The following is a 54,464-nucleotide window of genomic DNA, read 5'->3' on the forward strand; positions in this document are numbered from 1 at the left end:
GTGGTGAACAAGCGGCGGGGGCAGGAGCAGCAGGTGCTGGATAACCGGGTGGTGCGGTTGTCGATCTGAATGGTGTATGGCCTGTTCGGGCCTCTTCGCGGGCACGCCCGCTCCCACAGGTGCTGCGCCAACCTTGAAAGCGGCGCGATACCTGTGGGAGCGGGCGTGCCCGCGAAGAGGCCGGCACAGGCACCCAAACTGCTAGTTCTGGTCGCCTCCGCGATCATCCCCAACATCATGGTCAGCCCCATCATCAGCGCCATGCCCTACACCGTGGGGCTCGCCCACGTCGTGATTCGCTTCGTGATTCGCCTCATGGTTGGCTTCATGATTTGCTTCGTGGTTGGCCTCGTGGTCGGCACCATCATCAGCACCATTGCGCCCGCGGCCATCATGACCCGGGCCACCATGCCCTCCACCATCGCCACTGTGCCCGCTGCCACTGCCGCCGTGGCCACCACCCGAGCCACCGCCGCCGCTACCACCACCTCCACCGCCATGACCACCGCCTCCGCCGCCACCATGGCCACCACCGCCACCACCTCCGCCGCCATGGCCACCGCCACCGCCACTGCCTCCTCCACCGCCACCGTGACCACCGCCACCGCCACCATCCTTCGCGTACGCGCTGGAGGTAACGCCAAAGGAGTCAGGCACCAACACGGCCGAAGCCGACAATACTGCACCGATAGCCAAAGCCAACAAGCATTTCCTGAGCATCATGAGCCTCCGCTTGGAGTAACACCGGGTTGCATTACGCACCCTGTGATTTCCGGCCCCCATGGGGCGACTTGCTAGCCAGTGCGGCCTTCCATCTGTAGCGGTGAACGAGATCCTTCAGGGCCTTGCCGGCCAAATATTTCAGGATGTTTCTTGATTTTTTGAGCGTAGCCACGCCGCTGCGCTTGTCACCGACCGGTCATCAGAATGGCTTGCTCGCCAGAGGCCACTGCACCATGGCCTGGCGAGCCGGATTGCTCAGGATGCCGCGCGGGGCATCAGCTCATACGGGTGCTTCCACCCTGGCAACGTCTGGATTCGCGCCTTCCATGCCTCGATGTGGGTGAACTGCGCCAACACAATGCCAGTGTCCTCAGGCATGAACACATACCCGGCCAACGACAGGTCAGCGATAGTCAACCGGCCACCGACCATGAACGGCGTCTTCGCCAGGTGCGCGTCGACAATACGGTAGGCTGCCATGGCACGTTCACGCAGGAACCGGGTCACGTCCGTTTCACCGGTTTTCTTCAGGCAGAAAAGAAAACGCAGCGCCGCGTAGTAACTGGTGAACTTGTGGTTGTCGAACAGCATCCAGCGCCAGATCTCGCGCTTTTCGTATTCGTCGCGGGGGCCGAACTGCCCGGTTTTCTCCGCAAGGTAGTCAAGGATCAGCGCAGACTGGGTGAAGGATTTGCCGGCGTGCTCCAACACCGGCACCTCGCCCTGCTCGTTCACTTCGTCGCGCCAGGCTTGTTCGCGAGTCTGGCCATTGAAGAAATCGACGAACACCGGCTGCCAGTCCAGGCCTGTGAGCTCAAGCATCAGGGCAGCCTTGTAGGCGTTACCGGATTCGGCGAAACAATGCAGCTTGTAGTCGGGCATGGGTGAGAACCTTCAGTATCCATTGAATGATTGGGCCATCAGCCCGAGCAGATCACGCCTGGCCCGCCAGGGTCAATGGTCCCAGTTGGAGCTGGCTTGCCGGCGATGGGCTGTGCAGCAGCCCCGGCAATCTCCAGCGTTGAACAAGGGAACTACCACCCCACCTGCGCTTTCTTAAACACTGAGTGGTTCAATTACTTGGGCTTCATGCTACTGGAGAACACACCATGCGCCACCTACTCCTCGCCCCTGCGCTGCTGCTCCTGCTGCCTGCCGGTGCTGCCCTGGCTGACGTCGACGCAGGCGACGTCGCAACCTCGGCCGGTGTTTCCGCCTCGCTTTACTCGACCTTCAAGGACGACAAACGGATCATCCCGGCGCGTGACGAGCTTTCGGCCTACGTCGCCAGCGGTGGTGCAATCCGTGGCGCCTATGTGGAGTCGGCGCTGGAACAAGCCCGCAAGGACAACCCAGGCCTGCAGGCCAATGATGAAGAGCTGGCCCGGGCCCTCCTCTCGCAGGATGACCGCATAGCCGATCATTGATTGAGGTAATCCTGCACCGGCCTCTTCGCGGGTAAACCCGCTTCCACAGGAACCGCACCGACTTCAAACCCAGTGCGGTCCCCTGTGGGAGCGGGTTTACCCGCGAAAGGGCCGGCACGGGCGAAACTTCAACCCCAGCCATCAACCCCAGCCATCCATGCGCATGGTAGCCCTTACCAGGCGCTGCTCCTCCTGCTCGATCTCCCGCAAGCTGTCGCGGATCCCGTTGATGTGTTCGCGCGCCGCGCGCTGCGCCTGCTCGGGCAACTGCTCCATCACCGCGTGATACAGCCGCGCATGCTGGCGGTCGATCTGGCGCTTCTGCGCCGGCCGGCAATACAGGTTGTTGACCGAGGCGAACACCGTGCTCAAGGTCAGGTCACTGAGCGATTGCAAGGTATGCACCAGCACCGGGTTGTGCGACGCCTCGCTGATCGCCCGGTGAAAGGCATGGTCGCGGCGGGCATGTTCACGGGCATCGATCGCTTCCGGGGCTTCGTGCGCAGCCAACATTTCTTCATAACGCCGGCGGATCAGCAAACGGTCGACCTCGGTAGCCCGCAACGCCGCCAGGCGCGCCGATTCGGCCTCCAGCAACGCCCGCACTTCCAGCAGGTCGAACAGCGTGCGCGGCTGCGAGCCGAACAGGTGCATCAAAGGCGTGGCGCCCGCATGGCCCGTCAGGTCGGCAACGAACGAACCGCGCCCCTGCTCGGTGTCGATGATGCCGCGCCCGCGCAGGATGCGCAGGCCTTCGCGCAGCGCCGAGCGCGAGCACCCCAGCTTGTCCACCAGGCGCCGCTCCGACGGCAGGGCCTGGCCCACCTTGAGCACGCCTTCGACGATCAGCCGCTCGACCCGTTCGGCCACCTGGTCGGCAACCTTGGCCTTGCCTTCAGTACCCACTGCGTACCCTCCTGCTGGTAGGACCACTTAGACCACTTGCCTCAATCTAGCCGGGCAAAGCCATCAATAACCAGTACTCACGGCAAAAACTGGTAGGACCAGTTCAACCCGTACTCGACCCCTGCCGTGGCCACGCGCAGGCTGCAAGGGTGAGCGCTTTGCCAACAACAACAAAACCGTTGCCGAGTGAGCCGATGAATATCCTGTACGACGAACGCGTCGATGGCGCGCTGCCCGATGTGAACCGGGCGGCGCTGCTGCAAGCGCTGCGCGCTGCCTTGCCCGACCTCGAGATCCTGCACCGCGAGGAAGACCTCAAGCCCTATGAATGCGACGGCCTCTCGGCCTACCGCACGGTGCCAATGCTGGTGGTGCTGCCCGAGCGCCTGGAGCAGGTGCAGACGTTGCTCAAGCTCTGCCACCAGCGGGGCGTGCCGGTGGTGGCACGCGGCGCTGGTACCGGCCTGTCGGGCGGCGCTTTGCCACTGGCCAAAGGCATCCTGCTGGTGATGGCACGGTTCAACCGCATACTCGAAGTCAGCCCGCAGGGCCGCTTCGCCCGTGTGCAGCCCGGCGTGCGCAACCTTGCCATCTCCCAGGCGGCCGCGCCCCACGGCCTGTACTACGCGCCGGACCCGTCCTCGCAAATCGCCTGCTCCATCGGCGGCAATGTCGCCGAGAACGCCGGTGGCGTGCACTGCCTCAAGTACGGCCTGACCGTGCACAACCTGCTCAAGGTGGAAATCCTCACAGTCGAGGGCGAACGCCTGACCCTTGGCAGCGATGCCCTGGACAGCCCAGGTTTCGACCTGCTGGCACTGTTCACTGGCTCCGAAGGCATGCTCGGCATCGTCACTGAAGTCACCGTCAAGCTGCTGCCCAAGCCCCAGGTCGCGCGGGTGCTGCTGGCCAGCTTCGACAGCGTCGAGGACGCCGGCCGGGCAGTGGCCGAGATCATCGCTGCCGGGATCATCCCCGGCGGCCTGGAGATGATGGACAACCTGGCGATCCGCGCGGCCGAGGACTTCATCCATGCTGGCTACCCGGTGGACGCGGCGGCGATCCTGCTGTGCGAGCTGGATGGCGTCGAGGCCGATGTGCACGACGACTGCGAACGGGTCGCCGCCGTGCTGGCCCAGGCCGGCGCGCGTGATGTGCGGCTGGCCTGCGACGAGGCCGAGCGCGTGCGCTTCTGGGCCGGGCGCAAGAACGCCTTCCCGGCGGTGGGGCGCATCTCCCCGGACTACTACTGCATGGACGGCACCATCCCGCGCCGCGAACTGCCACGGGTACTCAAGGGCATCAGCGAACTGTCAGGCGAATACGGCCTGCGCGTGGCCAACGTGTTCCATGCCGGCGACGGCAACATGCACCCGCTGATCCTGTTCGATGCCAACCTGCCAGGCGAGCTGGAACGTGCCGAAGCCATTGGCGGCAAGATCCTCGAACTGTGCGTGGCCGTGGGCGGCAGCATCACCGGCGAACACGGTGTGGGGCGCGAGAAGATCAACCAGATGTGCGCGCAGTTCAACAGCGACGAAATCACCCTGTTCCATGCGGTCAAGGCCGCTTTCGATCCACAGGGCCTGCTCAACCCCGGCAAGAACATCCCCACCCTGCACCGCTGCGCCGAATTCGGCGCCATGCACGTGCACCATGGGCAGTTGCCCTTCCCCGAACTGGAGCGTTTCTGATGAGCATGGACCGCGACAACAGCCAGGCCCTGCTGGAGCAGGTCAACCAGGCGCTGAACCAGGCCACGCCGCTGCGTATCCAGGGTGGCAACAGCAAGGCCATGCTCGGCTGCCCGGTGGCTGGCGAGGTGCTCGACACCCGCAGCCACCGTGGCATCGTCAGCTACGACCCGACCGAACTGGTGCTGACTGCCCGCGCCGGCACGCCGCTGCGCGAGATCGAGGCGGCGCTGCACGAAGCTGGCCAGATGCTGCCCTGCGAACCACCGCACCTGGGCCCAGAAGCCACCCTGGGTGGCATGGTCGCGGCCGGTTTGTCCGGCCCCAGGCGGCCGTGGGCCGGGTCGGTGCGCGACTATGTGCTGGGCACGCGGGTGATCACCGGCCACGGCAAGCTGTTGCGCTTTGGTGGCGAAGTGATGAAGAACGTTGCCGGCTACGACGTGTCGCGGCTGATGGCGGGCAGCTTCGGTTGCCTCGGGTTGCTGACCGAGGTGTCGCTGAAAGTGTTGCCACGCCCGCGCCAGTGCCTCAGCCTGCGCCTGCCGATGGGCCGCCACCAGGCACTGGCGGAGCTGGCTGAATGGGGCCAGCAGCCGCTGCCGATCAGCGCGGCCTGCCATGACGGCGACGCGCTGTACCTGCGCCTGGAAGGCGGCGAAGGCTCGGTCCAGTCGGCACGCCAGCGCCTGGGCGGCGAGGCATTGGACAGCCGCTTCTGGAGCGACCTGCGCGAGCAGCGCCTGGCGTTCTTTGCCGGCCCCGCGCCGCTGTGGCGCTTGTCCGTGCCCATCGTCACCGGCGAGCTGGAGCTGCCTGGCCAGCAGCTGATCGACTGGGGTGGTGCGCAGCGCTGGCTCAAGTCCACGGCGCTGGCGCAGCACATCCGCGATCAGGTTGCCAAGGTCGGCGGCCACGCCACCTGCCATGCCCCTGGCCCTGCCAGCAGCCCACCGCTGCCCACAGCGCTGATGCGCTACCACCGCGCACTCAAGCAGCAACTCGACCCCCAAAGGGTGTTCAACCCCGGCCGCCTGTACCCGGACCTGTGAGGCCAGACCATGCAAACCAACCTGAGCGAAACCGCCCGGCACCTGGCCCGCGCCGACGAGGCCGAAAGCATCCTGCGCTCCTGCGTGCACTGTGGTTTCTGCACCGCCACGTGCCCCACCTACCAGCTGCTGGGCGATGAGCTGGACGGCCCACGCGGGCGCATCTACCTGATCAAGCAAGTGCTCGAAGGCGCGCCGATCACTGCCAGCACCCAGTTGCACCTGGATCGCTGCCTGACCTGCCGCAACTGTGAAACCACCTGCCCTTCCGGGGTGAAGTACCACGACCTGCTGGACATCGGCCGCGCCGTGGTCGATCAACAGGTGCCACGCCCGCTCGGCCAGCGCCTGCTGCGCCAGGGCCTGCGTGCAGTGGTGCCACGCCCGGCGCTGTTCAAGGCACTGACCCGTAGCGGCCAGGCTTTGCGCCCGCTGCTACCGGCCACGCTCAAGCGCAAGCTGCCGGCGCGGGTCACCGCCCCCGGCCACCGCCCCGCACCGCGCCATGCGCGGCGGGTACTGATGCTGGAAGGCTGCGTGCAACCAGCCCTGTCGCCCAACACCAATGCCGCCGCCGCACGCCTGCTGGACCGCCTGGGCATTAGCGTGGTGCCGATCCAGCAGGCCGGCTGCTGTGGCGCGGTGGACTATCACCTCAATGCCCAGGAGCAAGGCCTGCAACGGGCGCGTCGCAATATCGATGCCTGGTGGCCAGCCATCGAAGCCGGCGCCGAGGCCATCGTGCAAACCGCCAGCGGCTGCGGCGCGTTCGTGCGTGACTACGGCCATCTGCTGGAAAAAGACCCGCGCTACGCCGCCAAGGCCGCACGGGTCAGCGCCCTGTCCCGCGACCTGGTGGAGGTGCTGCGTGACGAGCCGATTGAGCAACTGGGGCTGTGCGCCGAACAGCGCCTGGCCTTCCATTGCCCATGCACCCTGCAGCACGCGCTGAAGCTGGGGGGTGTGGTGGAGGCACTGCTGACACGCCTGGGCTTCACCTTGACTCCGGTACCGGACGGCCACCTGTGTTGCGGCTCGGCCGGCACCTATTCGCTGACCCAGCCCGAGCTGTCGCTACAACTGCGCGACAACCGCCTCAACGCCCTGGAAAGCGGCAAACCGCAAGTCATCGCCACCGCCAATATCGGCTGCCAGGCCCACCTCGACGGGGCCGGGCGCACACCGGTGCGGCACTGGATCGAAATCGTCGAAGCAGCCTTGAACCCGGAGAACCACCATGCATAGCAAATCCGTGATCGGCCAGGCCGAAGTCACTCGCGTGCTCACCGCCGCCCGTCAGCAAGCTCAGGCGCAACAATGGAACGTGACCATTGCCGTGGTCGACGACGGGGGCCACCCGCTGGCCCTGGAGCGCCTGGACGGCTGCGCGCCGGCCAGCGCCTACATCGCGATGGAAAAGGCCCGCACGGCCGCGCTGGGGCGCAAGGAGACGCGGGACTACGAGGAGATGGTCAATGGTGGCCGTACCGCTTTCGTCACCGCGCCGCTGCTGACCAGCCTGGAAGGCGGCGTGCCGCTGCGGGTGGATGGGCAGGTGGTGGGGGCGATCGGCGTGTCCGGGGTCAAGGCCGAACAGGATGCCCAGGTGGCCAAGGCCGGGGCGGCTGCCCTCTGAATCCTGTGCCGGCCTCTTCGCGGGCTTGCCCGCTCCCACAGGGCCTTCACAAGACCTGAAACCTGTGCAGTACCTGCGGGAGCGGGCAAGCCCGCGAAGAGGCCGGTACAAGAAAAAACTTTCCAGAAGCCTGAACATCGAGCGAACAGACAATGCCAAACCATTCACTCCAGATCGCCCCCACCCTGCAGCGCTTCATCGAAGACGAAGTGCTCCCCGGCACCGGCATCGAAGCCCACGCCTTCTGGCAAGGCTTCAGCACCCTGGTCCACGACCTCGCACCGCAAAACCGCGCCCTGCTCGCCGAACGCGAGCGCCTGCAAGCAGAACTGGACAACTGGCACCGCCAGCACCCCGGCCCGATCCGTGACATGGCCGCCTACCAGCACTTCCTGCAAGGCATCGGCTACCTGGTCGAGCCCCCGGCAAGCGTGCAGGTCAGCACCCGCAACGTCGACCGCGAGATCGCCGTGCAGGCCGGCCCGCAACTGGTGGTGCCACTAAGCAACGCCCGCTACGCCCTCAACGCCGCCAACGCCCGCTGGGGCTCGCTGTACGATGCCCTGTACGGCACCGATGCCATCGCCGAAACCGATGGCGCCGAACGTGGCCGGGGCTACAACCCGCGACGCGGTGCCAAGGTGATCGCCTATGGCAGGCAGTTCCTCGATACCGCTGCCCCGCTCGACAGTGCGTCGCACAACGACGCCACGGCCTACGCGATCAACCAGGGCACGCTGCAGGTAACCCTGGCCGATGGCCGCCAGGTCGGCCTCAGGCAGCCCGCGCAACTGCGTGGCTACCAGGGTGAGCCGAACACGCCAACAGCGATCCTGTTGCAGCACCACCAACTGCATTTCGAAATCCAGGTCGACCCGGCCCACGCCATCGGCCAGCAGGATCCGGCCGGGGTCAAGGACATCCTGCTGGAGGCCGCGCTCACCACCATCATCGACTGCGAAGACTCGGTAGCCGCCGTGGATGCCGACGACAAGGTCAACGTCTACCGCAACTGGCTGGGCCTGATGAAGGGCGACCTCAGCGAACAGGTCAGCAAGGGCGGCAGAACCTTCGAACGCACCCTGGCCGAAGACCGCCACTACCACGGCGCAGACGGCCAGCCACTGACCCTGCCGGGCCGCTCGCTGCTGTTCATCCGCAACGTCGGCCACCTGATGACCAACCCGGCCGTCCACGACCGTGATGGCCGGGAAATCCCGGAAGGCATCCTCGATGCCGTGGTCACCAGCCTGATCGGCCTGCATGACCTCAAGCGCCGTGGCAATTCCCGCGAGGGCAGCCTGTACATCGTCAAGCCGAAGATGCACGGGCCGGCCGAGGTGGCCTTTGCCGACCAGCTGTTCGGCCGCGTCGAAGCCCTGTTGGGCCTGCCCGCACACACACTGAAGATGGGCATAATGGACGAGGAGCGGCGTACCAGTGTCAACCTCAAGGCCTGCATCGCCAGCGCCGCATCACGGGTGGTGTTCATCAATACCGGCTTCCTCGACCGCACCGGAGACGAGATGCATACGGCCATGGAAGCCGGTGCCATGCTGCGCAAGGGTGACATGAAAGGCAGTACCTGGATCCAGGCCTACGAGCGCAGCAACGTGCTGGTAGGTCTGGCCTGTGGCCTGCGCGGCAAGGCGCAGATCGGCAAGGGCATGTGGGCCATGCCCGACCTGATGGCGGCCATGCTCGAACAGAAAGTCGCCCAGCCCAGGGCCGGCGCCAACACCGCCTGGGTGCCCTCGCCCACAGCCGCGACGCTGCATGCGCTGCACTACCACCAGGTGGATGTGGCGGCCGTGCAGCAAACGCTGGAACAGGTTGACCTGACTGCCCAGCGCGCCGAATTGCTGCAGGGTCTGCTCAGTGTCCCGGTGAGCCCGGAGCGGCCCTGGAGCGCAGCCGACATCCAGGCCGAACTGGACAACAACTGCCAGGGAATCCTCGGTTACGTGGTGCGCTGGGTCGAGCAAGGGGTCGGCTGCTCCAAGGTACCGGATATCCATGACGTGGGCCTGATGGAAGACCGCGCAACCCTGCGGATTTCGGCGCAGCACATTGCCAACTGGCTGCACCACGGGGTGGTCGATGCCGAGCAGGTCGAAGCGACCTTGCAACGCATGGCCGGCGTGGTCGACCAGCAGAATGCCGGGGACCCGGCTTATCGGCCGATGGCCGCCGGTTTCGAGGCATCGCATGCCTTCCGCGCTGCGCGGGAGCTGGTGTTCAAAGGGCGGCAGCAGCCCAGTGGCTATACCGAACCGTTACTGCATGGCTGGCGCTTGCGCTTCAAGCAGGAGGTCGGGCGCTGAAGCTGACAGGGGCCGCTATGCGGCCCCCACTGCATGAAAACAGGTGGTATTCCGGCATCTTCAGAAATTTCCTATTCGGCGCTCGGAAGCGTCCTACTTGTTGCCTCTGCCCTCGGAAAACATGATCGGCACTGGATGACGCAAGTAGCGATCCAGAGGAGGTTCCGCATGCACCTGTACGCCCGCCCCACTGCCGAACTGCGCAGCACCCTGCGCGAACTGCTGGCCCATGACATGAACAACCCCGATGACGACCCGCACCTGTCGGGGGTGATGTTCTTCTGCGCTACCGATGAACGCTCCCGCCAACTGATCGAGCGTATAGAGTTGCTGGCCAGCGAGTTGTTCTTCGACCCGAACGGGCGGGCCATTACCGAGCATATGAAAGCGGCGGCGGTGGAAGGCGTGCGCATCAAGCGCAACCGCAAGGCGCCGGTGGACGAGACGGTGATACGTATCGCGCTGGCGGACAAGGGCTACATCACGGTGAGCACTGCCCGGATCTGAGTTTGCGCTGGCTTTCTGGGGGTGCTTTGCACCCCATCGCGACACAAGGCCGCTCCCACAGGACATCAAAGACTTTGAATGCAGCGCTGTACCTGTGGGAGCGGCCTTGTGTCGCGATGGGCCGCAAAGCGGACCCATGCCCTTCCTCGGCCAATCCGCTATCCTGAGCACTTCCCCGCTCCGGACCGCTCCATGGAACTGCACATTCGCCTGGAAGGCCGCAAAGGCCTGGCCGACCAGCTTTACCAGCAACTGCGCGCCGGCATCGACAGCGGCCACCTGGCCGCCGGTACCCAACTGCCGCCAAGCCGCCTGCTGGCAGAGCAGTTGGGTGTGTCGCGCAAGACCGTGTCCGAGGCCTATTCGCGGCTGACCTACGACAACCTGCTGAGCGGCGTGGTCGGCCGGGGTACCTTCATCACCCCGCGCCAGCCGCTGCGCAGCGACGAGTCGAGCGCCATTCCCCTGGCCGCTGCCGCGTCGCTCGAGCGCTGGCAGCAGCGCGCCACCGTGCTGAGCCAACGTCAACTCGAGGCGCCCTCGCGTTACGACTTCATCGGCGGGGCCTCGAGCAAGGCGCAGTTCCCGTTCGACCAATGGCGCAGCTGCCTGAACTATGCCCTGCGCCGCAGCCAGCGCCACCCCGAGCGACAGTTCCCCGCCCAGGGCCTGCCAGAGCTGCGCGAGGCCATTGCCCATCACATCGCCTACGCCCGCGGCGTGCACTGCAGCGCCGCCGACCTGCTGGTGTGCAACGGCGCACAGCAGGCTCTGGACCTGATCGCCCGGGTACTGGTCGAGCCGGGTTGCCAGGTGGCCATGGAAGACCCGGGCTACCCGCCGGCGCGGCAACTGTTCCTGGCCCTGGGCGCGCGCCTGCAATCGGTACCGGTGGACGATGAAGGCCTGTGCGTGGAGCAGATCGCCGACGGCACCCGGCTGATCTACGTGACGCCCTCGCACCAGTTCCCGCTGGGCATGCCAATGAGCGAGCCACGCCGGCACGCCCTGCTGGCACGGGCCGCCGAGCTGGGTGCGTTGATCATCGAAGACGACTACGACTGCGAGTTCCGCTACCACGGGCCAGCCGCGGACGCACTGCAGCGCCTCGACCGCCACGGCCTGGTGGCCTATGTGGGGACCTTTTCCAAGACCTTGCTGCCCGAGCTGCGCCTGGGCTACGCCGTACTGCCGCCCGCCGTGTTGAAGGCCGCTTGCGTGGCCAAGCATCTAAGCGACTGGCACAGCCCGACCCTGTTGCAGTGGGCACTGGCGCGGTTTCTGGGCGAAGGCCACCTGAACAAGCACATCCGCCGTTGCCACGAGGTCTACAGCGCCCGTCGCGAACGCATCCTCGCGCGGCTGGGCGGCGACCTGGCACCGTGGTTCAGCGCCATCCCCGCCAGCGCCGGGTTCCACCTCAGCGCCCTGGCCAAACCTGGGGTCGATGTCGAGCTGCTGGCCAACCTCGCACGCAAGGTGGAGGTGGGCCTGTACTCGCTGGCGCCGTTCTTCAGCCAAGTGCCAGTGCGCCCGGGGCTGTTGCTGGGCTTCGGCGCCATCGAACTGCTGGACATCGACCCGGCGCTGGACCGGGTGCGCGACACCCTGCAACGCCTCAGTTGACCTGCGCGGCCTTGCCCGCCGCTACCGGGCGGGCAATGGCCGCGGCATAACCGCGTGGGTTGAAGCACGCGGTAACCAGCAGCATTGCCACCACGGTCACGGTCAGCAGCGTCCACGAAGCCTGGAAATCACCACTCATGTCGCGCAACCAGCCCGTGACGTACGGCACGATGCCGGTGATGATGAAGCCGATGCCCTGCACGAACGCCGCCAGGCTGCCAGCCTCGGCAGGTGTCTTCAGGTGCTCCAGGGTCAGCGTCAGGCTCTGGCTGAAGCAGGCGCCCAGGCCGAAACCGATCATCGCCACCCACACCCCCGAAGCCAGCGTGGGTACCAGCAGCAGGCCTAGGAATCCCACCAGCTGGATCGCCAAGGCCAACCACAGGCCCGGGCGCCTGTCTGCCCAGCGCCGCAGCAACAGCGGCAGACCCAGTGCGCCAGCCACCTGGAAGATGGTCATCAGGCCCACCAGGTCGGCACCGCCCTGGGCGCTGCCGCCATGCTCGATGTGATAGGCCGGCAACCAGGCCACCATGCTGGTGTAGCCGCCGTTGATCAAGCCGAAGTACAGCGCCAGCAACCAGGCCCGGCGCGTGCCGAACCAATGACCGCCGGCGGCACCGGCCAGCCTCGGCGCTTGCTGGCGTGGCCGCAGCACGGCCCAGGCCAGCACCGCCAGCACCGCCGGGATCGCCCACACGCCCAGGCCGACCTGCCAGTGGCCGAAGTAGCCACTGATGTGCGGCCCGAGCACGGCGGCCAGGCCGCCGCCGCTCATCAGCGCTGCCGAATACAGGCCCATCGCCCCCGCCAGGCGGCTGGGGAACCAGCGGTTGACCAGCCCCGGCATCATGCCCTGCACGACCGCCACGCCCAGGCCGGCGACCACCGCACTGGCAATCAGTGCCCAGGCGCTGTCCAGTTGCAGGCGCCACAGGCAGGCCAGGGCGATGGCAGACAAGCCAGCGAGCATGCCGCCATGTTCGCTGATCCAGCGCCGCAACCAGGGTTGCAGCAAGGGCACCAGGCCCATGCACAGCACCGGCAATGCCGTCAGCAAGGCCGCCTGCTGGTAACCCAGGCCAGTGCTGGCGCGCATGGGTTCGAGCAACGGGCCGATGCTGGTCAGGATCGGCCGCAGGTTCACTGCCAGCAGCATGACCAGCAACAGGTTCAATGCCGCTCTCATTGTGCGTTGGCCTGTTTCCATTCAAGGTACAGACCGGCTTCGCCGCTGGGTTTCAGGGCGCGCAGCGGCAGGCTCTGCTGCTGGGGCGGGCGGGCCATCTGCGCGTATACCGTCGCGGTGGACAAGCCATAGGGTTCGCCCTCGGCGTTGTCGTAGGCAAACCAGGCCCGCTCGATGCCGCACAGGTGCATGGCCGCCAGGCACATCGGGCACGGGTGGCCGCTGGCGTAGATTTCGGCACCATCCAGACGCGCCTGGCCCAGGGCGTGGCTGGCCTTGCGGATGGCCTGCATCTCGGCGTGGGCGGTCGGGTCCTGAGTGCTGTGGATCTCGTTGACCGCACGTGCCAGCACCTGCCCCTGGTACACCAGCACGGCGCCGAAGGGCCGGCCACCGGCCTTGATGTTGGCGCGGGCCAGGTCGAGCGCTTCGCGCATGTAGCGTTCTTCGGACATGAATCGGTTCTCCTGTTGCAAGACCTGGTCATTATCCGGCCTTGGGCGGCCTGGCAGAAATGAAGAGATTGGATGCCTGTCAGTGGCCACCCAAATGGCGATTGGCCTCCCGCTCATACGCGCGATTGGCTATCGGGGAGGCCCTGGGCCAGCGCTACCATGAGCTCACTTTCAACCAGCAACGCATTTCCCTGTAGGAGCAGCCTTGCGCTGCGAAAGCGCCATGCGCCATATCGGCACTGGCCGCACGGGCGCTTTCGCAGCGCAAGGCTGCTCCTACAGGGACGATGCCAGCCTCGAATACTGGAGATAAACATGCACAACCGTATCGAATGGGCCAAGCACGCCCCCGAGGCCTACAAAGCCATGGTCGGCCTGGAGCAGGCCCTGGCCAAGAGCGGCCTGGAGAATTCCCTGCTGGAGCTGGTGCGCCTGCGGGCCTCGCAGATCAATGGCTGCGCCTACTGCGTCAACCTGCACGCCAACGACGCGCGCAAGGCCGGTGAGACCGAGGCGCGCCTGCAGACCTTGTGCGTCTGGCAGGAGACCGCCTACTTCACCCCGCGCGAGCGTGCTGCGCTGGCCTGGGTGGAGAGCCTGACCCGGCTGCCCGAGCACGGCGCGCCGCAGGGGGAATATGAAGCCTTGCAGGAACACTTCGAGCCGGCCGAGGTGGCCAACCTGACGCTGGCAATCGCCACCATCAATGCCTGGAACCGCTTCGGGGTCGGGTTTGCCATGGTGCCGGCCTGATCATTGATCGGTAGCCTGTACCGGCCTCTTCGCGGGCTTGCCCGCTCCCACAGGGATCGCACAGGGCCTGAAAGCTGTGCTGCACCTGTGGGAGCGGGCAAGCCCGCGAAAGGGCCAGTGCAGGTGAACGCTACCGCCCGGCCAACCGCGCGCGGTAGCTGCCGGGGCTCTGCCCGGTCCACTTCTTGAACGCCCGGTGAAACGCACTGGGCTCCTGGAACCCGGTCTGCTCGGCAATCTCGGCAATGCTCAGTTCCCCTTCGCGCAACCGCTCGAAGGCCATTGCCCGGCGCACCTCGTCCTTGATCTGCTGGTACGAACGCCCTTCCCGCTCCAGCTGGCGACGGAAAGTGCTGGCACTGACCCCCTGCTGCTGCGCCAGCGCCGCCAGGGTCGGCCACTGCCCATAGCGCCGCGCCCGCAGGTGCCGGTACACCTCGGCCACCAGCCCGTTCTGGTTGCGAAAGCGAATCACCAGCCCCTGCGGCGCGCTGCGCAGGAAGGTTTTCAGGGCCGCCAGGTCCTGCACCACCGGCAGGCGCAGGTAGGCGCTGTCAAATTCCACCTCGGTGCGCCCGCTGCCCAGGCGCAGGTCCGGCCCCCACAGCAGCAGGTCGTCCTCCTGGGCCGGGCGCGACACCGCCAGCTCGGTGCGGTCGATGGCGATCCGCCGCCCGGCCAGCCAGCACAGCATGCCGATCATCAGCACCAGGTAGGTTTCCTCGGCATACACCCGGGTCAGCGGGTCGGCGATGCTCGACTGCACACTGATCAGCGCCCGCCCGCCACGCAGCGTCAGGCTGCCGCGCAAATCGCGCAGGAACAGGCCAAAACCGCCCATGCACTGGCGCAAGGCCTTCTCCAGGTTCGGCTCCAGGATCAGGCCCCGGCAGATCAGGGCGAAGCTGCCCGGTGGCATGCCATGGCTGTCGAGGCGGAAGAACTCGTCGTCCAGGTGCTGGATCATCGCCAGCCACAGCTGGGCGAAGGCCTTGGCCGGTACACGAGCCTGGGGTTGCTCGAGCAGTTGCGGGTCGATGCCCACCGCGCGCAGCTGCGCATCGCGTTCGGCGGGGCAGTCGCGCAGGGCGTGGAGCATGGCATTGAGGAAGTACACGGCGACCGAATCGCTATCGCGCATGGCGGTTTTCGCTGTCTATGCTGAGTGGCAAAAAGTGCCAGGTTGTCTGAACAGTTCCGGCATAGGCTGCAACAGAGCCTTTGCCTAGACTCGGTCCCACTCCGGGATCGCCGGCCATTCTCGCAGAGCCTGGCCCGGTCCCGCCATGCCTTCGCAATCGGAGCCCCTATGAGCAGCGCAGAAATCTACGTCGTCAGTGCCGTCCGTTCAGCCATTGGTGGCTTTGGCGGTTCCCTCAAGGACCTGCCGCTGGCCGACCTGGCCAGCGCCATCACCCGTGCCGCCATCGAGCGCTCGGGCGTGGCCGCCGAGCAAGTCGGCCACCTGGTGATGGGCACGGTGATCCCGACCGAACCACGTGACGCCTACCTGGCCCGCGTGGCGGCAATGAACGCCGGCATCCCCAAGGAAACCCCGGCATTCAACGTCAACCGCCTGTGCGGCTCGGGCCTGCAGGCCATCGTATCAGCGGCACAATGCCTGCTGCTGGGCGATACCGATGTGGCCGTTGCGGCGGGCGCCGAATCCATGAGCCGTGGCCCGTACCTGCTGCCGCAGGCACGCTGGGGCGCTCGCATGGGTGACCTGCAAGGCATCGACTACACCGTCGGCGTGCTGCAGGACCCGTTCGAGCACTTCCATATGGGCATCACTGCCGAGAACGTTGCGGCCAAGCACGGCATCACCCGCGAAATGCAGGACGAACTGGCCCTGACCAGCCAGCGCCGCGCCGCCCGCGCCATTGCCGAAGGCCGCTTCGCCAGCCAGATCGTCCCGCTGGAACTGAAAACCCGCAAGGGCAGCGTGCAGTTCAGCACCGACGAGCATGTGCGTGGCGAGGTGACCGCCGAGCAACTGGCAGGGATGAAGGCCGTGTTCAAGAAAGACGGCACCGTTACCGCCGGCAACGCCAGTGGCATCAACGACGGCGCTGGCGGCCTGGTACTGGCCAGTGGTGATGCGGTGCGCCGCCTGGGCCTGAAACCGCTGGCACGCCTGGTGGGCTATGCACATGCCGGCGTGGAGCCTGAACTGATGGGCCTTGGCCCGATCCCGGCCACCCGCAAGGTGCTGGAGAAGACCGGCCTCAAGGTGCAGGACCTGGACGTGATCGAGTCCAACGAAGCCTTCGCCGCCCAGGCCTGCGCCGTGGCTCGCGAACTGGGCTTCGACCCGGAAAAGGTCAACCCCAACGGTTCGGGCATTTCGCTGGGTCACCCGGTGGGCGCCACCGGCGCGATCATCGCCACCAAGGCCATCCATGAGCTGCAGCGCATCCAGGGCCGCTACGCCCTGGCCACCATGTGCATCGGCGGTGGCCAAGGCATCGCCGTGGTCTTCGAGCGCGTCTGAGGGAGACCGACACATGAGCATTGAACAGATTGCCGTGATCGGCGCCGGCACCATGGGCAACGGCATTGCCCAGGTGTGTGCGGTGGCCGGCTACCAGGTGCTGTTGGTGGACGTTTCCGACGCTGCGCTGGAGCGCGGCGTGGCCACCTTGAGCAAGAACCTCGAGCGCCAGGTCGGCAAAGGTACCCTCGACGCCGACAAGGCGGCAGCCGCCCGCACCCGCATTCGCACCAGCACCGACTACACCCAGCTCAGCAGTGCGCAGATGGTGATCGAGGCCGCCACCGAGAACCTGCAGCTCAAGCAGCGCATCCTGCAGCAGGTGGCTGCCAACGTCGCAGCCGACTGCCTGATCGCCACCAACACCTCGTCGCTGTCGGTCACCCAGCTGGCGGCCAGCATCGAGCACCCCGAGCGATTCATCGGCGTGCACTTCTTCAACCCGGTGCCGATGATGGCGCTGGTCGAGATCATTCGCGGCCTGCAGACCAGCGACAGCACCTACGCCCAGGCGCTCGTGGTGACCGAAAAGGTCGGCAAGACCCCGATCACCGCCGGCAACCGCCCGGGGTTCGTGGTCAACCGCATCCTGGTGCCGATGATCAACGAAGCGATCTTCGTGTGCCAGGAAGGCCTGGCCAGTGCCGAGGATATCGACACCGGCATGCGCCTGGGTTGCAACCAGCCGATCGGCCCGCTGGCCCTGGCCGACCTGATCGGCCTGGACACCCTGCTGGCAATCATGGAGGCCTTCCATGAAGGCTTCAACGACAGCAAGTACCGCCCTGCCCCGTTGCTCAAGGAAATGGTCGCGGCCGGTTGGCTGGGGCGCAAGAGCGGCCGCGGTTTCTTCACCTACTGAGGAGCGAACGCCATGCCCCCGGTCAATGCCGCGATGCGCTGTGCCAACTTCGAAGAGCGGCGTGACCGGGCCATGGCGCTGTTTGCCGAAAAGGGCTTTGGCCAGGTCAGCATGCGCGAGCTGGCAGCCCATGTTGGGCTTACCGCAGGCTCGCTGTACCACCACTTTCCCAGCAAGCAGGACTTGTTGTACGACCTGATCGAGGAGTTGTACGAGGAGCTGCAGGCCACCCTGGACCAGGGGCGGCGGGCCATGGCACGCGGGGCGTCGGCGCTGAGCAGCCTGATTGCCGCACATTGGCAGTTGCATGCCGAACGGCCCATGCAGTTTCGCCTGGCAGAGCGCGACTTCTGTTGCCTGAGCGAAGACCAGCAGGCACGCCTGGCCTTGTTGCGCAAGCGCTATGAGGCGGGGTTGCTGAGGTTGATCGCACCGCAGGCGAAGTTGCAAGGGGAGGCCCTGGTGGCCACGGCGCATGTGGTGGCGACGCTGCTGAACCAGTTGCCGGGGCTGTTGAAGGCCTTGCCTGAAGAACAGGGGCTGGGGTTGATGGAAAGCATGCTGGTGGGTGGGCTGGAGCGGACACTGCGCTAGTCTGTTCGGGCCCTTTCGCGGGTAAACCCGCTCCCACAGGAACTGTGCAAACCTTGAGACTTGCACAGTTCCTGTGGGAGCGGGTTTACCCGCGAAAGGGCCAGTGCAGGCTAGCGCAGAAGCGACTGGATCTGCTCGTGCAAGGTATCCAGGTCGAACGGCTTGGCCAGGATCGGTGCCTTGCGGGTGATCGGGCTGCCGGATTCGAGAATCTCCGCCGGGTAGCCGCTGATGAAGATCACCTTCAGGTCCGGCCGCAATTTCACCGCCGGCTCCGCAATGTCCACCCCGGAAACCCCGCCCGGCAAGCGGAAGTCCGTCACCATCAGGTCCAGGTGCGGCTTGCTCGCCAGGATCGCGAATGCCTGTTCACCATCTTCGGCCACCAGCACGTGGTAGCCCTCCCCTGCCAGGTAATCACGCAGGATCATGCGAATCGCCGGTTCGTCCTCGACCACCAGTACTACGTCTTGTGCATCTTCACTCATGTCAACGCCTTGAAATACTTACAGCTGGCCATCAGACCCCAGTCTCAGGCAGAGGTTGCCCGTGCCTGGTCGTTTTGTTGTTCGTAGGTTGCCAGTGGCAATTGCAAGGTGAAGGTGGCCCCTTTGCCCTCTTCACTCTGCACCAGTATGCGCCCGCCATGGGCCTGGACGATCTGTTCCGATATGTACAGCCCCAGGCCCAACCCACCACTGGCTTGCTGGGTGGCGACCCGCTCGAACTGCTGGAAGATGCGCTGCTGGTTGGCCACGCAGATGCCGATGCCATGGTCCTGCACCTGTACGCAAGCCAGGCCGTCCTGCTCGAACACCCGTACCTGCACCGGCTTGCGCTCACCATAACGCAAGGCATTGGACAACAGGTTGGCCAGCACCTGCTCGATGCGAAACTCGTCCCACTCGCCTTGCAGCGGCTCGCAGCGCTGCAACTCGATATGGGTTTCCAGTGCGCTGGCCTGGGCGGCAAAGTTCTCCACCAGGCCACGCACCAGCAGGCCCAGGTCGAACGCCTTGGGCCGCAGCGACAGTTTGCCGGTGCGGATGCGCGACACATCGAGCATGTCTTCGACCAGGCGGATCAGGCTGTTGATCTGGCGCTCGTCGCGCTCGACCATGGCCTGCAGCTTGTCGCCGCTGAAGGCGGCCAGGTTGCCGCGTGCCAGGTGCAGCTTGCGCAGCTGGGTTTCCAGGATCAGGCCATTGAGAGGGGTGCGCACCTCATGGGACACGATCGACATGAAGTCATCGCGCATACGCACGGCATGTTCCAGTTCAGCCCGCGCCGTTTGCAGCTGGGCCAGCAGCAGCTCCTGCTCCTGGCGGCTGCGTTCAAGGGCCTCCAACTGGCGGTCGAGCACCTTGCGCTGGCGGTACAGGTCGACGAACACCGACACTTTGCTCTTCACCGCCAGGGTGTCGAGCGGCTTGTGCAGGAAGTCCACCGCGCCGCTTTCATAACCCTTGAACGCGTAGTTCATCTCGCGCCCGGCGGCAGTGACGAACACAATGGGGATGTTGCGGGTCTTTTCCGTGCCGCGCATCAGCTCGGCCAGCTCGAAACCGTTCATGCCCGGCATCTGCACGTCGAGGATGGCCAGGGCGAACTCGTGCTCGAGCAACAGCGACAACGCTGCCTCGGCCGACTGGGCCTGGTGCACCTCGCGGTCTTGGCCCTGGATCAGGGCGTCGAGGGCCAGCAGGTTTTCTGGCAGGTCGTCGACGATCAGCAGTTTTGCGATGGTGTGGCTTAGCATGCGCTGGGTTCCAGGGCCGCGAGCAATCGCTCGATGCCACTCAGAGAAAGAATATGGTCGGGCTGGTGCAGGGCCAGTGCGGCCTCCGGCATCAGCGCCACCTGTGCGTCGCAAGGGTCCTGGACCACGGTCCGTCCCCCGTTGCGCTTGATATAGGCCAGGCCTTCGGCGCCATCTTCGTTGGCGCCGGTGAGCAGCATGCCCAGCAGGCCGGCTCCGTAGGCATCGGCCGCCGACATGAACAGGTAGTCGATCGCCGGCCGGGAAAAATGCACCGGCGGCTCCTGGCTCAGCGACAGGGTCAGGTCACGCTCCACGGACAGGTGGTAACCCGGCCCGGCCACGTAGATCTGCCCGGCGCGCAGCGGCTGCTTGTCACGGGCTTCGCACACTGGCCGCCGCAGGCGGCGCTGCAGCACTTCGGCCAGCTGGCTGTGACGGTCATCCGGCAGGTGCAGCACGCATATCACCGGAATGGCGACGCCGGCCGGCAATGCGCCCAGCACGCTGAACAGCGCCGTCACGCCGCCCGCAGAGGCGCCGACTACCATCGCGCGTACGCCTTTCATGACTTGCGGTAGATCCGTTCGGGCTTGACCAGCGGCTCGAAACGCTCGCTGTAGGCGGAAAAATCCACCGATTCCTTGCTGCCCAGCACCAAAAAGCCGCGGTGACACAGCGACTCGTGGAACAGGCCCAGGGCGCGGTCCTGCAGCTCCTTGTTGAAGTAGATGAGCACGTTGCGGCACGACACCAGCTGGGTTTCGGAAAACACGCTGTCGGTGGCCAGGCTGTGGTCGGCGAAGGTCACGTTGTCACGCAAGGTACTATCCATGATGGCGTTGCCGTAGGCCGCGGTGTAGTACTCGGCAAAGTCACGCCGGCCGCCTGCGATGCGATAGTTTTCGGCGTACTCGTGCATGCTCTGCATCGAATAGATGCCCTGCTTGGCCTTGTCCAGCGAATGCGGATTGATGTCGGTGGCATAAATGATGGTGCGTTCCAGCAGGCCCTCCTCGCGCAGCAGGATGGCCATCGAATACACCTCCTCGCCCGTGCTGCAACCGGCAATCCACACCTTGATCGAAGGCCAGGTGCGCAGCAGCGGCACCACTTCGTTGCGCAGCGCCAGGTAGTGCCCCGGGTCGCGGAACATCTCGCTGACCGGGATCGTCAGGTATTGCAGCAACTGCATGAACATGCCAGGGTCGTGCAGCACGCGCTCCTGCAGCGCCGACACCGTGAGGCAGTCGAACTGGCGCAGCGCATGCAGGATCCGACGCTTGATCGACGCGCCGGAATAGTTGCGAAAATCGTAGCTGTACTTGAGGTAGATGGCCTCGATCAGCAAGCGGATTTCGATATCGGTGTTACGTTCGCTAGTCAAATTCGCTCCAGTTGCGGCAGCCACACACGGATCAGCGAGAACAAACGGTCCAGGTCGATCGGTTTGGCCAGGTAATCGTTGGCGCCGGCCTGCAGGCAACGCTGCTGGTCATCCTTCATCGCCTTGGCGGTCACGGCAATGATCGGCAGCTTGCGCCAGCGCGATTGCTGGCGGATCAGCCGGGTGGCCTCGAAGCCGTCCATCTCCGGCATCATCACGTCCATCAGCACCAGGTCGATGTCGTCATGCTGCTCCAGGCGCTCGATGGCTTCGCGGCCGTTGCGGCCGATTTCGACGATCGCGCCCTTGTGTTCCAGCGCGCTGGTGAGGGCGAAGATATTGCGCACATCGTCGTCCACCAGCAACACCTTGCGGCCTTCGAATACCTTGTCGCGGCTGCGCGCGGTCTTGAGCATGCGCTGGCGTTCGTTGGACAACTGCGACTCGACCTTGTGCAGGAACAGCGTCACTTCGTCCAGCAGGCGCTCCGGCGAACGGGCGCCCTTGATGATGATGGAGCGCGAATACTTGAGCAGATCGGCTTCTTCTTCGCGGGTCAGGTTGCGCCCGGTATACACGATCACCGGCGGGAAGGCACGGATATCCTCGGCGGTCATGCGCTTGAGCAGCTCGTTGCCAAGCATGTCGGGCAGCTTGAGGTCGATGATCATGCAGTCGTAGATGTTCTCGCGCAGCAACGCCAGGGCATCCTGGGCCATGGCCACGGCGGTGATCTCGACATCGTCGTCGCCGATCAGGCGCGCAATGCTCTCGCGCTGCAGGTCGTCGTCCTCGACCAGCAGGATGTGCTTGAGCTTCTGGGTCAGCTTGGCCTCCAGGCGGGCGAACACTTCCTTCAGTTGTTCGCGGCTGGTGGGCTTGACCGCGTAGCCGACTGCGCCCATGTGCATGGCAGCCTCGACCCGGTCCTCCACCGAAATGATATGCACCGGGATGTGCCGGGTGCTCGCCTGCTCCTTCAGGCGTTGCAGCACGGTCAGGCCGGAATGGTCAGGCAGGCGCATGTCCAGCAGGATGGCATCGGGGATGTACTGGGCGGCCAGTTCGAAGCCCTCGTCGGCGCCCTGCGCCACCAGGCAGCTGTAGCCCAGCTCGTGGGCCAGGTCGAAGAGGATGCGGGCGAAATTCGGTTCGTCCTCGATAACCAGAATGCAGCGGTTGCCGAACGGTGCACGCTCGCGGTCGTCGTCAAACACCGGTGCCTGCCGTTTCGGCGCCGCCACCGCCGGTGCCTGCGGCGGGGGTGGCAGGCTGTCGACCGCCGGGCGCAGGCTGAGCGGCTCGATATCCTGCGCCACCCGCTCATAGCGCTCCGGCAGGATCAGGCTGAACACGCTGCCCTGGCCGGGGCTGCTGTCGACGTTGATCTGCCCGCCCAGCAGGTGCGCCAGGTCGCGGGAAATGGACAGGCCAAGGCCGGTACCGCCATAACGGCGGTTGCTGGTGCCATCGACCTGGTGGAAGGCGCCGAAGATTGCCTGCTGCTGGTCGGCGGCGATGCCGATGCCGGTATCGCGCACGGCGAAGACGATGCCGGTGCCAGGCTGGTAACCGATGTTCAGGCTGACCTGGCCGCGCTCGGTGAACTTGATGGCGTTGGACAACAGGTTCTTGAGAATCTGCTCCAGCCGCTGGCGGTCGGTGAACAGAGTGGCCGGCACCTGCGCCTCGGCGGTCACCTCGAAGGCCAGCCCCTTGTGCCCGGCCAACGGCTCGAACATGCCACGCAGGCCTTCGACCAGGCGTTCCACCTGGGTGTTTTCGGGGCGCACTTCGAGCTTGCCGGCTTCCACCTTGGCGATGTCGAGAATGTCGTTGATCAGGTTGAGCAGGTCGTTGCCGGCCGAATAGATGGATTCGGCGAACTTGACCTGCTCGTCGCTGAGGTTGCCCTCGCCGTTCTCCGCCAGCAGCTTGGCCAGGATCAGCGAACTGTTCAACGGCGTGCGCAGCTCGTGGGACATGTTGGCGAGGAATTCGGACTTGTACTTGCTCGAACGCTGCAGCTCCTCGGCGCGCGCCTGCAGCTCGTCCTGGGCCTGGAGCAGTTCGTCGTTCTTGCGGTCCAGCGCCTCGGTGCGCTCTGACAGTTGCTCGTTGGTCTGCTCCAGTTCCGCCTGCTGGGTTTCCAGGTGGGCCTGGGACTCCTTGAGCACGCGGGATTGCTCTTCGAGCTCTTCGTTGGCGGTTTTCAGCTCTTCCTGCTGCACTTGCAGCTCTTCGTTCAGTTGCTGGGTCTCGGCCAGCACTTCCTGCAGGCGTTGCCGGTAGCGAGCGCTTTCGATGGAGATACCGAGGTTGCCACGGACCCGCTGCAGCATCTCTTCGTCACGCTCCTGCAGCGGCCGCAGGAAGCCCAGCTCCAGCACGCCGTTGATCTGCCCGTCATCGCTGCAGGGCATCAGCATGGCACTGCGCGGCAGGCCCCGGCCCAGGCCGGAACTGAGGTGGAAATAGCCTTCGGGCAAGTCGTCCAGGCGCAGCAGCCGCGCTTCGCGCACGGCCTGGGCCAGCAGGCCTTCGTGATCGCCCAGCACCTGCTCGCGTGCCTGCTCCTCGGCATCCAGGCCATAGCTGGCCACACGTACCAGGCGGCCATGTTCGTCGCGCACATACAACGCGCCGACCACGCTGCCCAGGTAACCGGCGAAGAAGCGCAGGATGTTGTCACCGAGCATGGGCAGGGTCAGCTGGCCGAGCACCTGTTCGGCCAGTTGCGTTTGCCCGTTGCGCAGCCATGCCTGGTATTCCAGGTGTTCGGCCGCGCGCTGCTGGGCTTTCAGGTTTTCGTCATAGCTACCGGACAGCGCCAGCAGGTCGCGCCGCCCGAGGTAGGCCAGCAAGGCGCTGAGGCCGACGATGAACAGCACGAAGGACGACATGACCGTGACGGTCACACTGTTGACCCTCTCGTTGCGCGCCATGCGCAACTGCTGTTCGCTGGCGATCAGGTTGTCGAACTCCTTGCGGATCTCGTCGGTCAGGCGCTTGCCGCGGCCGTTGCCGATCAAGGCGCTGTAATCACCCTGGCTGCGGCGCAAGTTGATCATCTCGCTGCCGAAGGTGTTCCACGCCTGCTGCAGGGCGATCAGCCGGTCGATGCGTTCGACCTGCTGCGGGTTGTCCTCGACCATGCCGCGCAGGCTCTGCAGGCTGCCGAAGATGCGTGGCTTGGCCACCTCGTAGGGGTCGAGGAAACGCTCGTCGCCGGTGATCAGGAAGCCACGCATGCCGGTTTCCATGTCGATCGACAGTTTGACCGTTTCGTTGGCATTGCCGATCACCCGGTCGGTGTGCTCGACCCACTGCAAGGCCGAAAGCAGGTAGTTGATCACCGCGACGAAGGCAACGGCCCCCAGCAGGCCAACCCCCAGGGGTAGGCCGACGTTGCGGCTCAACAGCTTGCGGAAGCTCCGCTGGTCCATCGTGGCTGCTTGAATCATGTGAAAACGCCCGAGCAAGTAAAGTCCATTGAAAGTGTGGCAAATCGATCGTTGTAGTTGTCTGCCGCTGCTCTGTCCCGTAAAGCGAGTCTAACCAGCTTTGACGGGTCTGGCAGGGCATTTAGCCAGTATTTGAAGGTAGCGTGCGCCAAACGTTCCATCTGATTGCAGTGCCCGGTATCCTCGGGAACTTCTGCTGCCATCTGGAGCACAGATTAAAGACATTCATTAGCACAGGATCCGAACCATGCACCTTCTGGTAGTCGAAGACGACGACATCGTACGCATGCTGATGGTCGAAGTGCTCGACGAACTGGGCTACACGGTCATCGAGGCGGACAGTGCCGGCGCGGCGCGGCGCATTCTCGAGGACCCGGGCCAGGAGTTGGCGCTGATGCTGACCGACGTGGGGCTGCCGGACATGCGCGGCGAAGAGTTGGCCGGCAAGGCGCGCGAGCTGCGCCCGCTGCTGCCGGTGCTGTTCGCCAGTGGCTATGCCGAGAACATCAAAGTGCCGGAGGGCATGCACCTGATCGGCAAGCCGTTCAGCATCGACCAGTTGCGGGAGAAGGTGCAGGCCCTTCTGGGTAACCCCTGAAGTCGGCGTCTCCTGCTTCGCGGGCTTGCCCGCTCTCACAGGGAACGCGCGCCCCTGAAGCTGGCGCTGTACCTGTGGGAGCGGGTTCACCCGCGAAAGGGCCGGAACAGGTACCACACCTCACAGCTCCCTGCGCAACAGGTAGCTATCCATGATCCACCCCTTGCGCGCCCGCTCCCGCTCACGCACTTCCACTATCTGCGCCTTTACCGCCTGCAATGGCCCGGCAATCAGCACCTCATCCGCGGTCCCAAGGTACGCCCCCCAGTAGATCATCAATGCCGGATCATCGAGCCGGGCAAACGCGCACTGCCCGTCGAGCATCACCAGCACATTGTCGATCTGCCCCTGCCCGGCCAGGCGCCGCCCTGGCAATACGGTCAACGGCTCACCGATGCGGTTGAGCGGCACCTGATGGCGCGCCGCCAACGCCTGCACGCTGCTGATGCCCGGAATTACCCGCAGGCGCAGCGCCACACCACGCTCGCGGACCAGGCCAAGTATGCGCAGGGTGCTGTCGTAAAGCGTCGGCTCGCCCCACAGCAAAAAAGCGCCGGTTTCACCGTCGCCTATCTCCTGTTCGATCAGTTGGGCATACAGCGCTGCGCGCTGCCGGTGCCAGTCCTGCACCGCGCCCAGATAGTCATCCGCCTGGCCATCGCGTGCAGGGTCGGCCACCTGTACCAGGCGGTAGCCGCCCTCGGGCCTGTAGCGTTGCAGGATGGCCTTGCGCAGGTGCACCAGTTCGTCCTTGTCGCCGCCCTTGTCGAGTACGAAGAACACGCTGGCCTGGCGCAGCGCATCGACCGCCTCGTAGGTGACCTGGCGCGGGTCACCCGGGCCGATGCCGATCAACAACAGGTCTTTCATTGCCCTGCCCTTTGCGGGAACCAGCAGCCATTGTCAGGTGGCTGCCGGTATTTGGCAAAGCGCCCCATCAGAAGACGGAGAAGTTGTAGCTGACAATGACCCGAGTCTCGTCCATGTCACGCGCCCACTTTTCATAGTTGCTGCGGTAAGTGGAATTACGCAGGCGCACACTGACATCCTTGAACGTGCCACTTTGCACCTGGTACTTGAACTCGGTGTCGCGTTCCCACTCTTTGCCTTCGGCCGTGCTGCCCGGCACCTTGATATTGTCACCGTTGATGTAGCGGGTGAAGAAGGTCAGGCCGGGCACGCCCAGGGCCTTGAAGTCATAGTCATAACGCACCTGCCAGGAACGTTCCTGGGCGGCGGCGAAATCGTTGACCTGGGCATAGTTGACCAGGTAGGGGTTGGTGCCATCCAGGTATGGCATGGCACTGTCGCCATACATGCGCTGCCAGCCGGCACTGAGCTTGTGGCCACCCAGGCTGTAGCCGAGCATGCCGCTGAACGCGCGATGGTCGATTTCGCCGGCGCGGGCATTGCCGATGTCGTCACTCTTGATCAAGCGCAGGTCTGCCGTCAGGCTGCCCACGGCCAATGGCTGGCTGGCCACCAGGCCGAGGAAGTGCTGGCGGTAGATGTTCTCCAGCTTGGCCACCTGGTACTGGGCGCTGAAGCGCTCGTTGAAACGGTAATCGACACCGGCCAGGTCAAAGTGATCAGCCTCGATATCGCAGGCATAGCGCTTGTTCTTGCAATGCACGCGAATGTCCTGGCGGTCGGTGGAATCCCGTGCGGTGTACTTGTCCAGGCGGGCCAAGGTGAACTTCAGGTCGCGCACTTCTTCGGAGGTGAGCATGGCGCCATGGAACATGGTCGGTAGCAGGCGACCATCGTTGTACTTGAGCAGCGGCAAATCCGGCATCATCGAACCGTACTTGAGCACGGTATTTGAAACCTTGACCTTGGCCGCCAGGCCCATCTTCGCGTACTGGTCCGCCGAGTGCCGTGGGTCATGGCCGGAAGACGGCAACAGGCCGCTGTTACTGTCCGCCGGGCTGGAGTCAAGTTTGAAGCCGAACATGCCCAGCGCATCCACACCAAAACCTACCGGCCCCTGCGTATAACCCGACTGTACATTGAGGATGAAACCTTGTGCCCATTCTTCGCGTTTGGACGCACCCTGGCTGGAACTGCTGTGGCCGTCACGAAAATCCCGGTTGAAATAGACATTGCGTGCTTCGACCTTTGCACTGCTGTCTTCAAGAAAACCGGCGGCCTGGGCATTGACGCCGGCACACAACAGGAACAGGCCGGCAACACGACGCCCGGGGGCGAGGGGGAAAGGGGCAAACATGGGAGAGAACATCCAGAATCAAGGCGAGTAAACAACCTGTGGCACGTACTGGCCACGGTACTGCGAGGGGGCCGGACAATAGCCAGCCATCATCTGAAATGATCGCGCGAAGGCTCTGGCATGGGCCATTGGACCATGGTCTAAGCAACCCGCAAGGCAACCGCGGAAAAACCGGAAAATACCGCGCACAAAACTAGGAAAGTTCCCGGCTTACTTACAAAAAGTTTGCAGTTTACCCAGTACCCACGAATGACTACACTCGATATCAGCGAACAGCGGAACCCACCCGCGTGGCCGGCGTTTTTATTCTTCTTCAATGTTCGTCACGCCCTGCCACGACCGACGTACAGGAGTGATTACAGTGTCCAGACTTGCAGAGTTTCGTGCTGCCGAAAAAGCGCTCCAGGAACAGATGGCGCAACTGGAAGCGTTGAAAAAGGATGCCGGCCTCAAACGCGAAATCGAATTCGAGCAGAAACTAGTCGGCCTGATGAAAAGCTACGACAAGAGCCTGCGCGATATCATCGCCATCCTCGACCCGAAGGCAGTGGCCCGGGTTACCAGTGCAGCGCCCAAGCAACAGCGCCGCGCGCGCGTGGTGAAGGTTTACACCAACCCGCACACCGGCGAGCGGATCGAGACCAAAGGGGGCAACCACCGTGGGCTCAAGGCCTGGAAAGAACAATACGGAGCCGCCACGGTAGAAAGCTGGGTACGCTGATGAAACGTCCACACGTACTTCACACTTTTTTCACAAGGGCTGGCTCAGTATCGAGACAGCTAAAGGACTAGCGACCCCATCACGCGCCCGCACATGCGGGCCTCTAATTCCAGCGCCCTGCCTCGTGCAGGGCGCTTTCATTTGCGCAATCGACACACTGCCGTATCATGGCCAGCCTGTCTGTTTTGCCGGCGCCCTACGCCGGCCCCGCCTCAGGAGTTCCCATGAGCCTGCACGATCTGCAAACCCTGCCTGGCGTCACCGCCCAACCGGACGCCGCCACTGCCCAGTTCGTCTTCAACCACACCATGCTGCGGGTCAAGGACATCGAGAAGTCCCTGGACTTCTACACCCGCGTGCTGGGCTTCCGCCTGGTGGACAAGCGCGACTTCCCCGAAGCTGCCTTCAGCCTGTACTTCCTGGCCCTGGTCGACCCGGCGCAGATCCCGGCCGATGACAACGAACGCCACCAATGGATGAAGTCGATTCCGGGCGTGCTGGAGCTGACCCACAACCACGGCACCGAAAACGATGCCGAATTTGCCTACCACAACGGCAATACCGACCCACGCGGCTTTGGCCATATCTGCATTTCGGTACCAGACGTACGCGCTGCCTGTGCACGCTTCGAGGCACTGGATGTACCGTTCCAGAAACGCCTGCAGGACGGGCGCATGAACCACCTGGCCTTCGTCAAGGACCCGGATGGTTACTGGGTTGAAGTCATCCAGCCGACCGAACTCAAAGGCTGAGCGCTCATCGCGGCTCGCTCGTCGGGCCGGGAACTCCCGGCCCCTTGCTGTGGTATATGAAGGTAACTGCTTCACATGCCACAGCGAGGTAAGGACGATGCAATCTCTTCACTGTGAATATCGCAAGCACACCATCACCGCCAGCGTGATGCCCCACCCCGATTCCCCCCTGCCCTATGCCGCCGGGTGCCTGATCACCGACCCCGACGGACACACCAGCAGGCGCATGTCGATGCCGATGAAGTTCTTCTCCGACCTCGAGAACGCACAGCATGTGTCGCTGGCCCATGGCCGGGCGCTGGTCGACCAGCAGCTGGATGAAGGGCACAAGGTGTTCTGACCTTGTCGATGCCTGTACCGGCCTCTTCGCGGGTAAACCCGCTCCCACAGGAGGTAATGCCGCCGCTACATGCCGGCACTATCCCTGTGGAAGCGGGTTTACTCGCGAATGGGCCGGCACAGTAATAATCAGATATCCCGGGCGTACGCCACCGCCGCCTCCACCTGCGCCCGGGTCGGCCGCACCCCGGTGTACAGCACGAACTGCTCCAGCGCCTGCAGCGCGATCACCTCCAGCCCGGTGATCACCGGCTTGCCCAGCGCCCGCGCCCGGCGGATCAACGGTGTGCTCTCTGGCATCGCCACCACGTCGAACACTCGCGCCGCCGCGGCAATGGCGTTCTCGGAAAACGCCAGTTCCTCGGCCTCGGGGCCGCCCGCCATGCCGATCGGCGTCACGTTCACCAGCATGGGTGGGCACAGGTCCTCCAGCTCCGGCACCCAGCGATAACCACAGACATCCGCCAACTGCCGCCCGGCCTGCTCGTTGCGCGCAACGATGATGCCTTCGGCGAACCCGGCGTCGCGCAAGGCACTTGCCACGGCCTTGGCCATGCCGCCACTGCCGCGCAAGGCAAACGCCGTGGTCGGGTCGACCTGGTGCTGCGCCAGTAGCTGGCGCACGGCCAGGTAATCGGTGTTGTAGGCCTTCAGGTGGCCATTGGTATTGACCAGGGTATTGACCGACTCGATGGCCGCCGCCGATGGGTCGATCTCGTCGACCAAGGCCATGCAGGCCTCCTTGTACGGCATCGATACACCACAACCGCGGATACCCAAGGCGCGAATACCCGCCACCGCCGCCGGCAGGTCATCGGTGCGCATGGCCTTGTAATAGAAGTCCAGGCCCAACTGCTGGTACAGGTGGTTGTGGAACCGTACCCCGAAGGTGCCGGGGCGGCCGGCCAGGGAAATGCACAGCACGGTGTCTCTGCTGGGAGTTGTCGACATAACCTGCTCCTTTGTCATAACTGAAACGTTTGTTCAGCGTAACAGAGGCAACCGCTGGTCGTCCCTTACACAACCTTTACCGTTCCCCCATGCTCAGCTGACGAAGAGTGGAGTCATAGTAATAGGACCCCACACCTGGAGTGTCCTTGCGAGGGTCTCTTCATGAACCGTCACATTCCCGGAATCGCCCTGCTGGTCGGAGCCCTGGCCATCAGTGCGCCCGCTGTCGCCCATGGCGGCCATGGCCATGGCGGTTGGTATGGCCCCGGCCCGCTGCTGGGTGCGGCCGTGGTTGGCGCCGTGGTCGGGGCGACGGTTTATGGCGGGCGTGACCGTACCGTGTACGTCGAGCGCCAACCGGTCTACTACGGGCCGCCACCGGTGTACGTGCAACCACCGCCACCGCCGGTGTACTACCAGCCGTACTACGTACCAGCACCACCGCCCCCGGGCTACCGAACCTACTACGGCCCGCCACCGGTGTATTACGGCCCGCCGCGGTGGTAAATGTTGATAGAACCAATGACCACTATCGAGGAAGTTAATTTCAAACCGCCCCGGCTGCTGCGTAAGGTAGGGCCATGTTTTACAGGAGGTCCACATGGCCACTATCCAGATCATGTCCGTCGTCGGCAGTGCCGTCCCCGCTTCGCTGCGTCAGCAGGGCCTGCTGGCATGCTGGTACCTGGTGCGCAACGGCGAAGCCGTAAGCGGACCGATGCCTACCCTCGCCTCGGCCCAGGCGCTGGTCGAACAGTTGCAACCAGGCACCCTGGTCGCCTGACCCGTATTTGTTGTGCGTTGCTCCCTACGCCCTTCTGGCCCGCCTACCTGGCGGGTCTTTTTTTTCCTGGGCGCTACGCCTGCACCTCCCCGCTGCAGGCGATGAACATTGCCAACAACGCGGCCAATTGGTGCTCATGCTGACCGTAGCCAGCGCCAGGCAGGCTGGCCCAGATGGGCGCGGCCTTGGCAATGGCCTGGGTAATGTGGCCGGCCTTGATCAGTGCCAGTGCGCCGCACTCGCTCAGCAACTTGATTGCCGCCAGGTCCTGGGCCTCAGGGGTAAAGCGGCCATTGAAGCCATAAGTGCTCACGATGGCATCCCAGGTACCGGCCAGAATCTGGTACCGCCCCGCTGCGGAGCTGTGGATGCCGTAGCTGGGCAACCATACCTTCTGCCTCGGGTGCCCTCTGTAGTCATTGAAAAGCTGACCGCCGACCAGGACGTTGTAGCCATCATCACTGGCAACGATGGTCGAGGTACCCTCGGACCAGGCCAGCATGTCCAGGAATGCGAGCACGTTCGCGCCGCCGGCAGCGGCAGAATCCAATCGAGCCATGTTGTCTCCATACAGAAAAAGGCCCATACGCATGGGCGTGAACAGAATTTGTCTTGCGGGCCGCCTCATTCACCCTGCTTTCCGCGCAGGCGGGCGACCCCCTCACCCTGTACGATGACCTGCCGGGGAGGATGGCTGCCCCGACTGGTCAGCGCTTCGATCTTGCCCTCCAGGCGCCCTACGGTGACCACCAGCTCATTGCGTTCCTTGGCAAACTGATCGGCCCTGGCCTGCGCTTCCCTTCGTGCGTCACGCTCGATATCGAGCAGCTCGTTCAGGCGCCGGACCACGCCAATATCAGCGTTGTCCATGGCACGGTCAGCCGCATCCCTGGACAGCCACTTGCGCAGCCAGAGGAATGCACCCAGCAAAACGGTGCCTGTTCCGCCCAGCCAGGTGATGGTGCCTGGGCCGAGGTCAGTCGGATCCATGAAAACCTCATTTCCGATGGTGATGTCGTAAGCCCTGGAGAACAGCTTCTCGGAGGCTTTCCTTGCTTGCATATTAAATTTAGCCTGCAGCTAATGTAATGACAAGCATAATTTAGCTATGGGCATATTTAGCAGCGAGCTAAACACTGGCATGCTTCGCCCCATGGACATCTACGAAATTCGCAAGCACAACCTGGTCAAGCTGATCGGCAGCCAGAGGAAGGGATCCTGCGCAGAGCGCTGGGGGATGGCGCCTGCGCACCTGAGCCAGATCCTTTCGGACAAGACAGCGAAGAACCTGGGCGATGACGTGGCCCGCAGAATCGAGGGCATCGAAGGCCTGCCGCGGGGGTGGTTCGACGCGATGGCAGCGGGCGACCAGGCGCAGTCGCCGGTCGAGGCTGGCGACAGCAAGCTTTCCGCGGCCGACCTGGTGAAGCAGATGCTTGCCAGAAGCGGCAGAGGCATCCCTGAAGAAACCCGGCAAAGGCTACTGGCCGCCGCTGAGGAGCCGGCAGACTCGACGCTGGTGGCAGCTGAACTTGTTCGGCCAGGCCTGGTGGGCGACGAAGTGTGGATTGCCCACTACGACGTCCGTGCGGCAATGGGCGGCGGGCAGATTCCCCACGACTACCCCGAGATGTTCAAGGATGTTCGCGTCAGCCCAAGCCATCTGCGTGAGTTGGGCGTGGAGTTCAGCGAGCACCACCACCTGAAGATGGTGACCGGCTGGGGCCAGTCGATGGAGCCGACCATCAAGCACCGCGACCCGCTGATCGTGGACGTCAGCATCCGCGAGTTCGTCGGCGATGGAATCTACCTCTTCTCCTGGGGCGACCACATCTACATCAAGCGGCTGCAGATTGCCGACGAAGACCATTTCGAGATGATTTCCGACAACTCGCGGCACAAGGACCGCGTGATTCGCCGGGAAGAGACCTACATCCAGGCACGGGTGCTGTTGGTGTGGAATGCGCACCTTGTGTAAGCGTCATTGATCTAGCGGGGTACTGCAGGAGCAGCCGTGTGATGCGAAGAGGCCAGTACTGACAAGGCATGCCTGTCCCGGCCTTTTCGCAGCACAAGGCTGCTCCTACGAAGCGGGCATTTTCCGATGTTCAGAAAGGTGCCGCCTCCTCTACCGGCTGCTCGCTGTCCTGCTCGACGATAAAGTCGTCGCGCTCCTCCACGCTGCCGCGCTCCCAGCGCACCGTCACGCTCTCGTCGTCGTTGAAGGTCAGTTCCAACTCGGGCGTCTCGGCCAGCAGGCCCATCACCTCCTCCCACTCGGCATCACCATCGGTATCCAGGCGATGTACCGTCACCCAACGCTGCGTCTGCGCGAGCGGGTGGTTGATCATCGCTGATACCCGCAAGCTCAGCCGCTCCATTCCGGTCATTTCCTGGCGCTGATGGGGCGTCGACTTCATCTGCTTAGACATATTGTTATCCTGACAGCTGTATATTCGTACAGTATTCGAGGAAAGCTTATCTCACCGGCAAATCAAGCGTAAAGCCCCGCTGCGGAAAATTTTCGCCAACAGGTAATTTGTCGCCCGGCGAAATAATTTTAGCCATTAGCTATTGACGCAAATTTAGCGTGAGGCTAAATTTCGTTTCAGCAGCCGCCACCGTGCTGCTGTGGCATCAACCGTCATTTCACTCAGGAGTTACACCATGAGCGTAGATATCCGCAACCTCACCATCGCCGTTCCGGTAGCAGAATCATCGATCAACACCGTAGCGGGCGAACTCACCGGCAGCGAAGCGATTGCCCTGTACCCGACCTACGTGACAGTGCTCAGCGATGGTTCGGTCCAGTTGTTTGCCCCCACCAAAGGCGCCTCGAGCAAAAGCACCCGCAGGACCCGCTGCGAATGGTCGGAGCCCAGATACTGGACCCTGGGCGGCGCCCCGGATCACTGGAATCGTCAGGAGATGACGCTGACCAAGGTCAACTGGGCGCAGAAGGTGGTCATTGCGCAGATGCACGTCTACGGGGACGACAGCCCGCCCGTGAAGGTGTTCTGGAAGAAGGGCGACATCACCCTGGGGTTTCGACAGACCTACAACCAGGCAGATCCCGTAAATTCCACGGTGCTCAAGGGGGTACCGCTAGGGGCGAAGTTCGAGGTGAGCATCCACGCCACCTCCGCAGGCGTGGTGAACGTCACAGCCAGGTGCAATGGAGTGAGCGGTTCGTCCGGCGATCTGCAGTTCGACAGCACCTGGGCTTCGCAGCTATTCGAATTCCACGGCGGGGTCTACAACCAGGTGGACTACACCGATACCACGCCTGCCGATGACGGCTCGATCTGCATCATCAGCGACCTCTCGCTGATCCATGCCTGAACCCAGGCAACCGGCAAGGCATCCCGATGCCCCTGCCCCCCAGTGCAGGTCGCATCGGGATCGCCGTGCGCGGTCATGATTTGCGGTCGCCCTCGGGCGCGATACTCATGGCTGGCGGGCTGATCCAGCGGCAGGCCGAGCGAGGTTGTACTGTTGGCTTCGACAGAATGATGATAGGAAAGAACTGGTACCGGATTAAATTTCGTTCACGTTGCGCCCTTTAGTCATAAGGCATTCGACAGCAATTCAGCCATACTCCAGAATGCAGCGGTTTTTTGGGGGAAAACCCTTGCACAGCCAACGACATACCAACTTTTAGTGAGCCTCAACGTGAAAACATCCCTGTCCATCCTCAGCCTGCTGCTGTTGCTCACAGGTACTGCGACCCTTCCGTCGACCGCTGCTGCACAACCCCCGGCCCAGGTTCAACGCGACCCGTCCAAGCTGCACCTTGCCTCGGGCAGCGCCCTGTTGATCGACCTGAACACCAACCAGGAGCTGTATTCGAGCCACGCTGACCGCGTGGTGCCGATTGCCTCGGTGACCAAGCTGATGACGGCGATGGTAGTGCTGGATGCCAAGCAGCCCATGGATGAGATGCTCACCATGACCATTGCCAACAACCCGGAAATGAAAGGCGTGTATTCGCGTGTGCGGCTGGGCAGCCAACTCGACCGCCGCGAAACCTTGCTGATTACCCTGATGTCGTCGGAAAACCGCGCGGCCAACACCCTGGCCAACCATTACCCCGGCGGTTACCCGGCGTTCATCAAGGCGATGAACGCCAAGGCCCGCAGCCTGGGCATGGCGCACACCCGCTACGTCGAGCCGACCGGCCTTTCGACGCAGAACGTGTCCACGGCCCGTGACCTGGCCAAGCTGCTGATGGCTTCGCGCAAGTACCCGATGCTGAGCGAGCTGTCGACCACCCGCGAGAAGACCGTGGCCTTCCGCAAGCCCAACTACACCTTGGGCTTTCGCAACACCGACCACCTGGTGAACAAGAGCAACTGGGACATCAAGCTGACCAAGACCGGCTTTACCAATGAAGCCGGGCACTGCCTGGTGTTGCTGACCCGCATGGACAACCGCCCGGTGGCGATGGTGATCCTCGACGCCTTTGGCAAGTACACCCACTTCGCCGATGCCAGCCGCATGCGTCAGTGGCTGGAAACCGGCGCTGCCAAACCGGCGCCGGCAGTGGCCATGCAGTACAAGGCGGAGCGGCAGAACAAGGGCCGCCTGGCGGCCGAATGACCGCCACCTGATGCTACCCGGCCCCTGTAGGAGCGGCCTTGTGTCGCGATGGGCTGCAACGCAGCCCCGACGATTTGTGCATTGATGCCAACATCCCGGGGCCGCTTCGCAGCCCATCGCGACACAAGGCCGCTCCTACAGGGGACCGTATCCGCTGTCAGGCCGTGGTGCTTACCATCCCGCCCGCGCTGCTGCCACCTGTTTTCTGTAGCGCTTCAAGCAACTGCGCGGTGGCCTGCAGGATTTCACCATTGATGGTGGCGATGCTCGCCTGCTTGGCGGACACAGCTGCCAGCTTGGTGGTTTCGTCCATCTTCTGCGCCATCAACTGGGCCAGTTGCTTCTGTTCCTCGGCCAGTTGCTTTTGCAGCTTCTTGATCATTTCGCGCAATTGCCTGATGTGCGCAGGCTCGGAACTCTCACTGCTGCCCTGGGCACCCTGAGTCTGGCCGCCACCGTTCAATTTCGACGTGTCGGCCTGAGTGCCGGCCCCACTCTCTTCAGTCTTCTGCGCATCCTGGCTGTCGGCAGCCTGGGTTGCAATCACCGCCTGGGGCGTGGTGCTGATGCTGACTGCTGCAATACCTGTCATGTCTTTCTCCCTGCGTTGCAAATGGGTCCTTGGGTTGTTCTGCCTATCGGCCGCCAGGCGCAAGCCTTTAGCCCCACGTTGCAAGCGGCCAGTCGCCCGCCAGTAAATTCCCCATCGTTTGGCTCGTTCCACCCAATGTACAAGCGCAGGCGCCGGCCTCTCCCGGCGTGCGTCAACATTCGACCATTATGGAACCGCAGCCATGAGCCAGTCTGCAAAACCGGAAACCATCAAGGACCTGATCGGCGTGGGCTTCGGCCCTTCCAACCTGGCCCTGGCCATCGCCCTGGAAGAACTCGCCGAGTCTCAGGGCCATGCCCTCGACGCGCTGTTCATCGACAAACAACAGGACTATCGCTGGCACGGCGAAACCCTGGCCACCCAGAGCGAGTTGCAGATCTCGTTCCTCAAGGACTTGGTGTCGCTGCGCAACCCCACCAGCCCCTACAGCTTCGTCAACTACCTGCACCAGAAACAGCGCCTGGCCGACTTCATCAACCTCGGCACCTTCTACCCCTGCCGCCTCGAGTACAACGACTACCTGCGCTGGGCCGCCGAGCACTTCGCCACCCAGGCGGTATATGGCGAGGAAGTGCTGCGCATCGAACCGGACGTACAGGCGGGTCGGGTCGAGCACCTGCGCCTGGTCTCGCGCGACGCCCAGGGCCGCGAATACAGCCGCCGCACCCGTTCGGTGGTGGTCGCCAGCGGCGGCACGCCGAAAATTCCGGAAAAGTTCGGCGCCTTCAAGGACGACCCGCGGGTATTCCACCACTCCCAGTACCTGAGCAGCCTGAACAAGCTGCCATGCACCGTGGGCAGGCCGATGCGCATTGCCGTGATCGGTTCGGGCCAGAGCGCCGCCGAGGCGTTCATCGACCTCAATGACAGCTACCCGTCGGTCAAGGTCGACATGATCCTGCGCGGTTCGGCCCTCAAGCCTGCCGATGACAGCCCGTTCGTCAACGAGATCTTCTCGCCGGACTACACCGACCTGGTCTACAACGAACCGGCCGACCAACGCAGCAAGCTGCTGGGCGAATACCACAACACCAACTATTCGGTGGTCGATCTCAACCTCATCGAACGCATCTACGGCATCCTTTACCGGCAGAAGGTTGCCCACCAGTACCGCCACAACGTGCTGTGCCGGCGCCACGTCGAAGCCGTCGTGGCCACCCGCGAAGGCCTGGAGCTGACCCTGCGCGACCTTGCCACCGGCCAGCAGCAGACCCACCGCTACGACGCGGTGATACTCGCCACCGGCTACGAGCGCCGCTCACACCGTGACCTGCTGGCGCCCCTGGCCGGCTATGTGGAAGATTTCAGCGTCGATCGCAACTACCGCATGCTGGCCAGCCCCGACCTGCAGGCCTCGGTGTACCTCCAGGGCTTCTGCGAAAACAGCCACGGCCTGAGTGACACCCTGCTCTCGGTGCTGCCGGCGCGCGCTGCAGAAATTGGCCGCGCGCTGTACCAGGACCTGGCGCATCTGCACGACAAGCCGCAACCGGCATTGGCCCTGACCCACGCCTGATCCCCTGCCCTCAAGGCATGCACAGGTCCTGTAGGAGCGGCCTTGTGTCGCGAAAGGGCTGCAAAGCAGCCCCGGCAATTTGTGCATCTGCGCTGAAACCCTGGGGCTGCTGCGCAGCCCTTTCGCGACACAAGGCCGCTCCTACAGGGTCGCGCCAGCTTTCAGGTTTCTTTGCCTGAAACATTTGCTTGCATTTAAAACGGCAGGTTTTCGATTCTCATTCGTCCTTATCAATACAGCCCCTCTTTGGCTGGGCACACGCTCGACTCCCCATTGCAGAAGACCGTCAGATGGCCAAATCACCGAAAAAATCCAAATCCAGGCTGTGGTTCCTGGTCCACAGCTGGCTCGCCTTGCCGATCTGGTTCTTTGTGCTGATCGTCTGCTTCACCGGCATGCTGGCGGTGGTCAGCCAGGAAATCGTCTGGCTGGCCAACCCGGATGTGCGCGCCAACAAGCCCGACGCCGACGCCGAGCGCCTGAGCTTCCAGCAGGTGCTGGACGCCCTGCACAAGGCCGAGCCGGACATGGTGGTGGAGCGGCTGATCCAGCCCGACGGTTCGCACTTCGCGGTCAAAGCCAATGTCACCCTGCCTGACGGCACCAGCCCGACGTTGTATGTAAACCCCTACACCGGGGCCATCCAGGGCAAGACGCCGGACTTCAACTTCGAAGCCTTCACCCGCGCCCTGCACGGCTGGTGGCTGGTGCCGTTCACCAACGGTTTCAGCTGGGGCTGGTACCTGGTATCGCTGCTCGGCCTGCCCATGCTGGCTTCGCTGGTCACGGGCCTGGTGGTGTACAAGAAGTTCTGGAAGGGCTTCTTCAAGCCGGTGCGCACCGGCCATGGTTCTCGGATTTTCTGGGGCGACCTGCACCGCCTGGCCGGGGTCTGGTCGATCTGGTTCATTGCCGTCATTTCCATCACCGGCACCTGGTTCCTGATCCAGGCGATCCTTGCCGACAACCACATCACCATTTCCAGCCGGCCCATCGTGCCGGTCATCGCCCGTGAGGACGTGCCGCAAACCCCCAATGGCAGCCCGGCAGCGCGCATCGACCTGGATGAAGCGGCACGCATCGCCGGCCTGGCGGTCCCGGGGCTGGAGATCAGCTTCATCTCGCTGCCGGCCACCGCCTACAGCCACGTCACCCTGGCGGGGCCAGGCTGGTACCCGCTGATGTTCCAGAGCGCCTCGGTGAACCCGTACACGCGTAATGTCGACAGCCGGTTCCTGATCAGCGACCGCTCGGCCCTGGAGTTCGTCACCGAGTCCATGCGCCCGCTGCACACCGGCGATTTCGGCGGCCTGCCGATCAAGCTGGTGTGGTTCTTCTTCGGCCTGATCCTCACCCTGATGGTGTTCAGCGGTTTGCTGATCTGGACCAAACGCACCGCCCAGGCCACCGCCGCCGCCCTCAAGCGCAGCGAACGCGCACCGCGCATGGCGCGCCATGAACCCACCGTGGAGATCCGCCCATGAGCCAGGCCCAAGCCGTGCCCGTCAGCCCGCTGAAGCAACTGTGGCTGAAGTGGCGTTTTCACCTGAACATCCTGCTGATCCTCATCCCGCTGGGCTTCATGCCCAAGTACTTCGCCGACGCCAAGCTGTTCCGCGGCGAAGCGGGGCTCGGCGCCAATGTGATCAACGACATCCAGGTCGGCCCCTATACCCTGGACCTGGCCGAGATGCGTGACGAGCCCCCCCCGCGCCGACGGCCCGGCCGGCCATTTCAAGGTCTTCAATGCATCGCTGTGCAAGGCCTGCGTCAACGGCGTCAAGGCAGCCTACCTGCGCATCGGCAAACCGCGCAGTCTGCGCGCCGCCGGCACGATTTTCTTCGGTGCGCCGTACAACATGGGCACCTCGCTGCCGATCCCGCCACGCACCAAGCCCGACGCGCAGATCTGGATCACCCTGGAGGGCTGGGACGGCAGCATGCACCAGGCGTCGGTCCCCCTGGCCAAGGCATCGCCAGCCACCGTGGCCTGGCTCGAGAAACAAGGAGGCAATAAATGAAACACCTGATGCGCACCCTCGCCCTGCCCTTGCTGGCGCTGGCCGCCGGCCCGGCACTGGCGCACAACCCGATGTGCGAATGCGAAGAACTGCCTGGCGGCCAGGTCAAGTGTACCGGTGGCTTCTCGGATGGTAGTGGTGCCCCAGGGGTCACCCTGGATGTGATCGGCTACGACGAACAGGTGTTGGTCGGCGGCAAGCTCGGTGACGATTCGACCCTGACCTTCAAGCGCCCGGACGGCGAGTTCTACGTGCTGTTCGATGCCGGCCCCGGGCACGTGGTGGAAGTCGACCACGCCGATATCGCCCAGCCATGAGCGGCGTCCAAGTGATTCGCCCGGCCGGTGCCGGGCACGAAACCCTGTACGTGCTGCTGGTCAGCCTGATGATCGTGGTACTCGCCGCCAGCGTGGTGCTGCTGCGCGGCGAGCGCGAGGACGAACAAGCCATCGCCAGCCACCAGATCGACGCGCGTCGCGACCTCACCGCCGCCGAGCAAGGCCTGTATACCGACCTGCGGGTGGCCTTCGACGAAATCCAGCTGCTGCGTGAAGAAAACGCCGCCGCGCCCAGCGTGCAGGCGCTGGCCGAGGAAGGCCTGCCGCCGTTCGTGGTCGATGCCGGCAGCCAGAGCCGCGGCAGCCACCAATGGTCGTGGCTGCAGCCCGGGGCCTACCTTGGCCGCAGCCAGGCCCCGGAAGTGGCCGGCAGCCTGCTGCTGATCCTGCCGGCCGACAGCACCGGCCAGGCCGATGTCTGGCTGCGCCGCGACAGCGCCGCAGTGGCCCCGGACGACATTGGCCAGGCCGCCCTGATCGCCGCCGGCTGGCAGCAGGTGGTCAGCCATTACGACGCCGGGGTCACCCGCGAACACCGTCACTGAACCCAAGGACTCCCCCATGCTCCGCTCCGCCCTCGCCCTGCTCCTGGCCCTTGCCCTGCCGGCACAGGCCCTGGCCGATAACGGCAAGCCCCTGCGTATCGGCATTACCCTGCACCCCTACTACAGCTATGTGAGCAACATCGTCGGCGACAAGGCCGAAGTGGTGCCGCTGATTCCGGCAGGGTTCAACCCCCATGCCTACGAGCCACGGGCCGAGGACATCAAGCGCATCGGCACCCTGGACGTGGTGGTGCTCAACGGCGTCGGCCATGACGATTTCGCCGACCGCATGATCGCCGCCAGCGAAAAGCCCGGCATCACCACCATCGAGGCCAACCAGAACGTACCGTTGCTGGCCGCAACCGGCATTGCCGCCCGCGGCGCCGGCAAGGTGGTCAACCCGCACACCTTCCTGTCGATCAGCACCACCATCGCCCAGGTCAACAATATCGCCCGCGAACTGGGCAAGCTCGACCCGGACAACGCCAAGCTGTACACGCAAAACGCCCGCGCCTATGCCAAGCGCCTGCGCACATTGCGTGCCGATGCCCTGGCCAAGGTCACCGAGGCGCCCAGCGCCACCTTCCGGGTCGCCACCATCCATGCCGCCTACGACTACCTGGTACGTGACTTCGGCCTGGAGGTGACTGCGGTGGTCGAGCCAGCCCATGGCATCGAACCCAGCCCGGCCCAGCTGAAGAAGACCATCGACCAGCTCAAGGCGCTGGACGTGCGGGTGATCTTCTCGGAAATGGACTTCCCGTCGGCCTATGTCGAAACCATCCAGCGTGAATCCGGCGTGCGCCTGTACCCGCTGACGCACATTTCCTACGGCGAATACACCAAGGACAAGTACGAAGTGGAGATGAAGCGCAACCTCGACACCGTGGTCCGCGCCATCCAGGAGAACCGCGCATGACCGCCGCCGCCAACCTGGTGACAGCCTGCGGGCCGCGCATCGAGTTCGCTGGCATCGACCTGACCCTGGGCCGCACCCGCATCCTCGAACAGGTCAGCTTCAACGTCGCCGCCGGCAGCGTGCATGCCATCGTCGGCCCCAACGGCGGCGGCAAGAGTTCACTGATCAAGACCCTGCTCGGGCAGATGCCGCACCAGGGCCAGCTGACCCTTGACTGGCCCGGCGAACGCGAAGTGATCGGCTATGTGCCGCAGGCGCTGGAGTTCGACCGTGGCCTGCCGATGACCGTGGACGATTTCATGGCTGCCATGTGTCAGCGTCGCCCTGCCTTCCTGGGCCTGTCGCGCCGCGTGCAGCCAGCCATCGACGCGGCCCTCGTGCGGGTCGGCATGCTCGACAAGCGCAAACGGCGCATGGGCGCGCTTTCCGGTGGCGAACGCCAACGCGTGCTGCTGGCCCAGGGCCTGATCCCCGAGCCGCAACTGCTGGTGCTGGACGAACCGATGTCGGCCCTGGATGAAGCCGGCATCCAGGTGTTCGAGCAACTGCTGCAGGGCTGGCGTCAGGCCGGCACCACCGTGCTGTGGATCGAACACGACCTGGAGGCTGTGATGCGCCTGGCTGATCGGGTTACCGGCCTGAGCCGCCAGGTACTGTTCGACGCCCCACCCGCCCAGGCCCTTACCCCGCAGCGCCTGCTCGGCCTGTTCTCCGTTCACCCGCGTAGCGAGAGCCTTGCCTGATGAGTTTTGAAATCTTTCGGCAAACGGTCCAGGACTGGGCCGCTGCCGGCTACCTGCCCGAGGCGCTGGCCTACGGCTTCGTGGTCAATGCTTTGCTGGCCGGTTTGATGATAGGCCCGGTGCTGGGCGGCCTGGGTACCCTGGTGGTGGTCAAGCGCTTTGCCTTCTTCTCCGAGGCGGTCGGCCATGCCGCGCTGACCGGCGTGGCCATCGGCATCCTGCTGGGCGAACCCTACACTGGCCCCTACGGCAGCCTGTTCGGCTACTGCCTGCTGTTCGGCATCCTGCTCAACTTCCTGCGCAACCGCACCGGGCTGTCGCCGGATACGCTGATCGGAGTGTTTCTGTCGGTGTCGCTGGCGCTGGGCGCCAGCTTGCTGCTGATGCTGGCGGGCAAGATCAACGTGCACATCCTCGAGAACGTGCTGTTCGGCTCGGTGCTGACCGTCAGCGGCCAGGATCTGGTGGTGCTGGGTATCGTCGCGGTGCTGGTGCTGGCATTGGCCGTGCCGCTGTACAACAGCATCATGCTGGCCAGTTTCAACCCGCAGCTGGCGGCCGTGCGCGGGGTGGCGGTGAAAACCCTGGACTACCTGTTCGTGGTGCTGGTGACCCTGGTCACCGTGGCCTCGGTGAAGGTGATCGGGGCGATCCTGGTCGGGGCGCTGCTGGTGATTCCCGCTGCCGCCGCCCGCCTGGTCAGCCAGTCGTTGAAGGGCTTTTTCTTCCTGTCGCTGCTGATCGCCACGTTGAGCACGCTGCTCGGCATCCTGCTGCCGATCGTGTTCGACCTGCCGGTGCCGTCCGGCGCCGCGATCATCCTGGTCGCCGGCATCTGCTTCGCTCTGGCGGCGCTGGCCCGCGCCCTCGTTCCCCGCCTGCAAGGAAACCCGGCATGAACCTGAAACGCCTGACCCTGGCGCTGGCCCTGGCCGGCCTGCCGTCGCTGTCCAACGCCACGCAAGTGCTGGCCACCCTGCCCGTCACCCACAGCCTGGCCAGCGCCCTGCTCGACGGCACCACGGTGCAGCTCACGCGTGCAGCCCCCGCCAACCTGCCTGCCAGCCGCCAACCTTCCTATTTCAGCGGGCGCGGTAGCGCCAGCCTGCACAAGGCCGCGCAGCAAGCCGACGCGGTGATCGGCGTGCGCTCGATCTGGCGTGACGACCCGCTGTACCCGATGGCCAGGCGCAGCAATATCCGGATCGTCGAGATCGACGCCGCACGGCCGGTGGATGGTGCGCTGCCGGGTATTGCGGTGAGCGGCGAGGAGGCCTATGGCGCCTACCCCTGGCTCAACCCGACCAACTTCGGGCGGATGGCCGACGTGGTAGCCAATGACCTGGAGCGGTTGGCGCCAGGCGACAAGGCGAAGATCCAGGGCAACCTGGCCGGGCTCAAACGCCAGTTGCTGGAGCTTTCGGCCAGCAGCCAGACACGCTTGGCCAAGGTCGACAACCTGACGGTGGTGAGCCTGTCGGAGCGGCTGGGTTATCTGGCCAGCGGGTTGAACCTGGACGTGGTCGAGCAGCCGCTGCCAGCCGAGTGGGATGCGGCTGCGCTGAAGGCGCTGGGGGACAACCTGAAGGCTCAGGATGTGGCGCTGGTGCTGGACCATCGGCAGCCGGGGGCGGCTGTGGCCGAGGTGATCAAGGCATCCGGGGCCAAGTTGGTGGTGGTGGAAAGTGACCCTGAGGATGCGTTTGCCGGGTTGAAGGCCAGTGTGGATCAGGTGGTTGGAGCACTGGGCGAAAGCTGATCAGGCAGGCTGGCACGGTCAATGTGGGAGCGGCCTTGCGTCGCGAAAGGGCCGCATCGCGGCCCCAGGATTTCAACACAGATGCACAAATTTCTGGGGCTGCTGCGCAGCCCTTTCGCGACGCAAGGCCGCTCCCACAGTTGACCGCGTTGGATGACAGGCTAGCGCTTCATGCACCGCTGATAACGCTCATCCACCCGCCCGGCAAACCACGCCGTGGTCAGCTTGCGGGTGATCTTCGGGCTTTTCAGCTGGATCCCCGGCAGCACCGCCCGTGGCATCGGCTTGCCGGCCGCGGCATCGGCCAGGGCAAACACCCCGCTGTACAGCTTGCTGTCCTCGAAGGCCAAGCTATCACCCTCCTCCAGCTGGCTGCGAATCTGCGGGTTGCGCAGGCCCAGTTTCCCTCCCAGTTTGCGTGCCGCCTTTTCCGTGGTCCCGGGCATGATCGAGCCCGGCGCCACCAGGTCGCCATCGAGCGCCAGCGTCACCCCTGTCACCTTGCTCAGTGCTGCCTGGAATGCCGCATTACGGCTGGCGTACCAGCCCGCATTGAAATCGGCGAAGCGGTACAGCTGGCGATCGTAGTTGGCCGAATAGCCCAGCAAGTGGGCGATGCCGAAATACATGCCGCCGCGCCGGGTGAACACTTCCTGGCGAATGCTACCGTCGTGGCTGTAGGGGTAATCCCGCGCATGCTTTTCCGCAAAATCGATGCTGACCTGCATCGGCCCACCTGTATGCACCGGGTTCAGCCCACCCAGCAAGGTCTTGCCCAGTGGCACGCGAGCGATGACTTCGTCATACAGCTCGCTCAACTGCTTCTCGCTGCGCACCGCCTGCAAACGCTGCTGGTAGCTCTTGCCATTACCCGACGGCGTCTTCAGTGCACCATCGACCAGCAGCTTGGGGATATGCAGGCGCGCGGCGCGGCGGTCGATTTCCTCCCGGGCGATACGCCCCAGGTTGGGCACCTGCGGGTCGGCATTGAAGGTCGATTCCTGCTCGGTCACCGCCAGCACCGCACACAGGTTGCTCTTGATGGGGGCAATTCGCTGGGCCTCGAACGCCACCTGAATGTCCCGGGCCCAGCCCTCGCGGTCCTTGGCCTGGGCGGGCAACAGCCGCAGCAGTTGGGCACGGACCTTGGCCGGGTCCGCCTCGGGCGCTTCCTCACGGCGCCCGGCACAGCCTTGCAGCAGCGCCAGGGCCATCAACCCGGCGGCCAGCAACCGGCCGTTCAGGGCTGTTCACCGATCAGGTAGGTCTTGCTGATGTGCCGGAACAGCTGGTGGCTGGCACTGCCCATGAGCTCGAACAAAACCATTTCGCGGGTCACCACCTGCGCCCCTGCAGCCCGCATGCGGGCCAGCCCTGCGGCCTTGCTCGCCGGGGTACGGCTGTCACAGGCATCCTCGACCACGAACACCTGCTTGCCCAGCGCCAGCAGGCCGAGCACGGTCTGCAGCACACAGACGTGGGTTTCCATGCCACACACAATCACTTGCTCACGCGCCATCAAACTCGCTGGCAGGCACTCGGCGGCCACGCAGGAAAAATGGCTTTTCTCCACCACCTCGGCAGCCGGCGCTGCAGCCAGCAGCTCGGCCAGGGTATGGCCCAGGCCCTTGGGGTACTGCTCGGAAATCACCGTCGGCAGTTCCAGCTCGTTCGTAGCTGCCAGCAACCAGCGGGCCCGCGCTCGGGTGCCTTCAGGGTCACTCATGGCGCCGATGAGTTTTTCCTGGATGTCGACGACCAGCAGCGTGGCCTTGTGAGGATGGATCAGCATTGTCTGCCTCTTGCCTGGGAAAAGACCTAGCCTCCCCCAGGCAAGCGGTGACGTCAATCAGGCGGACAGCCGAAGCGGTTGCAGCGACGCGGTGAGCGCAGCGAGCACCCGGTCCTCATGCTCATGGATGAAGAAGTGGCCGCCAGGGAACATCTGCAGCGAGAACGCCCCGTGGGTCTCCTTGCGCCAGGCCTGCAACTGCTCGTCATTGGCGCGGTCCTGCATGCCGCCCAACACGTGCAGCGGGCACTGCAAGGCTGGCCGCTGGCGGTAGGCGTAGGTACCACACAACAGGAAGTCGGCGCGCAGGGTGGGCAAGGTCAGGCTCATCAGCTCGGCGTTGGCCAGCACTTCCTCGGGCGTGCCCTGAAGCTCGCGCAACTCGCCGATCAACTCGGCGTCGCTCTTGGGCTCACGCCAGTTCTTGCCGTCGTAGTCCTCACGGCGGGTCGGCGCTGCGGTACCGCAGGCGAACAGGGCCAGTGGCGCCGGGCAACCCAGCGCTTGCAGCTCATGGGCCAGCTCGAAGGCCAGCAAGGCGCCCAGGCTATGGCCGAGCAGTGCGTAGGGGGTGCTGGCCGCCAGGCGCTGTTCGGCGGCCAGTTGCCGGGCCAGGGCCTGCATGTCGGTGTGCAGTGGCTCGGCCATGCGCGCACCACGCCCGGGCAGTTCCACCGGGCGTACCTGCAGCCACGTCGGCAGCTTGCGCCGCCAACGGCTGTAGACCATGGCGCTGGCCCCCGAATACGGCAGGCACAGCAGGTTCAACGCAGTCACTGGGCGGCGGCTTCGGCCATTTTCTGGCGCAGGCTCAGCGGGCGCATGTCGGTCCAGACTTCATCGATGTAGGCCAGGCAGTCCTTCTTCAGGCCGCTCTTGCCTACGGCACGCCAACCGTTGGGGATCGCTTTGTAGTCGGGCCAGATCGAGTATTGCTCTTCGTGGTTGACCACTACCTGGAACTGAATATCGTCGCGGTCGAAAACGGAAGTCATTGCCTGTCTCCTTGAGTGATGAATGCCGCTGTGCGCTTGGCGCAGGGGGGGCTTTCAAGTAGACGTGGCGTGCGGCGAAAAAATTAGTGGGGCTGACGCGGTCTTCAGGTATCCCGCAACAGGTCGTGGGTATCGAGCAAGCGGAAGGCGACCTGCGGGTTGCGCTCCAGCCCGCGGCGGATCGCCGCCGGGATCGACTGCCGGGTCTTGCGGCACAGCCCGGGCTGGTCGTCCAGTTCGATGACAATGCCGCGCATGGTGCGCACCTCGTTGAAACCGGGGGCGATATGCACGCGGATGCCGAGGTTTTCGTACATCCGCTGCTGCAGGCGTTGCAGGTCTTCCAGGTCCTTGAGGTTTTCCAGGCGGTCGAGCAGGCGCTTTTCTTCCTGGCGGGTCAGCAGGAGGATGCGCTGGGCTGTCTGCGGGTGGTCGGCCAGGTGTTCGCGACCACAAATGCAGGCGCCAGGGGGGCAAGGTTGGCGCAGGGAAGGAGAATGGGTCATGGGGCAAGCATAGCCAGTTTTCATGCCGCCTGTGGGGCCCTATCGCCAGCAAGCCGGCTCCTACAGGACCGTGATGGCTGATAAAAAATTTCCTGTCAGGATAAAAAATTTCATAAACATCTAGACCGCCACCCCTCGTTTCGCCTATAAATCGCCAAAAGGAAATTTATATTCCTGCCAAGAAAACAATTTCGCCTCGCGAAGCCTCTTTTGCCCTTGTGCCCGACCTGCCCCACTCCATCACGAGGCGTATCCGACATGCATTCCGCTCCCGATCACTTCATCCTGCGCGTCAGCTGCCCGGCTGTGTCCGGCATCGTCGCCGCGGTGACCACCTACCTGGCCGAGCACGATTGCTACATCAGCGAGATGGCGCAGTTCGACGACGAGGACAACGGGCGCTTCTTCATGCGCGCGGTGTTCCGCTACAACACCGGTGTCGTGGGCGACACACCGCAGCTGGAAGCCGGCTTTGCCGATGTCGCCCAGCGCTTCGACATGCAATGGAGCCTGCACAGCAGTGCCCGGCCGATGCGCGTGCTGCTGATGGTGAGCAAGTTCGACCACTGCCTGTCCGACCTGCTGTACCGCCATGCCAAGGGCGAGCTGGACATGCAGATCACCGCCGTGGTCTCCAACCACTTGGACCTGCGTCCGATGGCCGAGCGCCAGGGCATCCGTTTCGTCTACCTGCCGGTCAGCAAGGACACCAAGGCCGAACAGGAAGCCGCGCTGCTGCGCATCGTCGAAGACACAGGTACCGAACTGGTGGTGCTGGCGCGCTACATGCAGATCCTCTCCGACGACCTGTGCCGCCAGCTGTCGGGCCGGGCGATCAACATTCACCATTCCTTCCTGCCCGGTTTCAAAGGCGCCAAACCCTATCACCAGGCTTACCAGCGCGGTGTGAAGCTGATCGGCGCCACCGCCCACTACGTCACCAGCGACCTGGACGAAGGCCCGATCATCGAGCAGGAAGTGCAGCGCGTGGACCACGCCTACGCACCGGACGACCTGGTGGCCATCGGCCGCGACACCGAGACCATCGCCCTCTCTCGCGCCGTGAAATACCACCTGGAGCATCGGGTGTTCCTGAACCACGACCGCACGGTGATCTTCAAATGAACGCCATTCCCAGTGTCAAGCTGATCGACGGCAAGGCGACTGCGACGCGGGTGCTGGCCGAGGTACGCGAGCAGGTGCAGAAACTGCGCCAGGGCGGTGTGCAGCCGGGCCTGGCGGTGGTGCTGGTAGGCGCCGACGCAGCCAGCCAGGTGTACGTGCGCAACAAGGTACTGCGTGCTGAAGAAGTGGGCATCCGCTCGCTGGAGCATCGCCTGCCCGCCGACACCAGCCAGGCCGAGCTGCTGGCCCTGATCGGGCGCCTCAACCGCGCACCGGAGGTCAACGGCATCCTCGTGCAACTGCCGTTGCCGGCCCATATCGACGAGCACCGCATTCTCCAGGCGATCAGCCCACTGAAGGATGTGGACGGTTTCCACAGCGAGAACGTCGGCGGCCTGGCCCAGGGCCGCGATGTGCTCACCCCGTGCACGCCCAGCGGCTGCATGCGCCTGCTGCGCGATGCCTGTGGCGAGCTGCGTGGCAAGCATGCGGTGGTGGTCGGCCGCTCGAACATCGTCGGCAAGCCCATGGCCGCCCTGCTGCTGCAGGCCGACTGCACGGTGACCGTGGTGCACTCGCGCAGCCGCGACCTGCCGGCGTTGTGTCGCCAGGCCGACATCCTGGTGGCCGCAGTGGGCAAGCCACGGCTGATCGGTGCCAACTGGCTCAAGCCCGGCGCGGTGGTGATCGATGTCGGTATCAACCGCATCGACGAAGGCGGCCACAGCCGCCTGGTCGGCGATGTCGACTTCGCCGCAGCCCTGCCCCAGGTGGCCGGCATCACCCCGGTGCCCGGCGGGGTCGGCCCGATGACCATCGCCTACCTGATGAAAAACACCCTGCTCGCCCTCGACCTGCAACAACAGGCCGCCCACCAGGAGCGCACCTCATGCCTTTCGCCCTGCTGAAATACGGCCTGAGCGCCGACTACCCGGTGGAGGTCGACCTGCCACCACCGTGCGAACTCAAGCCACGCTATGACGTGGTGATCATCGGCGGCGGCGGCCACGGCCTGGCCATCGCCTACTACCTGGCCAAGTACCACGGCATCACCAATGTCGCCGTGCTGGAAAAGGCCTACCTCGGCGGCGGCAACACTGCGCGCAACACCGCGGTGATCCGCTCCAACTACCTCACCAGTGAGGGTGTGCGCTTTTACGCAGAATCGGTGCGCATGTTCCAGAACCTGTCGAACGAGTTCGACTTCAACATCATGTATTCCGAGCGCGGCCAACTCACCCTCGCGCACACCGACGCCACCGTGCGCGCTTTCCGCCAGCGCGCCGAGGTCAACAAGCACTTCGGTGGCCGCACGGAAATGATCGACCGCCAGCAGATCCGCGAACTGGTGCCCAGCCTGAACCTGGACCCGGGTCACCTGCCGGTGCTCGCCGGCCTGTGGCATATCGACGGCGCCACCGCGCGCCACGATGCAGTGGCCTGGGGCTACGCCAGGCAGGCGGCCAAGCGCGGCGTCGAGATCCACCAACTGACCGAAGTGCAGGACCTCCTTATCCGTAACGGGCGCATCGAAGCGGTGAAGACCAACCGCGGCACCGTGCAGTGCGGTTGCGTGGTGCAGGCGGTGGCCGGGGCCAGTTCGCTGCTGATGGCCAAGGCCGGCATCCGTGCGCCGATCCATACCTACCCGCTGCAGGCGATGGTCACCCAGCCGTTCAAGCCGTTCCTCGACCCGCTGGTCAGCTCGTCGGCGCTGCACTGCTACGTGCAGCAGACCAGCCGTGGCGAGATCGTCTTTGGCGGCGGCTCCGACCCCTACCCGCTATACAACACCCGCTCCACCCTCGACCTCAAGGAAAGCCTGCTGGCCCACGCCATCGAGATGTTCCCGTTCATGGCCAACGCCAAGCTGATGCGCCAGTGGGCCGGGATCACCGACATGACACCGGACTACAGCCCGATCATGGGCCTGTCGCCGGTGCGCAACTATTACCTGGACGCCGGCTGGGGCACCTGGGGTTTCAAGGCCACGCCGATCTGCGGCAAGACCATGGCCGAGCTGGTCGCCAGTGGCGGCAAGGTGCCGGAGCTGATCGCACCCTTTGCCCTGGAGCGCTTCAGCCGCTTCCAGCAAGTCAACGAAATGGGCGCTACTGCGGCCAGCCACTAAGGAGCGACGACGATGAAGATCCTGACCTGCCCCTTGAACGGCCCGCGCAATATCAGCGAGTTCACCTACGGAGGCGAATTCAAGGCGATGCCCGACCCAGCCACCTGCAGCGACAGCGAATGGGCCGACTACGTGTTCAACAGCGACAACCTGGCCGGTGTGGTCACTGAATGGTGGCTGCACAACGCCTCCAGCTACTGGTTCCTGGCCGAACGCCACACCGTGAGCGACCAGGTACTGCGCACCTTCGACCCGAAAGAACTGTTCGACCGCCGCGTCGATTTCACCCCTGCCGCCACCCCGGAGATCGCCGGATGAACAGCCACAATCGCCTCCCCGCGCCCATGGGCCTGCTGATCGATCGCGAGCGGCCCCTGCATTTTCAGTTCGACGGCCAGGCCTGCCAGGGCTTTGCTGGTGACAGCATCGCCAGCGCCCTGCTCGGCAGCGGCCGCTGGCTGCTGTCGCGCTCGTTCAAGTACCACCGCCCGCGCGGCCCGCTGAGCATGGCCGGGCAGGATGCCAACACCCTGGTGCAGCTACCGGACGAGCCCAATGTACTCGCCGACCTGGAAGCCGCCCGCGATGGCCAGATCGTCGCGGGGCAGAACTTCAACGGTAGCCTGATGCACGACCGCGATGCCTACCTGGGCAAGTTTTCGCGTTTCATGCCGGTGGGCTTCTATTACCGCTCCTTCTACAAGCCCAAGGGCATGTGGAAGGTGTGGGAGCCGCTGATCCGCAAGAAGGCCGGCCTGGGCGTACTCGACCCAGGCTTCAGGCCGCGGTATCACGACAAGGCCTATCTGTTCGTCGACCTGGCCGTCATCGGCGCTGGCCCGGCGGGCCTGCGTGCGGCACTGGACGCGGCCAATGCCGGGGCCAAGGTATTGCTTGTCGAGCAACAGCCGGTACTTGGCGGCTCGCTCACCTACGCCCGTTTCGACATCGCCGGCACCCGCGCGACCAGCCTGCGCCAGGAACTGCTGGCTGCCGTCGAGGGCCACTCGAATATCCAGGTGCTGCTGGAAGCCACCTGCAACGGCTGGTTCACCGACAACTACCTGCCGGTGATCCAGCACAACCGCCTTTACAAGGTGCGTGCCAGCCGTTGCCTGGTGGCGGCCGGTTCGTTCGACCAGCCGGTGGTGTTCCGCAACAACGACCTGCCGGGGGTCATGCTGACCAGTGCCGCACAGCGGCTGATGAAGCTGTACGCGGTCAAGCCGGGCCAGCGCGCGGTAATCCTCACCGGCCACGATGACGGCTACCTCGCCGCCCTCGACCTGCAGGAGCAAGGCGTGGCGGTGGCTGCGGTGGTCGACATGCGCGCCGCGCCAGCCGATGCTGCACTGGCCGCCGAACTGAAGCACCGCGATATACCCGTGCACCTGGGCAGCACCGTGTACGAAGCCCTGCACGAAGCGGGCATGCGCCACGTGAGTGGCGTGGATATTCGCCCGATCACCGGCCAGGGCAAGGTCGGCCCGCATGGCCTGCGCCTGGCCTGCGACCTGCTGTGCATGTCGGCAGGCTACATGCCGGTGTACCAGTTGCTGTGCCAGGCTGGCGGCAAGCTGGCGTACGATGTGAACCGCGACGAATTCGTCATCAGCGACCTGCCGGCCGGGCTGGATATCGCCGGCTCGGTGAATGGCCGTCACGCACTGGGCAATGTGCTGGCCGACGCCACTCGCGGGGCTGCCGATGCGCTGGCAGCGCTGGGCCTGGAAGCGCCGGTGCAGCCCGTGTTCAGTGCCGAAGCCAAGGTCAACTTCCCCTGGCCAATCTTCCCCCACCCCAAGGGCAAGGATTTCGTCGACTTCGACGAAGACCTGCAAGTGCGCGACATCGTCAACGCCACCCGCAGCGGCTACCGCGATGTGCAGCTGGTAAAGCGCTTTTCCACGGTCGGCATGGGCCCGTCCCAGGGCCGCCACTCGGCGCTGCCGACCGCACGCCTGGTGGCCCACGCCACCGGGCGCAGCATCAGCGAAACCGGGGTGACCACCGCCCGGCCACCGTTCCAGGCGGAAAAACTGGCCCACGTCGCCGGCCGCGCCTTCGACCCGTACCGGCAAACACCGATGCACCGCCGCCACCTGGAAGCCGGGGCGAAGATGATGCCGGCCGGCATCTGGCAGCGCCCGGCCTATTATGGCAAGCCCGAGGAACGCGAGCGCTGCATGCAGGAAGAAGCCCGCCATGTGCGCGAGAAGGTCGGCCTGATCGACGTTTCCACCCTCGGTGGCCTGGATGTACGCGGCCCCGACGCCGCCGAACTGCTGGAGCGCCTTTACACCTTCGGCTTCGCCAAGCTGGCCGTCGGCCGCACCCGTTACGCCCTGATGACCAACGAGCACGGCGTGGTGATCGATGACGGCGTTTGCGCCCGGCTGGGCGAGCAGCATTTCTACGTCACCGCCACCACCAGCGGCGTCGACCGCATCTACCAGCAGATGCTGAAGTGGAACGCGCAATGGCGCCTGGATGTGGACGTCACCAACGTCACCGCCGCCCTGGCCGCTGTGAATCTGGCCGGGCCGCTGGCACGCCAGGTGCTGGCCAAGGTGTGTGACGATGTGGACCTGTCGGCCGAGGCCTTCCCTTATCTCGGCGTACGCCTGGGCACTGTGGCCGGCATTGCCGCGCGCATCCTGCGGGTCGGCTTTGTGGGTGAACTGGGCTACGAAGTGCATGTGCCGGCGCGACACGCCGAGCGCCTGTGGGATGCCTTGATGCAGGCCGGCGCAGGGTTGGGCATTCGCCCGTTCGGTGTCGAGACCCAGCGCCTGCTGCGCCTGGAAAAGGGCCATGTGATCATCAGCCAGGACACTGATGGCATGACCCACCCGGCGGAGATCGACATGCAGTGGGCCATCGGGCGCAAGAAGCCATTTTTCGTCGGCAAGCGCTCGATCGAGATCCTCGAAGCGCAGCCGCTCAAGCGCAAGCTGGTCGGCTTCACACTACCCAAGGGCAGCCCGCAGCCGCTGGAGGGGCACCTGGTGCTGGATGGGCCGGACATCAGCGGCAACGTCACATCCTGCGAATACTCGCAAACCCTGGGGCAGATCATCGGCCTGGCTTACGCCGGTGCCCACCAGGCCACGCCAGGCATGCACATCCCGATCCGCGTGGAGGGCGGCGTGATGGTCAATGCCAAGGTGGTGCCTCTGCCTTTCCACGATCCCGACAACCTGCGCCAGGAGCTCTGAGCCATGACCAGTTTGCAAGCTGAAGCTTTTATTCCACGCAGCCCGCAGGCCGAGCTGTTGCACAACTGCGCGTTGACTGACCTGACCGATCTGGCGAGGGTCGGGTTTCGTGGTGGCGACAGTGCCGCTTGCCTGCAGGCGCGTGGCTACCGCTTGCCGTCGCTACCCAACCAGGCCGTGCGCCAGCAAGACGGTGGCTGGGTAGCGCGCTTGTCGCAGACCGAGTACCTGCTGCTGGGCAGCCTGGCCGACGGCGGTGCACGGGTGGCTGCCGAAGAGGCCGGGTGGGTGCAGGATACCCGCCGCCATTACCTGCTGCCGCGCCAGGACAGCCATGCCTGGCTGCAGCTGTCGGGGGTGCAATGCAGCGCGGTGATGGCCAAGTTGTGCGGGGTGGACTTGCGTGCCCAGGCGTTTCCC

59 protein-coding genes and 1 pseudogene (2 of these 60 running past the window's edge) are annotated in these 54,464 nt (G+C 64.6%); 37 read left to right on the forward strand and 23 right to left on the reverse strand.

Annotation, left to right across the window (positions count from 1 at the left end; genetic code table 11):
• Positions 1-69 carry the 3' portion of a sigma54-dependent transcriptional activator SfnR gene (sfnR, locus tag CAF92_RS03315; RefSeq protein ID WP_046615207.1) on the forward strand. It extends 1,032 nt beyond the left edge of the window, so 69 of the gene's 1,101 nt are visible here — the last part of the coding sequence; the start codon falls outside the window, past its left edge; the stop codon is at positions 67-69.
• Positions 70-266: 197 nt separating this feature from the next.
• On the opposite strand, the gene CAF92_RS27770 is transcribed toward sfnR, so the two are convergent.
• Both CAF92_RS27770 and CAF92_RS03325 read right to left on the reverse strand, forming a co-directional pair.
• Complete coding sequence (locus tag CAF92_RS27770) at positions 267-605, reverse strand: hypothetical protein (RefSeq protein WP_178081760.1); 339 nt, start codon at positions 603-605, stop codon at positions 267-269.
• Positions 606-978: 373 nt separating this feature from the next.
• Positions 979-1,605 carry a glutathione S-transferase family protein gene (locus CAF92_RS03325; protein ID WP_085599207.1) on the reverse strand — a complete coding sequence of 209 codons (627 nt, stop codon included), beginning with the start codon at positions 1,603-1,605 and terminating at the stop codon, positions 979-981.
• 227 nt (positions 1,606-1,832) lie between these two features.
• On the opposite strand from CAF92_RS03325, the gene CAF92_RS03330 reads away from it, so the two are divergent.
• On the forward strand, positions 1,833-2,150 hold the full coding sequence (locus CAF92_RS03330) for a DUF2388 domain-containing protein (RefSeq protein WP_003260922.1): 318 nt from the start codon (positions 1,833-1,835) through the stop codon (positions 2,148-2,150).
• A gap of 141 nt (positions 2,151-2,291) precedes the next feature.
• On the opposite strand, the gene glcC is transcribed toward CAF92_RS03330, so the two are convergent.
• Positions 2,292-3,056 (reverse strand): transcriptional regulator GlcC, encoded by a 765-nt coding sequence (gene glcC, locus CAF92_RS03335; RefSeq protein WP_084785154.1) that lies wholly within the window; start codon positions 3,054-3,056, stop codon positions 2,292-2,294.
• A 194-nt stretch (positions 3,057-3,250) separates the two neighbouring features.
• On the opposite strand from glcC, the gene glcD reads away from it, so the two are divergent.
• From glcD to CAF92_RS03370, 7 genes are all read left to right on the forward strand, one after another.
• Positions 3,251-4,750, forward strand: coding sequence for a glycolate oxidase subunit GlcD (gene glcD, locus CAF92_RS03340; RefSeq protein ID WP_085599209.1), 1,500 nt, complete (start codon positions 3,251-3,253; stop codon positions 4,748-4,750).
• Positions 4,750-5,802 carry a glycolate oxidase subunit GlcE gene (gene glcE, locus CAF92_RS03345; RefSeq protein WP_085599211.1) on the forward strand — a complete coding sequence of 351 codons (1,053 nt, stop codon included), beginning with the start codon at positions 4,750-4,752 and terminating at the stop codon, positions 5,800-5,802. Before glcD ends, glcE begins: the two co-directional genes overlap by 1 nt.
• A 9-nt stretch (positions 5,803-5,811) precedes the next feature.
• A complete protein-coding gene (gene glcF / locus CAF92_RS03350) occupies positions 5,812-7,047 on the forward strand; it encodes a glycolate oxidase subunit GlcF (RefSeq protein WP_085599213.1) in 1,236 nt (411 codons plus the stop codon).
• Positions 7,040-7,438 carry a heme-binding protein gene (locus tag CAF92_RS03355; protein ID WP_046615201.1) on the forward strand — a complete coding sequence of 133 codons (399 nt, stop codon included), beginning with the start codon at positions 7,040-7,042 and terminating at the stop codon, positions 7,436-7,438. Before glcF ends, CAF92_RS03355 begins: the two co-directional genes overlap by 8 nt.
• A gap of 152 nt (positions 7,439-7,590) precedes the next feature.
• Complete coding sequence (locus CAF92_RS03360) at positions 7,591-9,762, forward strand: malate synthase G (RefSeq protein ID WP_085599215.1); 2,172 nt, start codon at positions 7,591-7,593, stop codon at positions 9,760-9,762.
• A 168-nt stretch (positions 9,763-9,930) separates the two neighbouring features.
• On the forward strand, positions 9,931-10,269 hold the full coding sequence (locus CAF92_RS03365) for a hypothetical protein (protein WP_046615199.1): 339 nt from the start codon (positions 9,931-9,933) through the stop codon (positions 10,267-10,269).
• Positions 10,270-10,461: 192 nt separating this feature from the next.
• Positions 10,462-11,895 (forward strand): PLP-dependent aminotransferase family protein, encoded by a 1,434-nt coding sequence (locus CAF92_RS03370; RefSeq protein ID WP_085599217.1) that lies wholly within the window; start codon positions 10,462-10,464, stop codon positions 11,893-11,895.
• Here CAF92_RS03370 and CAF92_RS03375 read toward each other — a convergent pair.
• Entirely contained in the window at positions 11,888-13,084 is a 1,197-nt protein-coding gene (locus CAF92_RS03375; protein WP_085599219.1) for a cyanate transporter, read from the reverse strand. The genes CAF92_RS03370 and CAF92_RS03375 overlap by 8 nt on opposite strands.
• Positions 13,081-13,539, reverse strand: coding sequence for a nucleoside deaminase (locus CAF92_RS03380; protein WP_046615196.1), 459 nt, complete (start codon positions 13,537-13,539; stop codon positions 13,081-13,083). The genes CAF92_RS03375 and CAF92_RS03380 overlap by 4 nt, the downstream gene beginning before the upstream one ends.
• 315 nt (positions 13,540-13,854) lie before the next feature.
• Here CAF92_RS03380 and CAF92_RS03385 point away from each other — a divergent pair, with 315 nt between their 5' ends.
• Complete coding sequence (locus CAF92_RS03385) at positions 13,855-14,292, forward strand: carboxymuconolactone decarboxylase family protein (protein ID WP_025338700.1); 438 nt, start codon at positions 13,855-13,857, stop codon at positions 14,290-14,292.
• Between the two features lie 130 nt (positions 14,293-14,422).
• Here the strand turns inward: CAF92_RS03385 and CAF92_RS03390 are convergent, their stop codons facing one another.
• Positions 14,423-15,433: an AraC family transcriptional regulator gene (locus CAF92_RS03390; protein ID WP_046615195.1), complete on the reverse strand. Its 1,011-nt coding sequence runs from the start codon at positions 15,431-15,433 to the stop codon at positions 14,423-14,425.
• Positions 15,434-15,601: 168 nt separating this feature from the next.
• Here CAF92_RS03390 and CAF92_RS03395 point away from each other — a divergent pair, with 168 nt between their 5' ends.
• Genes CAF92_RS03395 through CAF92_RS03405 form a run of 3 tightly spaced genes read left to right on the forward strand, consistent with a single transcriptional unit; the run spans position 15,602 to position 18,242 of the window.
• On the forward strand, positions 15,602-16,786 hold the full coding sequence (locus CAF92_RS03395; protein WP_046615194.1) for an acetyl-CoA C-acyltransferase family protein: 1,185 nt from the start codon (positions 15,602-15,604) through the stop codon (positions 16,784-16,786).
• 13 nt (positions 16,787-16,799) lie between these two features.
• Entirely contained in the window at positions 16,800-17,648 is an 849-nt protein-coding gene (locus tag CAF92_RS03400; protein WP_085599221.1) for a 3-hydroxybutyryl-CoA dehydrogenase, read from the forward strand.
• Between the two features lie 12 nt (positions 17,649-17,660).
• On the forward strand, positions 17,661-18,242 hold the full coding sequence (locus CAF92_RS03405; RefSeq protein ID WP_046615192.1) for a TetR/AcrR family transcriptional regulator: 582 nt from the start codon (positions 17,661-17,663) through the stop codon (positions 18,240-18,242).
• 110 nt (positions 18,243-18,352) lie between these two features.
• On the opposite strand, the gene CAF92_RS03410 is transcribed toward CAF92_RS03405, so the two are convergent.
• Genes CAF92_RS03410 through CAF92_RS03430 form a run of 5 tightly spaced genes read right to left on the reverse strand, consistent with a single transcriptional unit; the run spans position 18,353 to position 24,852 of the window.
• Positions 18,353-18,730, reverse strand: a complete 378-nt coding sequence (locus CAF92_RS03410; RefSeq protein WP_085599223.1) for a response regulator — start codon at positions 18,728-18,730, stop codon at positions 18,353-18,355.
• Between the two features lie 44 nt (positions 18,731-18,774).
• Positions 18,775-20,001 carry a hybrid sensor histidine kinase/response regulator gene (locus CAF92_RS03415; RefSeq protein WP_085599225.1) on the reverse strand — a complete coding sequence of 409 codons (1,227 nt, stop codon included), beginning with the start codon at positions 19,999-20,001 and terminating at the stop codon, positions 18,775-18,777.
• Positions 19,995-20,570, reverse strand: a complete 576-nt coding sequence (locus CAF92_RS03420; protein ID WP_085599227.1) for a chemotaxis protein CheB — start codon at positions 20,568-20,570, stop codon at positions 19,995-19,997. The genes CAF92_RS03415 and CAF92_RS03420 overlap by 7 nt, the downstream gene beginning before the upstream one ends.
• Entirely contained in the window at positions 20,567-21,388 is an 822-nt protein-coding gene (locus CAF92_RS03425) for a protein-glutamate O-methyltransferase CheR (protein WP_046615189.1), read from the reverse strand. Before CAF92_RS03425 ends, CAF92_RS03420 begins: the two co-directional genes overlap by 4 nt.
• A complete protein-coding gene (locus tag CAF92_RS03430) occupies positions 21,385-24,852 on the reverse strand; it encodes a response regulator (protein WP_046615188.1) in 3,468 nt (1,155 codons plus the stop codon). Before CAF92_RS03430 ends, CAF92_RS03425 begins: the two co-directional genes overlap by 4 nt.
• 247 nt (positions 24,853-25,099) lie before the next feature.
• Here CAF92_RS03430 and CAF92_RS03435 point away from each other — a divergent pair, with 247 nt between their 5' ends.
• Positions 25,100-25,450, forward strand: a complete 351-nt coding sequence (locus CAF92_RS03435; protein WP_085599229.1) for a response regulator — start codon at positions 25,100-25,102, stop codon at positions 25,448-25,450.
• A gap of 120 nt (positions 25,451-25,570) precedes the next feature.
• Here the strand turns inward: CAF92_RS03435 and cobF are convergent, their stop codons facing one another.
• Positions 25,571-26,320 carry a precorrin-6A synthase (deacetylating) gene (gene cobF / locus CAF92_RS03440; protein ID WP_046615186.1) on the reverse strand — a complete coding sequence of 250 codons (750 nt, stop codon included), beginning with the start codon at positions 26,318-26,320 and terminating at the stop codon, positions 25,571-25,573.
• A gap of 67 nt (positions 26,321-26,387) precedes the next feature.
• Entirely contained in the window at positions 26,388-27,677 is a 1,290-nt protein-coding gene (locus tag CAF92_RS03445; RefSeq protein ID WP_046615185.1) for an OprD family porin, read from the reverse strand.
• Positions 27,678-28,038: 361 nt separating this feature from the next.
• Between CAF92_RS03445 and CAF92_RS03450 the strand changes: the two genes are divergently transcribed.
• The 3 genes from CAF92_RS03450 (at position 28,039) to CAF92_RS03460 (ending at position 29,490) form a co-directional block, all read left to right on the forward strand.
• Positions 28,039-28,398, forward strand: coding sequence for a histone-like nucleoid-structuring protein, MvaT/MvaU family (locus CAF92_RS03450; protein WP_046615184.1), 360 nt, complete (start codon positions 28,039-28,041; stop codon positions 28,396-28,398).
• A 224-nt stretch (positions 28,399-28,622) separates the two neighbouring features.
• The gene (gene gloA / locus CAF92_RS03455; RefSeq protein ID WP_085599231.1) at positions 28,623-29,150 is read left to right on the forward strand and encodes a lactoylglutathione lyase; all 528 of its coding nucleotides are present in this window, start codon (positions 28,623-28,625) and stop codon (positions 29,148-29,150) included.
• Between the two features lie 97 nt (positions 29,151-29,247).
• Positions 29,248-29,490, forward strand: coding sequence for a hypothetical protein (locus tag CAF92_RS03460; RefSeq protein ID WP_013973119.1), 243 nt, complete (start codon positions 29,248-29,250; stop codon positions 29,488-29,490).
• Between the two features lie 128 nt (positions 29,491-29,618).
• Here the strand turns inward: CAF92_RS03460 and CAF92_RS03465 are convergent, their stop codons facing one another.
• Positions 29,619-30,440, reverse strand: coding sequence for a shikimate 5-dehydrogenase (locus CAF92_RS03465; RefSeq protein WP_046615182.1), 822 nt, complete (start codon positions 30,438-30,440; stop codon positions 29,619-29,621).
• A gap of 162 nt (positions 30,441-30,602) precedes the next feature.
• On the opposite strand from CAF92_RS03465, the gene CAF92_RS03470 reads away from it, so the two are divergent.
• Positions 30,603-30,947, forward strand: coding sequence for a hypothetical protein (locus CAF92_RS03470; RefSeq protein ID WP_025338687.1), 345 nt, complete (start codon positions 30,603-30,605; stop codon positions 30,945-30,947).
• Positions 30,948-31,041: 94 nt separating this feature from the next.
• A complete protein-coding gene (locus CAF92_RS03475) occupies positions 31,042-31,224 on the forward strand; it encodes a hypothetical protein (protein ID WP_025338686.1) in 183 nt (60 codons plus the stop codon).
• Positions 31,225-31,297: 73 nt separating this feature from the next.
• On the opposite strand, the gene CAF92_RS03480 is transcribed toward CAF92_RS03475, so the two are convergent.
• Positions 31,298-31,783 carry a glycoside hydrolase family protein gene (locus CAF92_RS03480; RefSeq protein WP_085599233.1) on the reverse strand — a complete coding sequence of 162 codons (486 nt, stop codon included), beginning with the start codon at positions 31,781-31,783 and terminating at the stop codon, positions 31,298-31,300.
• A gap of 65 nt (positions 31,784-31,848) precedes the next feature.
• Positions 31,849-32,214: a hypothetical protein gene (locus CAF92_RS03485; protein WP_046615180.1), complete on the reverse strand. Its 366-nt coding sequence runs from the start codon at positions 32,212-32,214 to the stop codon at positions 31,849-31,851.
• A 163-nt stretch (positions 32,215-32,377) separates the two neighbouring features.
• Here CAF92_RS03485 and CAF92_RS03490 point away from each other — a divergent pair, with 163 nt between their 5' ends.
• The gene (locus CAF92_RS03490; protein ID WP_046615179.1) at positions 32,378-33,202 is read left to right on the forward strand and encodes a S24 family peptidase; all 825 of its coding nucleotides are present in this window, start codon (positions 32,378-32,380) and stop codon (positions 33,200-33,202) included.
• A 130-nt stretch (positions 33,203-33,332) separates the two neighbouring features.
• Here CAF92_RS03490 and CAF92_RS03495 read toward each other — a convergent pair whose 3' ends face one another.
• Positions 33,333-33,656, reverse strand: a complete 324-nt coding sequence (locus tag CAF92_RS03495; RefSeq protein WP_085599235.1) for a DUF1654 domain-containing protein — start codon at positions 33,654-33,656, stop codon at positions 33,333-33,335.
• A 235-nt stretch (positions 33,657-33,891) separates the two neighbouring features.
• Between CAF92_RS03495 and CAF92_RS03500 the strand changes: the two genes are divergently transcribed.
• Together CAF92_RS03500 and pbpG are read left to right on the forward strand one after the other, a co-directional pair.
• Positions 33,892-34,566, forward strand: a complete 675-nt coding sequence (locus CAF92_RS03500) for a polysaccharide lyase family 7 protein (protein ID WP_085599237.1) — start codon at positions 33,892-33,894, stop codon at positions 34,564-34,566.
• Positions 34,567-34,896: 330 nt separating this feature from the next.
• Complete coding sequence (pbpG, locus tag CAF92_RS03505; RefSeq protein WP_023662495.1) at positions 34,897-35,823, forward strand: D-alanyl-D-alanine endopeptidase; 927 nt, start codon at positions 34,897-34,899, stop codon at positions 35,821-35,823.
• A 157-nt stretch (positions 35,824-35,980) separates the two neighbouring features.
• On the opposite strand, the gene CAF92_RS03510 is transcribed toward pbpG, so the two are convergent.
• A complete protein-coding gene (locus CAF92_RS03510; protein ID WP_085599239.1) occupies positions 35,981-36,415 on the reverse strand; it encodes a hypothetical protein in 435 nt (144 codons plus the stop codon).
• Positions 36,416-36,617: 202 nt separating this feature from the next.
• On the opposite strand from CAF92_RS03510, the gene CAF92_RS03515 reads away from it, so the two are divergent.
• The 9 genes and pseudogenes from CAF92_RS03515 (at position 36,618) to CAF92_RS03555 (ending at position 44,277) form a co-directional block, all read left to right on the forward strand.
• A complete protein-coding gene (locus CAF92_RS03515; RefSeq protein ID WP_085599241.1) occupies positions 36,618-37,952 on the forward strand; it encodes a lysine N(6)-hydroxylase/L-ornithine N(5)-oxygenase family protein in 1,335 nt (444 codons plus the stop codon).
• Between the two features lie 290 nt (positions 37,953-38,242).
• Positions 38,243-39,436: a PepSY domain-containing protein gene (locus CAF92_RS03520; protein ID WP_046615145.1), complete on the forward strand. Its 1,194-nt coding sequence runs from the start codon at positions 38,243-38,245 to the stop codon at positions 39,434-39,436.
• Positions 39,433-39,973, forward strand: a pseudogene (locus tag CAF92_RS03525) (thiamine pyrophosphate-binding protein). Before CAF92_RS03520 ends, CAF92_RS03525 begins: the two are co-directional and overlap by 4 nt.
• The gene (locus CAF92_RS03530; RefSeq protein WP_085599243.1) at positions 39,970-40,290 is read left to right on the forward strand and encodes a hypothetical protein; all 321 of its coding nucleotides are present in this window, start codon (positions 39,970-39,972) and stop codon (positions 40,288-40,290) included. Before CAF92_RS03525 ends, CAF92_RS03530 begins: the two are co-directional and overlap by 4 nt.
• A complete protein-coding gene (locus tag CAF92_RS03535) occupies positions 40,287-40,856 on the forward strand; it encodes a DUF6162 family protein (RefSeq protein ID WP_085599245.1) in 570 nt (189 codons plus the stop codon). The genes CAF92_RS03530 and CAF92_RS03535 overlap by 4 nt, the downstream gene beginning before the upstream one ends.
• A gap of 16 nt (positions 40,857-40,872) precedes the next feature.
• Positions 40,873-41,775 (forward strand): metal ABC transporter substrate-binding protein, encoded by a 903-nt coding sequence (locus CAF92_RS03540; protein WP_046615141.1) that lies wholly within the window; start codon positions 40,873-40,875, stop codon positions 41,773-41,775.
• Entirely contained in the window at positions 41,772-42,518 is a 747-nt protein-coding gene (locus tag CAF92_RS03545) for a metal ABC transporter ATP-binding protein (protein ID WP_046615140.1), read from the forward strand. Before CAF92_RS03540 ends, CAF92_RS03545 begins: the two co-directional genes overlap by 4 nt.
• Complete coding sequence (locus CAF92_RS03550) at positions 42,518-43,417, forward strand: metal ABC transporter permease (RefSeq protein WP_085599247.1); 900 nt, start codon at positions 42,518-42,520, stop codon at positions 43,415-43,417. Before CAF92_RS03545 ends, CAF92_RS03550 begins: the two co-directional genes overlap by 1 nt.
• A complete protein-coding gene (locus CAF92_RS03555) occupies positions 43,414-44,277 on the forward strand; it encodes a metal ABC transporter solute-binding protein, Zn/Mn family (RefSeq protein WP_046615138.1) in 864 nt (287 codons plus the stop codon). Before CAF92_RS03550 ends, CAF92_RS03555 begins: the two co-directional genes overlap by 4 nt.
• Positions 44,278-44,438: 161 nt before the next feature.
• Here the strand turns inward: CAF92_RS03555 and CAF92_RS03560 are convergent, their stop codons facing one another.
• From CAF92_RS03560 to CAF92_RS03580, 5 genes are all read right to left on the reverse strand, one after another.
• The gene (locus CAF92_RS03560; protein WP_085599538.1) at positions 44,439-45,491 is read right to left on the reverse strand and encodes a DUF1615 domain-containing protein; all 1,053 of its coding nucleotides are present in this window, start codon (positions 45,489-45,491) and stop codon (positions 44,439-44,441) included.
• A 26-nt stretch (positions 45,492-45,517) separates the two neighbouring features.
• Positions 45,518-46,069, reverse strand: coding sequence for a hydrolase (locus tag CAF92_RS03565; protein ID WP_085599249.1), 552 nt, complete (start codon positions 46,067-46,069; stop codon positions 45,518-45,520).
• A 57-nt stretch (positions 46,070-46,126) separates the two neighbouring features.
• Positions 46,127-46,846 carry a thioesterase II family protein gene (locus tag CAF92_RS03570; protein WP_085599251.1) on the reverse strand — a complete coding sequence of 240 codons (720 nt, stop codon included), beginning with the start codon at positions 46,844-46,846 and terminating at the stop codon, positions 46,127-46,129.
• Positions 46,843-47,064, reverse strand: coding sequence for an MbtH family protein (locus CAF92_RS03575; protein WP_003256222.1), 222 nt, complete (start codon positions 47,062-47,064; stop codon positions 46,843-46,845). The genes CAF92_RS03570 and CAF92_RS03575 overlap by 4 nt, the downstream gene beginning before the upstream one ends.
• Before the next feature lie 104 nt (positions 47,065-47,168).
• Complete coding sequence (locus tag CAF92_RS03580; protein WP_046615134.1) at positions 47,169-47,570, reverse strand: hypothetical protein; 402 nt, start codon at positions 47,568-47,570, stop codon at positions 47,169-47,171.
• Between the two features lie 258 nt (positions 47,571-47,828).
• Here CAF92_RS03580 and purU point away from each other — a divergent pair, with 258 nt between their 5' ends.
• The 6 genes in view from purU to CAF92_RS03610 are tightly spaced (at most 12 nt apart) and all read left to right on the forward strand, a layout consistent with a single transcriptional unit that may run on beyond the window.
• Entirely contained in the window at positions 47,829-48,695 is an 867-nt protein-coding gene (purU, locus tag CAF92_RS03585) for a formyltetrahydrofolate deformylase (RefSeq protein WP_085599253.1), read from the forward strand.
• On the forward strand, positions 48,692-49,603 hold the full coding sequence (gene folD / locus CAF92_RS03590; protein ID WP_046615132.1) for a bifunctional methylenetetrahydrofolate dehydrogenase/methenyltetrahydrofolate cyclohydrolase FolD: 912 nt from the start codon (positions 48,692-48,694) through the stop codon (positions 49,601-49,603). Before purU ends, folD begins: the two co-directional genes overlap by 4 nt.
• Positions 49,585-50,826, forward strand: a complete 1,242-nt coding sequence (locus tag CAF92_RS03595; RefSeq protein ID WP_046615131.1) for an FAD-dependent oxidoreductase — start codon at positions 49,585-49,587, stop codon at positions 50,824-50,826. Before folD ends, CAF92_RS03595 begins: the two co-directional genes overlap by 19 nt.
• A gap of 12 nt (positions 50,827-50,838) precedes the next feature.
• Positions 50,839-51,144 carry a sarcosine oxidase subunit delta gene (locus CAF92_RS03600; protein WP_085599255.1) on the forward strand — a complete coding sequence of 102 codons (306 nt, stop codon included), beginning with the start codon at positions 50,839-50,841 and terminating at the stop codon, positions 51,142-51,144.
• Positions 51,141-54,044, forward strand: coding sequence for a 2Fe-2S iron-sulfur cluster-binding protein (locus CAF92_RS03605; RefSeq protein ID WP_085599258.1), 2,904 nt, complete (start codon positions 51,141-51,143; stop codon positions 54,042-54,044). Before CAF92_RS03600 ends, CAF92_RS03605 begins: the two co-directional genes overlap by 4 nt.
• Positions 54,045-54,047: 3 nt before the next feature.
• Positions 54,048-54,464: the 5' portion of a sarcosine oxidase subunit gamma gene (locus CAF92_RS03610; RefSeq protein ID WP_046615128.1), read on the forward strand. Its footprint extends 189 nt past the window's final position; only the first 417 of its 606 coding nucleotides appear in the window; the start codon lies at positions 54,048-54,050; its stop codon lies beyond the right edge, outside the window.

Source organism: Pseudomonas sp. B10(2017) (genome assembly GCF_002113295.1).
Lineage (GTDB): Bacteria > Pseudomonadota > Gammaproteobacteria > Pseudomonadales > Pseudomonadaceae > Aquipseudomonas > Aquipseudomonas pudica.

Excerpts from the sequence above, each read along its gene's own strand:
- CAF92_RS03325 (WP_085599207.1), bottom strand. The coding sequence starts at position 1,605 with ATGCCCGACTACAAGCTGCATTGTTTCGCCGAATCCGGTAACGCCTAC.
- CAF92_RS03330 (WP_003260922.1), top strand. The coding sequence starts at position 1,833 with ATGCGCCACCTACTCCTCGCCCCTGCGCTGCTGCTCCTGCTGCCTGCC.
- glcD (WP_085599209.1), top strand. The coding sequence starts at position 3,251 with ATGAATATCCTGTACGACGAACGCGTCGATGGCGCGCTGCCCGATGTG.
- glcE (WP_085599211.1), top strand. The coding sequence starts at position 4,750 with ATGAGCATGGACCGCGACAACAGCCAGGCCCTGCTGGAGCAGGTCAAC.
- glcF (WP_085599213.1), top strand. The coding sequence starts at position 5,812 with ATGCAAACCAACCTGAGCGAAACCGCCCGGCACCTGGCCCGCGCCGAC.
- CAF92_RS03355 (WP_046615201.1), top strand. The coding sequence starts at position 7,040 with ATGCATAGCAAATCCGTGATCGGCCAGGCCGAAGTCACTCGCGTGCTC.
- CAF92_RS03360 (WP_085599215.1), top strand. The coding sequence starts at position 7,591 with ATGCCAAACCATTCACTCCAGATCGCCCCCACCCTGCAGCGCTTCATC.
- CAF92_RS03365 (WP_046615199.1), top strand. The coding sequence starts at position 9,931 with ATGCACCTGTACGCCCGCCCCACTGCCGAACTGCGCAGCACCCTGCGC.
- CAF92_RS03370 (WP_085599217.1), top strand. The coding sequence starts at position 10,462 with ATGGAACTGCACATTCGCCTGGAAGGCCGCAAAGGCCTGGCCGACCAG.
- CAF92_RS03375 (WP_085599219.1), bottom strand. The coding sequence starts at position 13,084 with ATGAGAGCGGCATTGAACCTGTTGCTGGTCATGCTGCTGGCAGTGAAC.
- CAF92_RS03380 (WP_046615196.1), bottom strand. The coding sequence starts at position 13,539 with ATGTCCGAAGAACGCTACATGCGCGAAGCGCTCGACCTGGCCCGCGCC.
- CAF92_RS03385 (WP_025338700.1), top strand. The coding sequence starts at position 13,855 with ATGCACAACCGTATCGAATGGGCCAAGCACGCCCCCGAGGCCTACAAA.
- CAF92_RS03390 (WP_046615195.1), bottom strand. The coding sequence starts at position 15,433 with ATGCGCGATAGCGATTCGGTCGCCGTGTACTTCCTCAATGCCATGCTC.
- CAF92_RS03395 (WP_046615194.1), top strand. The coding sequence starts at position 15,602 with ATGAGCAGCGCAGAAATCTACGTCGTCAGTGCCGTCCGTTCAGCCATT.
- CAF92_RS03400 (WP_085599221.1), top strand. The coding sequence starts at position 16,800 with ATGAGCATTGAACAGATTGCCGTGATCGGCGCCGGCACCATGGGCAAC.
- CAF92_RS03405 (WP_046615192.1), top strand. The coding sequence starts at position 17,661 with ATGCCCCCGGTCAATGCCGCGATGCGCTGTGCCAACTTCGAAGAGCGG.
- CAF92_RS03410 (WP_085599223.1), bottom strand. The coding sequence starts at position 18,730 with ATGAGTGAAGATGCACAAGACGTAGTACTGGTGGTCGAGGACGAACCG.
- CAF92_RS03415 (WP_085599225.1), bottom strand. The coding sequence starts at position 20,001 with ATGCTAAGCCACACCATCGCAAAACTGCTGATCGTCGACGACCTGCCA.
- CAF92_RS03420 (WP_085599227.1), bottom strand. The coding sequence starts at position 20,570 with ATGAAAGGCGTACGCGCGATGGTAGTCGGCGCCTCTGCGGGCGGCGTG.
- CAF92_RS03430 (WP_046615188.1), bottom strand. The coding sequence starts at position 24,852 with ATGATTCAAGCAGCCACGATGGACCAGCGGAGCTTCCGCAAGCTGTTG.
- CAF92_RS03435 (WP_085599229.1), top strand. The coding sequence starts at position 25,100 with ATGCACCTTCTGGTAGTCGAAGACGACGACATCGTACGCATGCTGATG.
- cobF (WP_046615186.1), bottom strand. The coding sequence starts at position 26,320 with ATGAAAGACCTGTTGTTGATCGGCATCGGCCCGGGTGACCCGCGCCAG.
- CAF92_RS03445 (WP_046615185.1), bottom strand. The coding sequence starts at position 27,677 with ATGTTTGCCCCTTTCCCCCTCGCCCCCGGGCGTCGTGTTGCCGGCCTG.
- gloA (WP_085599231.1), top strand. The coding sequence starts at position 28,623 with ATGAGCCTGCACGATCTGCAAACCCTGCCTGGCGTCACCGCCCAACCG.
- CAF92_RS03460 (WP_013973119.1), top strand. The coding sequence starts at position 29,248 with ATGCAATCTCTTCACTGTGAATATCGCAAGCACACCATCACCGCCAGC.
- CAF92_RS03465 (WP_046615182.1), bottom strand. The coding sequence starts at position 30,440 with ATGTCGACAACTCCCAGCAGAGACACCGTGCTGTGCATTTCCCTGGCC.
- CAF92_RS03470 (WP_025338687.1), top strand. The coding sequence starts at position 30,603 with ATGAACCGTCACATTCCCGGAATCGCCCTGCTGGTCGGAGCCCTGGCC.
- CAF92_RS03475 (WP_025338686.1), top strand. The coding sequence starts at position 31,042 with ATGGCCACTATCCAGATCATGTCCGTCGTCGGCAGTGCCGTCCCCGCT.
- CAF92_RS03480 (WP_085599233.1), bottom strand. The coding sequence starts at position 31,783 with ATGGCTCGATTGGATTCTGCCGCTGCCGGCGGCGCGAACGTGCTCGCA.
- CAF92_RS03485 (WP_046615180.1), bottom strand. The coding sequence starts at position 32,214 with ATGGATCCGACTGACCTCGGCCCAGGCACCATCACCTGGCTGGGCGGA.
- CAF92_RS03490 (WP_046615179.1), top strand. The coding sequence starts at position 32,378 with ATGGACATCTACGAAATTCGCAAGCACAACCTGGTCAAGCTGATCGGC.
- CAF92_RS03495 (WP_085599235.1), bottom strand. The coding sequence starts at position 33,656 with ATGTCTAAGCAGATGAAGTCGACGCCCCATCAGCGCCAGGAAATGACC.
- CAF92_RS03500 (WP_085599237.1), top strand. The coding sequence starts at position 33,892 with ATGAGCGTAGATATCCGCAACCTCACCATCGCCGTTCCGGTAGCAGAA.
- CAF92_RS03510 (WP_085599239.1), bottom strand. The coding sequence starts at position 36,415 with ATGACAGGTATTGCAGCAGTCAGCATCAGCACCACGCCCCAGGCGGTG.
- CAF92_RS03515 (WP_085599241.1), top strand. The coding sequence starts at position 36,618 with ATGAGCCAGTCTGCAAAACCGGAAACCATCAAGGACCTGATCGGCGTG.
- CAF92_RS03520 (WP_046615145.1), top strand. The coding sequence starts at position 38,243 with ATGGCCAAATCACCGAAAAAATCCAAATCCAGGCTGTGGTTCCTGGTC.
- CAF92_RS03530 (WP_085599243.1), top strand. The coding sequence starts at position 39,970 with ATGAAACACCTGATGCGCACCCTCGCCCTGCCCTTGCTGGCGCTGGCC.
- CAF92_RS03535 (WP_085599245.1), top strand. The coding sequence starts at position 40,287 with ATGAGCGGCGTCCAAGTGATTCGCCCGGCCGGTGCCGGGCACGAAACC.
- CAF92_RS03540 (WP_046615141.1), top strand. The coding sequence starts at position 40,873 with ATGCTCCGCTCCGCCCTCGCCCTGCTCCTGGCCCTTGCCCTGCCGGCA.
- CAF92_RS03545 (WP_046615140.1), top strand. The coding sequence starts at position 41,772 with ATGACCGCCGCCGCCAACCTGGTGACAGCCTGCGGGCCGCGCATCGAG.
- CAF92_RS03550 (WP_085599247.1), top strand. The coding sequence starts at position 42,518 with ATGAGTTTTGAAATCTTTCGGCAAACGGTCCAGGACTGGGCCGCTGCC.
- CAF92_RS03555 (WP_046615138.1), top strand. The coding sequence starts at position 43,414 with ATGAACCTGAAACGCCTGACCCTGGCGCTGGCCCTGGCCGGCCTGCCG.
- CAF92_RS03560 (WP_085599538.1), bottom strand. The coding sequence starts at position 45,491 with ATGGCCCTGGCGCTGCTGCAAGGCTGTGCCGGGCGCCGTGAGGAAGCG.
- CAF92_RS03565 (WP_085599249.1), bottom strand. The coding sequence starts at position 46,069 with ATGCTGATCCATCCTCACAAGGCCACGCTGCTGGTCGTCGACATCCAG.
- CAF92_RS03575 (WP_003256222.1), bottom strand. The coding sequence starts at position 47,064 with ATGACTTCCGTTTTCGACCGCGACGATATTCAGTTCCAGGTAGTGGTC.
- CAF92_RS03580 (WP_046615134.1), bottom strand. The coding sequence starts at position 47,570 with ATGACCCATTCTCCTTCCCTGCGCCAACCTTGCCCCCCTGGCGCCTGC.
- purU (WP_085599253.1), top strand. The coding sequence starts at position 47,829 with ATGCATTCCGCTCCCGATCACTTCATCCTGCGCGTCAGCTGCCCGGCT.
- folD (WP_046615132.1), top strand. The coding sequence starts at position 48,692 with ATGAACGCCATTCCCAGTGTCAAGCTGATCGACGGCAAGGCGACTGCG.
- CAF92_RS03595 (WP_046615131.1), top strand. The coding sequence starts at position 49,585 with ATGCCTTTCGCCCTGCTGAAATACGGCCTGAGCGCCGACTACCCGGTG.
- CAF92_RS03600 (WP_085599255.1), top strand. The coding sequence starts at position 50,839 with ATGAAGATCCTGACCTGCCCCTTGAACGGCCCGCGCAATATCAGCGAG.
- CAF92_RS03605 (WP_085599258.1), top strand. The coding sequence starts at position 51,141 with ATGAACAGCCACAATCGCCTCCCCGCGCCCATGGGCCTGCTGATCGAT.